The sequence below is a fragment of the Streptomyces spirodelae genome (genome assembly GCF_017676385.1).
Classification (GTDB): domain Bacteria; phylum Actinomycetota; class Actinomycetes; order Streptomycetales; family Streptomycetaceae; genus Streptomyces; species Streptomyces spirodelae.
This window is the reverse complement of sequence record NZ_JAFFZN010000043.1, coordinates 1-44,155: the sequence shown is the minus strand read 5'-3', so window position 1 is coordinate 44,155 and position 44,155 is coordinate 1. Positions and strand designations below refer to the sequence as shown.

At 70.9% G+C, this 44,155-nt stretch carries 41 protein-coding genes and 1 pseudogene; 11 read left to right on the top strand and 31 right to left on the bottom strand.

The features are described from left to right. Window positions 1–583, bottom strand: a 583-nt coding sequence (locus JW592_RS31030; protein WP_209268609.1) for a UbiX family flavin prenyltransferase, incomplete at its 3' end; no start/stop codon positions are given. 100 nt (window positions 584–683) lie between these two features. On the opposite strand from JW592_RS31030, the gene JW592_RS31025 reads away from it, so the two are divergent. Then, a complete protein-coding gene (locus tag JW592_RS31025) occupies window positions 684–1,841 on the top strand; it encodes a hypothetical protein (RefSeq protein WP_209268602.1) in 1,158 nt (385 codons plus the stop codon). Window positions 1,842–1,952: 111 nt separating this feature from the next. Continuing rightward, window positions 1,953–2,558, top strand: a complete 606-nt coding sequence (locus JW592_RS31020) for a rhomboid family intramembrane serine protease (protein ID WP_209268601.1) — start codon at window positions 1,953–1,955, stop codon at window positions 2,556–2,558. 27 nt (window positions 2,559–2,585) lie between these two features. Here the strand turns inward: JW592_RS31020 and JW592_RS31015 are convergent, their stop codons facing one another. The 3 genes from JW592_RS31015 to JW592_RS31005 all read right to left on the bottom strand — a co-directional run bounded on the left by JW592_RS31015 (window position 2,586) and on the right by JW592_RS31005 (window position 5,785). Further along, window positions 2,586–3,167, bottom strand: a complete 582-nt coding sequence (locus JW592_RS31015) for a Uma2 family endonuclease (RefSeq protein WP_209268600.1) — start codon at window positions 3,165–3,167, stop codon at window positions 2,586–2,588. A gap of 44 nt (window positions 3,168–3,211) precedes the next feature. Further along, entirely contained in the window at window positions 3,212–4,132 is a 921-nt protein-coding gene (mqnP, locus tag JW592_RS31010; protein ID WP_209268599.1) for a menaquinone biosynthesis prenyltransferase MqnP, read from the bottom strand. A gap of 201 nt (window positions 4,133–4,333) precedes the next feature. After that, the gene (locus tag JW592_RS31005; RefSeq protein WP_209268598.1) at window positions 4,334–5,785 is read right to left on the bottom strand and encodes a menaquinone biosynthesis decarboxylase; all 1,452 of its coding nucleotides are present in this window, start codon (window positions 5,783–5,785) and stop codon (window positions 4,334–4,336) included. Window positions 5,786–5,931: 146 nt separating this feature from the next. Here JW592_RS31005 and JW592_RS31000 point away from each other — a divergent pair, with 146 nt between their 5' ends. Continuing rightward, on the top strand, window positions 5,932–6,354 hold the full coding sequence (locus tag JW592_RS31000; RefSeq protein WP_209268608.1) for a PLD nuclease N-terminal domain-containing protein: 423 nt from the start codon (window positions 5,932–5,934) through the stop codon (window positions 6,352–6,354). A 72-nt stretch (window positions 6,355–6,426) separates the two neighbouring features. Here JW592_RS31000 and JW592_RS30995 read toward each other — a convergent pair whose 3' ends face one another. From JW592_RS30995 to hemL, 7 genes are all read right to left on the bottom strand, one after another. Next, the gene (locus JW592_RS30995; protein ID WP_209268597.1) at window positions 6,427–7,035 is read right to left on the bottom strand and encodes an SRPBCC family protein; all 609 of its coding nucleotides are present in this window, start codon (window positions 7,033–7,035) and stop codon (window positions 6,427–6,429) included. 61 nt (window positions 7,036–7,096) lie between these two features. Continuing rightward, entirely contained in the window at window positions 7,097–8,215 is a 1,119-nt protein-coding gene (gene ccsB / locus JW592_RS30990) for a c-type cytochrome biogenesis protein CcsB (protein WP_209268596.1), read from the bottom strand. Next, entirely contained in the window at window positions 8,212–9,945 is a 1,734-nt protein-coding gene (gene resB / locus JW592_RS30985; RefSeq protein WP_209268595.1) for a cytochrome c biogenesis protein ResB, read from the bottom strand. Before resB ends, ccsB begins: the two co-directional genes overlap by 4 nt. Window positions 9,946–9,948: 3 nt before the next feature. Beyond that, window positions 9,949–10,734 carry a cytochrome c biogenesis CcdA family protein gene (locus JW592_RS30980; RefSeq protein ID WP_209268594.1) on the bottom strand — a complete coding sequence of 262 codons (786 nt, stop codon included), beginning with the start codon at window positions 10,732–10,734 and terminating at the stop codon, window positions 9,949–9,951. A 7-nt stretch (window positions 10,735–10,741) separates the two neighbouring features. Further along, the gene (locus tag JW592_RS30975) at window positions 10,742–11,344 is read right to left on the bottom strand and encodes a TlpA family protein disulfide reductase (RefSeq protein WP_209268593.1); all 603 of its coding nucleotides are present in this window, start codon (window positions 11,342–11,344) and stop codon (window positions 10,742–10,744) included. Between the two features lie 93 nt (window positions 11,345–11,437). Further along, window positions 11,438–12,130, bottom strand: coding sequence for a histidine phosphatase family protein (locus JW592_RS30970; RefSeq protein WP_209268607.1), 693 nt, complete (start codon window positions 12,128–12,130; stop codon window positions 11,438–11,440). A gap of 32 nt (window positions 12,131–12,162) precedes the next feature. Beyond that, a complete protein-coding gene (gene hemL / locus JW592_RS30965; RefSeq protein WP_209268592.1) occupies window positions 12,163–13,491 on the bottom strand; it encodes a glutamate-1-semialdehyde 2,1-aminomutase in 1,329 nt (442 codons plus the stop codon). A gap of 136 nt (window positions 13,492–13,627) precedes the next feature. Between hemL and JW592_RS33075 the strand changes: the two genes are divergently transcribed. Continuing rightward, on the top strand, window positions 13,628–14,371 hold the full coding sequence (locus JW592_RS33075; RefSeq protein WP_229377140.1) for a hypothetical protein: 744 nt from the start codon (window positions 13,628–13,630) through the stop codon (window positions 14,369–14,371). A 101-nt stretch (window positions 14,372–14,472) separates the two neighbouring features. On the opposite strand, the gene JW592_RS30955 is transcribed toward JW592_RS33075, so the two are convergent. Then, window positions 14,473–16,230 carry a BCCT family transporter gene (locus JW592_RS30955; RefSeq protein WP_209268591.1) on the bottom strand — a complete coding sequence of 586 codons (1,758 nt, stop codon included), beginning with the start codon at window positions 16,228–16,230 and terminating at the stop codon, window positions 14,473–14,475. A gap of 449 nt (window positions 16,231–16,679) precedes the next feature. On the opposite strand from JW592_RS30955, the gene JW592_RS30950 reads away from it, so the two are divergent. The 3 genes from JW592_RS30950 to JW592_RS30940 all read left to right on the top strand — a co-directional run bounded on the left by JW592_RS30950 (window position 16,680) and on the right by JW592_RS30940 (window position 20,048). Continuing rightward, the gene (locus tag JW592_RS30950) at window positions 16,680–17,576 is read left to right on the top strand and encodes a hypothetical protein (RefSeq protein WP_209268590.1); all 897 of its coding nucleotides are present in this window, start codon (window positions 16,680–16,682) and stop codon (window positions 17,574–17,576) included. 233 nt (window positions 17,577–17,809) lie between these two features. Beyond that, window positions 17,810–18,526, top strand: a complete 717-nt coding sequence (locus tag JW592_RS30945) for a DUF3558 family protein (RefSeq protein ID WP_209268589.1) — start codon at window positions 17,810–17,812, stop codon at window positions 18,524–18,526. 154 nt (window positions 18,527–18,680) lie between these two features. Continuing rightward, window positions 18,681–20,048, top strand: a complete 1,368-nt coding sequence (locus JW592_RS30940) for a DUF2637 domain-containing protein (protein WP_307805608.1) — start codon at window positions 18,681–18,683, stop codon at window positions 20,046–20,048. A gap of 51 nt (window positions 20,049–20,099) precedes the next feature. Here the strand turns inward: JW592_RS30940 and lysS are convergent, their stop codons facing one another. After that, window positions 20,100–21,839 carry a lysine--tRNA ligase gene (lysS, locus tag JW592_RS30935; protein ID WP_209268588.1) on the bottom strand — a complete coding sequence of 580 codons (1,740 nt, stop codon included), beginning with the start codon at window positions 21,837–21,839 and terminating at the stop codon, window positions 20,100–20,102. Between the two features lie 162 nt (window positions 21,840–22,001). Here lysS and argS point away from each other — a divergent pair, with 162 nt between their 5' ends. After that, window positions 22,002–23,792, top strand: coding sequence for an arginine--tRNA ligase (argS, locus tag JW592_RS30930; RefSeq protein WP_209268587.1), 1,791 nt, complete (start codon window positions 22,002–22,004; stop codon window positions 23,790–23,792). Window positions 23,793–23,808: 16 nt separating this feature from the next. Here argS and JW592_RS30925 read toward each other — a convergent pair whose 3' ends face one another. The 12 genes from JW592_RS30925 to JW592_RS30870 all read right to left on the bottom strand — a co-directional run bounded on the left by JW592_RS30925 (window position 23,809) and on the right by JW592_RS30870 (window position 34,852). Further along, window positions 23,809–24,378, bottom strand: a complete 570-nt coding sequence (locus tag JW592_RS30925) for a GAF domain-containing protein (protein WP_209268586.1) — start codon at window positions 24,376–24,378, stop codon at window positions 23,809–23,811. Then, window positions 24,359–24,949 carry a GTP-binding protein gene (locus tag JW592_RS30920; protein WP_209268585.1) on the bottom strand — a complete coding sequence of 197 codons (591 nt, stop codon included), beginning with the start codon at window positions 24,947–24,949 and terminating at the stop codon, window positions 24,359–24,361. Before JW592_RS30920 ends, JW592_RS30925 begins: the two co-directional genes overlap by 20 nt. Further along, window positions 24,927–25,331, bottom strand: a complete 405-nt coding sequence (locus JW592_RS30915; RefSeq protein WP_209268584.1) for a DUF742 domain-containing protein — start codon at window positions 25,329–25,331, stop codon at window positions 24,927–24,929. Before JW592_RS30915 ends, JW592_RS30920 begins: the two co-directional genes overlap by 23 nt. After that, the gene (locus JW592_RS30910) at window positions 25,328–25,753 is read right to left on the bottom strand and encodes a roadblock/LC7 domain-containing protein (protein ID WP_209268583.1); all 426 of its coding nucleotides are present in this window, start codon (window positions 25,751–25,753) and stop codon (window positions 25,328–25,330) included. Before JW592_RS30910 ends, JW592_RS30915 begins: the two co-directional genes overlap by 4 nt. Beyond that, window positions 25,746–27,503: a sensor histidine kinase gene (locus JW592_RS30905; protein WP_209268582.1), complete on the bottom strand. Its 1,758-nt coding sequence runs from the start codon at window positions 27,501–27,503 to the stop codon at window positions 25,746–25,748. The genes JW592_RS30910 and JW592_RS30905 overlap by 8 nt, the downstream gene beginning before the upstream one ends. 250 nt (window positions 27,504–27,753) lie before the next feature. Beyond that, window positions 27,754–28,110, bottom strand: coding sequence for a cupin domain-containing protein (locus JW592_RS30900; protein ID WP_209268581.1), 357 nt, complete (start codon window positions 28,108–28,110; stop codon window positions 27,754–27,756). A 336-nt stretch (window positions 28,111–28,446) separates the two neighbouring features. After that, window positions 28,447–29,448, bottom strand: a complete 1,002-nt coding sequence (gene hemB, locus JW592_RS30895) for a porphobilinogen synthase (protein WP_209268580.1) — start codon at window positions 29,446–29,448, stop codon at window positions 28,447–28,449. Further along, window positions 29,445–31,097, bottom strand: coding sequence for a bifunctional uroporphyrinogen-III C-methyltransferase/uroporphyrinogen-III synthase (locus tag JW592_RS30890; RefSeq protein ID WP_209268604.1), 1,653 nt, complete (start codon window positions 31,095–31,097; stop codon window positions 29,445–29,447). The genes hemB and JW592_RS30890 overlap by 4 nt, the downstream gene beginning before the upstream one ends. A gap of 86 nt (window positions 31,098–31,183) precedes the next feature. After that, entirely contained in the window at window positions 31,184–32,194 is a 1,011-nt protein-coding gene (gene hemC / locus JW592_RS30885) for a hydroxymethylbilane synthase (protein ID WP_209268579.1), read from the bottom strand. Then, window positions 32,191–33,498: a glutamyl-tRNA reductase gene (locus JW592_RS30880; RefSeq protein WP_209268578.1), complete on the bottom strand. Its 1,308-nt coding sequence runs from the start codon at window positions 33,496–33,498 to the stop codon at window positions 32,191–32,193. The genes hemC and JW592_RS30880 overlap by 4 nt, the downstream gene beginning before the upstream one ends. Further along, window positions 33,495–34,313: a redox-sensing transcriptional repressor Rex gene (locus JW592_RS30875; RefSeq protein WP_209268577.1), complete on the bottom strand. Its 819-nt coding sequence runs from the start codon at window positions 34,311–34,313 to the stop codon at window positions 33,495–33,497. The genes JW592_RS30880 and JW592_RS30875 overlap by 4 nt, the downstream gene beginning before the upstream one ends. Window positions 34,314–34,615: 302 nt before the next feature. Continuing rightward, on the bottom strand, window positions 34,616–34,852 hold the full coding sequence (locus JW592_RS30870; protein ID WP_209268576.1) for a glutaredoxin family protein: 237 nt from the start codon (window positions 34,850–34,852) through the stop codon (window positions 34,616–34,618). Between the two features lie 235 nt (window positions 34,853–35,087). Between JW592_RS30870 and JW592_RS30865 the strand changes: the two genes are divergently transcribed. The 3 genes from JW592_RS30865 (at window position 35,088) to JW592_RS30855 (ending at window position 39,028) form a co-directional block, all read left to right on the top strand. Continuing rightward, window positions 35,088–36,041, top strand: coding sequence for an HAD family hydrolase (locus tag JW592_RS30865; protein ID WP_209268575.1), 954 nt, complete (start codon window positions 35,088–35,090; stop codon window positions 36,039–36,041). Window positions 36,042–36,421: 380 nt separating this feature from the next. Then, complete coding sequence (locus JW592_RS30860) at window positions 36,422–37,426, top strand: ECF subfamily RNA polymerase sigma factor, BldN family (protein ID WP_209268574.1); 1,005 nt, start codon at window positions 36,422–36,424, stop codon at window positions 37,424–37,426. 279 nt (window positions 37,427–37,705) lie between these two features. Continuing rightward, the gene (locus JW592_RS30855) at window positions 37,706–39,028 is read left to right on the top strand and encodes a DUF5667 domain-containing protein (RefSeq protein WP_209268573.1); all 1,323 of its coding nucleotides are present in this window, start codon (window positions 37,706–37,708) and stop codon (window positions 39,026–39,028) included. Between the two features lie 24 nt (window positions 39,029–39,052). Here JW592_RS30855 and JW592_RS30850 read toward each other — a convergent pair whose 3' ends face one another. The 6 genes and pseudogenes from JW592_RS30850 to JW592_RS30830 form a co-directional block, all read right to left on the bottom strand. Further along, entirely contained in the window at window positions 39,053–40,228 is a 1,176-nt protein-coding gene (locus JW592_RS30850) for a lysophospholipid acyltransferase family protein (protein WP_209268572.1), read from the bottom strand. Next, the gene (locus JW592_RS30845) at window positions 40,221–41,318 is read right to left on the bottom strand and encodes an NAD-dependent epimerase/dehydratase family protein (protein WP_209268571.1); all 1,098 of its coding nucleotides are present in this window, start codon (window positions 41,316–41,318) and stop codon (window positions 40,221–40,223) included. The genes JW592_RS30850 and JW592_RS30845 overlap by 8 nt, the downstream gene beginning before the upstream one ends. Before the next feature lie 132 nt (window positions 41,319–41,450). Next, window positions 41,451–41,549 (bottom strand): 30S ribosomal protein bS22, encoded by a 99-nt coding sequence (locus JW592_RS30840; protein WP_003948845.1) that lies wholly within the window; start codon window positions 41,547–41,549, stop codon window positions 41,451–41,453. A gap of 184 nt (window positions 41,550–41,733) precedes the next feature. After that, on the bottom strand, window positions 41,734–41,943 hold the full coding sequence (locus JW592_RS30835; RefSeq protein WP_157846443.1) for a helix-turn-helix domain-containing protein: 210 nt from the start codon (window positions 41,941–41,943) through the stop codon (window positions 41,734–41,736). Between the two features lie 128 nt (window positions 41,944–42,071). After that, window positions 42,072–42,248 (bottom strand): annotated as a pseudogene (locus JW592_RS33070) (phosphatase); the annotation flags it as partial. Between the two features lie 699 nt (window positions 42,249–42,947). Then, window positions 42,948–44,126: an acetoin utilization protein AcuC gene (locus JW592_RS30830; RefSeq protein WP_209268603.1), complete on the bottom strand. Its 1,179-nt coding sequence runs from the start codon at window positions 44,124–44,126 to the stop codon at window positions 42,948–42,950. Between the last annotated feature and the right edge of the window lie 29 nt (window positions 44,127–44,155).

Sequence of the window (44,155 nt, the reverse complement as noted above, 5' to 3'; positions counted from 1 at the left end):
GCGCCCGCCCCGCCACGAAGTCCACCAGGTCCTGGATGTGCCGGGCACCCGCGTAGAAGGCGGGTGACGCCGGCAGCACCACGGCGCCCGCCTCGTCCAGGGTCACCAGGTGGCGCAGCGTCTGACCGCCCAGCGGGGTCTCCCGCAGGGCCACGACGAGCGGGCGGCGCTCCTTGAGCGTCACGCTCGCGGCGCGCTGCAGCAGGTCCTTCGAGAGCCCCAGCGCCACCCCGGCCACACACGCCGTGCTGGCCGGGACGATCAGCATGCCCTTGACCGGGTAGGAGCCGGAGGACGGCCCCGCCGCCAGGTCGCCCGGGGACCAGTGGCGCACCCGGGCCGGATCGGCGTCGAACGCGTCCGGGCTGCCGTCGGCGCCGCGGGCCAGCCAGCGGCGCAGGTCCTCCTCGGCGTGGGCGTCGCGGAAGGGATGGCCGGTCTCGTCCAGGACCGTCAGCCGCGACGCGCGGCTCACGATCAGGTCGATGTCCTCACCCGCCTCGAGGAGCGCCCGGATGACCGCCGCAGCGTAGGGCGTCCCCGAAGCGCCGGAGACCCCGACGACCCAGGGGACGCGTGCCATGTCACTCACACCACCGACCCTACGTGCCTCCCTCGGAAGCGGCCGCGGGCCGCGCCCACTCCATGCGTGCGTAGGCGCGAGGACGCGTACGCTCTGGGGCATGCGTGTCCTGAGCCCGAGCCACACCACAGCGGCGGCAACTTGCGCGGCGGTACTGGCCGTCGCCGTCACCGGATGCTCCATGGCCGAGAAGGTGACCACCGGGCTCAAGGTGAAGCACGCCTTCGAGAAGCTGGGCGAGCAGCCCTCGGCTTCCGTACTGGTCTCGGTGGACGGAGACCGGGCCGAGGCCGAGAAGTTCCTGCGTGCGGCGGGCGCCGGGGACAACGCCTCGACCCGGCAGGCCGCCCGGCTCCTCACCCGGGGCGAACTCACCTTCGCCGTCGGCTCGGACCGCGAGGAGACCCCGCTCAAGGAGCTGAGCCGCTCCGAGCGCCTCCGGTTCGCGGCCGCCGTCAACTTCGGCGGCAGGGACGTGCTGGCCGCCAAGTCGGTCGAGGAGAAGCTCTACGTCCGGATGAACCTGCGCTCCCTCGTCGCACAGACGGGCGGCTCCGAGGCGGAGCGGCACCGTGCCCGCCGCATCGTCTCCGTCGCCAAGGACCTGCCCGCGTCGCTGGGTTCGGCCAGGGACGCGCTCAACGGCAAGTGGGTGGAGATCGACCCGGAGGCGTTCGACGACTTCGCACGCGCCGCCCGGGAGATCACAGCGGAGGAGAAGAAGGACGAGCGGAAGACCGGGTACGGACGGCACCACAAGACCGGCTCCGAGCAGGGCGACGAGGCCAGCAAGCGCCTCAGCCGCGCGACGGCCGCGGGCCGCGCGCTCAACGGGGAGTCCGAGCGGGAGTTCCTGGAGGGCCTGGAGAAGACCCTCGGCGAGCACGCCCGGTTCCGCAAGGCGGGCGAGTACGGCGGCGCCGAGCATGTGACGGTCTCCATGCCGGCGCGGCGCGCGGCGCCCGACCTGTCCGAGGCCCTGGAGGCGCTGGGTGCCCGGCTCGACCCCGCGAAGGTGCCCGACAAGACCGTCAGCGCCGACCTGCAGATCCGGCGTGGCCAGCTCACCGGCCTCACCCTCGACCTCGGGCAGTTCCTCAGCGGCGAACAGGCCGAGAAGGTGCACCTCCCGCTGCGGATGGCATTCGGCGGCGGCGACGCGGTCACCGTCCAGGCACCCGACGGGGTGCGCGAGCTCAAGCCGCAGGATCTGCTGGCCGCTGTGATGTACGGCGCACTGGGCACGGGCGGCATCTGAGGCCATTCTGGGAGACTGGAAAGGGCACGGGAACCGTCGGCGTACCGTGCGCCGTTGTAGAGCGTGACGAGGCATGTCCTGCGGGGAACGCTCCTCGCGAGGGAGGCGGGTATGGCGAAGGGCTCGGACGGCTCGGGCGGTGTCAAGGCGATGGCGGCCGGAAAGCTGATCGTCGGCTGGGTGGCGCTGCTGTGGGTCCTGGAGGCCGTGGACCAGACCTCGGGCAACGCGCTGGACACCTTCGGCATCCAGCCACGCCGCGTGGACGAGCTGGTGGATGTGATCCCCAGCGCCTTCATGCACTTCGGCTTCGAGCACCTGATAGCCAACACGCTGCCGCTGCTGATCCTCGGTTTTCTGGCAGCACTGCGCGGGGTGGGGCGCTTCCTCGCCGTCGCCGCGATCATCATCGTGGCGAGCGGCCTCGGCGTCTGGCTGGTCGCCCCGGAGAACAGCAACACCGCCGGCGCCTCCGGGCTGATCTTCGGCCTCTTCGGCTATCTGCTGGCCCGCGGCTTCGTCGACCGCCGCATCACCGATGTGGCACTCGGCACGGTCGTCGCCGTCTTCTACGGCTCCATCCTGTGGGGCGTCCTGCCCACCGACTCCGGCGTCTCCTGGCAGGGCCACCTCTTCGGCCTGATAGGCGGCATCCTGGCCGCCCGCCTCACCGCCGAACCCCGCGCCCTGAACGAGGGCAAGCCGGCCTGGCACTGACCCCTCCGGGGGTTCACCGACCGGGCCTCACCTGTCCGGGCCCGGGACGCGCGTCTCCCGGTCGACGGGCAACTCGTCCGTCTCGATCCGCACCTCGCCGATCTCCATGGCGAGCTCGACGGGCTTGCCGTACGGGATCACGTCCCGGCCGCGGTAGCCGTCCGGCCCGGGGTGCCACATCATCGTGCACTCGGCGCGGTAGGGGTCGAAGATCAGGTAGTGCTGGATGCCGCGCTGTGCGTACAGCTTGTCCTTGACGACGTAGTCGTGGCGGACGCTGCTGGGTGAGACGACCTCGACGGCCAGCTCGATCAGGTCCGGAGAGTACGCGCTGAGGTTGCGGTCGGCCTCGGCGCGGGGGACGACAGCGATGTCGGGGCAGAGTTCGTCCAGGTCGCTGAAAGGGAAAGTGACGTCTGAGATGCATGCCCACTCTTCCCCGAGCTGCGCTTCCAGGCTGTTCTCCAGCAGCCGGATCGTCCTGCCGTCAAACGGTCTGACCGGACTCATCATGATGTTGCCCCCCACGATCTCCGTCCGGTAGCCAGGAAACTTGTCTTCCAGACGGCTGAGCTGCGAGTGCAGGCGGTCGGTCTCCGAGATCGTCACGGCTCTCTCCCTTCCCTGCTCCCGCTGGTAGAGGGGCAGGCTACTCAGACCCCCAGGCCGCGGACCGTCAGGTCGAGGAGGGCGCACACGAAGAGGGCAATCCCGATGAAGCTGTTGACCTGGAAGAAGGCGCGGTTGAGGCGGGAGAGGTCGTGGGGCCTGACGATGGTGTGCTCGTAGACGAAGGCCACCGCGACGATCAGCAGGCCGAGCCAGTAGAAGGCGCCCGCGTCGGTGAGGACGCCGAAGGCCGCCAGCAGGGCCGTGGTGACCAGGTGGGCGGCGCGGGTGGCGTGGATGGCCGCGGCGGTGCCGAACCGGGCGGGTACGGACTTGACGCCGTTCGCGCGGTCGGCCGCCACGTCCTGGCAGGCGTAGATCAGATCGAAGCCGCCGATCCAGACGCCCACGGCCAGCCCGAGGAGCACGGCGTGCCACGACCAGGCGCCGGTGACCGCGATCCACGCGCCGGTGGGCCCGATCGCCTGGGCGAGCCCGAGGATGGCGTGCGGGTAGTTGGTGAAGCGCTTCCCGTACGGATAGACCACCATCGGGAGCACCGCCAGCGGCGCCAGGGCGAGGCAGAGCGGGTTGAGCAGCGCGGCGGCGCCCAGGAAGACCACGAGCGCTACGACTGCGCCGGTCCAGGCCGTACGGACGGACACCGCACCGGTCACCAGCTCCCGGCCCGCCGTGCGGGGGTTGCGGGCGTCGATCTCCCGGTCGATGATCCGGTTGGCGGCCATCGCGAACGTCCGCATCCCCACCATGGCCACCGTCACCAGGAACAGCTGCCACCAGTGGACGCTGCCGCTGTCGCGGTACATCGCGGTGAGCGCGGCGATATAGGCGAACGGCAGTGCGAACACCGAGTGCTCGATCACGACGAGCCGGAGGAAGGCCCGTACGCGGCCGATGTCCGCCCCCGGGCCGGGCCCGAGCACCCCTTCAGCAGCGCTGGTCACAGCAGTTCTCCGTTCGCTTCTCCGCCCGCGCGGCAGCCAGCAGGCATCGACGTCATCCGCGGCCCGGCAGCCGCACGTGCGACGCTCACAGCAGTTCTCCGTTCGCTTCTCCGCCCGCGCGGCAGCCAGCAGGCATCGACGTCATCCGCGGCCCGGCAGCCGCACGTGCTCCCCCAGCCTCCGGCCGGGGGTACCCCCAGCTCACAGCCCGTACTCCTTCCAGCGGCGGCTCACCAGATCGGCCACCGCGGGGTCCGGCTCGATCATCTCCGGCCAGCCGCCGTCGCGGGTGTACCCCTCCTCGGGCAGCTTGCGCGTGGCGTCGATGCCCGCCTTGCCTCCCCAGAACTGCTGGTAGGAAGCGTGGTCGAGGTGGTCGACGGGCCCCTCCACCACGGACAGGTCGCGCGCGTAGTCCACATTGCCCAGCGCCCGCCAGGACACCTCGTGCAGATTCCGCACATCGCAGTCCTTGTCCACGATGACGATGAGCTTGGTCAGCGACATCATGTGCGCCCCCCAGATCGCGTGCATCACCTTCTGCGCGTGCTTGGGGTACCGCTTGTCGATGGAGACAATCGCGCAATTGTGGAAGCCGCCCGACTCCGGCAGGTGGTAGTCGACGATGTCCGGCACGATGACCTTCAGCAGCGGCAGGAAGAACCGCTCGGTGGCCCGCCCCAGCGGCCCGTCCTCGGTCGGCGGCCGGCCCACCACGATGGACTGGAGCAGCGGCCGCCTGCGCGTCGTCACGCAGTCGATGGTCAGCGCGGGGAAGGGCTCCTGCGGCGTGTAGAAGCCGGTGTGGTCGCCGAACGGGCCCTCCGGCCGCATCTCGCCCGGCTCCAGCCAGCCCTCCAGCACGACCTCCGCCGCGGCGGGCACCTGCAGCGGGACCGTCTTGCAGTCGACCATCTCGACGCGCTTGCCCTGCAGGAAGCCCGCCAGCAGATACTCGTCGATGTCGGCGGGCAGCGGCGCCGTGGAGGCGTACGTGACCGCAGGCGGGCAGCCGAAGGCGATGGCGACGGGCAGCTTCTCGCCGCGTCGCGCCGCCACCTGGTAGTGGTTGCGGCTGTCCTTGTGGATCTGCCAGTGCATACCGATCGTGCGGCGGTCGTGCCGCTGCAGCCTGTAGAGGCCCAGATTCCGCACCCCGGTGTCGGGGTCCTTGGTGTGGGTGAGGCCCAGGTTGAAGAAGGAGCCGCCGTCCTGGGGCCAGGTGAACAGCGCGGGCAGCCGGTCCAGGTCCACCTCGTCACCCCGCCGGACGACCTCCTGCACCGGCGCGTCCTTGACCTTCTTCGGCGGGACGTGCGTCATCGCGCCGAGCTTCCCGAACGCCTCCCGGAAGCCGACGAAGCCCTGCGGCAGCTCGGGCTTGAGCAGACCGCCGATCTTCTCGCTGATCTCGTCGTACGAGGAGAGGCCGAGGGCCTTGAGGAGGCGGCGGTCGGTGCCGTAGACGTTCATGGCCAAGGGCATGTCCGAGCCCTTGACGTTCTCGAACAGCAGCGCGGGGCCGCCCGCCTTGTTCACCCGGTCGACGAGCTCCCCGACCTCCAGGTGCGGATCGACCTCGGCCTTGACGCGTACGAGGTCACGGTCACGCTCCAGCGCCCGCAGGAGCGAGCGGAGATCGTCGTATGCCATACGCCTCAGTATCCTCCCTGATGTCCACGGCCTGAGCGCCGGGGGTTTGGCCGGGACCATTACCCTTGCCCTGTGGAGACCCGCGAGCCGGGCCCCCACCCCGCATCCGTCCGGCGGCATCTCGCACTCAGGGGGCGTTCCGCGTGATCATCAGGCTCCTGCCCTTTCTCCTGATCCTCGCCCTGTGGATCTACGCCTTCATCGACTGCCTCAACACGCCCGAGAACGAGGTGCGCAAGCTGCCCAAGGTGGTGTGGGTCATCATCATCCTGCTGTTCGGGCAGGTGCTGCTGGGGCCGATCGCCTGGTTCGTGGTGGGGCGGCCACGGCGGAACGCGCCCTATGGCGCGGTTCGTCCCGATGAGCGCAGGTGGGTGGCGCCGGACGACAACCCGGACTTCCTCAAGTCCTTGGGCGAGCCCTCTGCGGGGAGCAAGCCGACGAATGGGGCGGAGCCGGCACGTGGGGCGGAGCCGGCACATGAGGAGGAGCCGCCACGCGCGGAGCCGCCACGCGCGGACCGCACGGATGAAGAGCTCCGCAATCAGCGGGACGGCGACGAGGGCTGAGCCTCTCGTCTTCGCGGGTCACGTCCTTTTGGTCGCCGCGAAGAGAAGAGAAGTCCGCGGCGGGAAACGTCCTCAGCTCGAAGTGAGGGCGTACTCGGCGCGGAGTTCCGCGAAGCGGGCCGGGGTCCAGGTGGACCAGTCCGTCGGGCGGCCCCGCAGTTCCTCGCCCAGCAGTTCGAAGTGCTGGTGCCAGTCGGCGAGGGCCGCCGGGAGCGATTGGACGTCCCCCGTGAAGTCGTTGCGGAACCGCACCCGCGTCCGGTCGTCGTCGAGCGAGCCCCGCAGGGTGAACCCGAAGGAGCCGCGTCCGTCGACCGTGTACTCGGCGAGCCTGCGGCGCGACCAGGCGGTGATCCGCCCAGGCGTCGCCAGTCCCTCCGCCGAGGCGGCGCCGCCCCCGTCCGGGGAGCCCGCAGCGCCGCCCCCGTCCGGGAAGCCTTCATGACCGCGGTTCAGCCAGCGCAGCGTCACGGCTCCGCCGGGGCCCGGCTCGAACGGGTCGGCGGCGGCCAGCCACCCCCGCAGCCCGGCGGGGGTGGCGACGGCTGCCCAGACGCTCTCCAGCGGGTGCGGGAACGCCAGCTCGAAGCCGATCGTGTGCGCCGCACCGTCCACGCTGCTGCGGACGGTGCCGTACGGGATGTCGTAGGAGACGGTCTGCGGCTGGCTCTCGGTGCTCATGGCTCCGCCTTCGTCGCTCGCCCGCGTTCCCGGTGGGCGTCTCCCGCATACCGGTGGCGTCTCAGACGCCCGCGTACGAGTGCTTGCCGTTGAAGAAGATGTTGACGCCGTAGTAATTGAACAGGAAGCAGGCGAAGGCGAGAAGTGCGAGGTATGCCGCCTTACGGCCCTTCCAGCCCGCTGTGGCGCGCGCGTGCAGGTAGCAAGCGTAGGCGACCCAGGTGATGAACGACCAGACCTCCTTGGGGTCCCAGCCCCAGTAGCGGCCCCAGGCGTCACCGGCCCAGATGGCGCCCGCGACGATGGTGAAGGTCCAGAAGGGGAAGACGGTCGCGTTGATCCGGTAGGCGAACTTGTCGAGCGAGGCGGCCGAGGGCAGCCGCTCCATGATCGAGGTGCGCAGCTTGCCGGGCTTGCGGCCGGCCAGCAGGTGCGACTCGTAGGCGTCGCGGAACAGGTAGAGCGCCGAGCCGACGAAGCCGAGGTAGAGCAGCGCGCCGCAGATGATGGCCAGCGAGACGTGAATCCACAGCCAGTACGAGTGCAGCGCGGGGACGAGCTGGTCGCTGTCGGTGTACAGGACGGTGACGGCCAGGCCGAGGTCCAGCAGGACGGTGGTGACCAGCGGCAGCCCGATCCAGCGGATGCTCTTCTTGGCGAGCAGGAAGCCCAGGTAGGCGCCGACGGCCACCATCGAGAAGGCCGTCGAGAACTCGTACATGTTGCCCCAGGGGGCACGCTGCACGGACAGCGAGCGGGTCAGCACCCCGGCGAAGTGCAGCAGGAACGCCAGCACCGTGAGCGAGACGGCGATCCGCCCGTACATGTCGCCCTGCTCGTCACCGGCAGCGGCGCCCGGACCGTCGGGCAGGTCGCCACGCCGTCCGGCGCTGGAGCGGGTGACGATCTTGGGCGGGGCCGGCTTCTCCAGGACGGCCGTACCGCCGCCCTCCTTCTTGACCTGCACGGAGACGCCGGACCCTGGCGCCGGGACGGCCTCTTCCGCCGTCGGCTGCTTCGTCAGCGCCGCGGCGGTGCGGCCCACCTTGCTGCGGGAGCCGAACGTCCATTCGGCGATATAGGCGAAGAATGCCAGCACATAGACGGCCATCGCCGAGTAGATCAGGTAGTTGCTGATCTGGGCGAGCTGCTCGTTGGGATCGGCTGCGAGGAGATTCACTGGCCTGCTCCTTCGGGGGCTTCAGCAGGATCGGCGGTGTCCGCGGGATCGGAGGTCTGCGCGGGGGCCGCCGTGGCGACAGGTGCCGCGTCTTGCATCTCGGTGGCGAGGGAGGCGAGTTCGTCGGGCAGGCGGGCCGACTCGCTGCGGCCGAGCCCCGCCATCTCGACGACCGTACGCCCGTCGTCCGCCGCGTAGGCCCGCACCCACACCCTGCGGCGCTGGATGAACAGGGAGCCCGCGAGCCCGCCGATGGCGGCCAGCGCGCCACCCAGCGCCCAGTCGTTGCCGACCTGGTGGGACACCTGGAAGTTGGCCCACTGCTTGACGCCGTCGAAGTGGAGGCTGCCGGCCCCGTTCGGGAGGGTCATGGTGTCGCCGGGGGTGAGCTTCTTGGCGAAGGGGTCGCCGTCCTTGTCCTTGAACTTGGTCATGTTCTCGGTGTTCAGCTGGTACACGTTCTGCGCCGGCCCGCCGTCGACGCCCAGGTTGCCGTGGTAGGCGGTCAGGAACATCGCCGGGTTCTTCAGGCTGGGCGACTGGGAGAACATGGTGCCGCTGCCCGGCTGGAAGTCGGGCACGAAGAAGCCCTGGAAGCCGAGCTGGTCCTTGCGGCCCTTGGCGTTCACATAGTCGGTGACCTTCACCACGCCGCTGGAGGTCTGGTTGTTGTCCTGCTGCAGGAAGGGCACAGGACCGCGGTAGGCGATGTTGCCCTTGCCGTCCTTGACGGTGACCTGGGGCGCGTAGCCGTTGGCGATCAGGTACACCTTCGAAGAGCCGATCTCCAGCGGGTGGTTCACCCTGATCGTGGCGTTCTTCTCCTTGCCGCTCGCCCCCTCGCTGTAGGCGACGTCGGCGCGGTAGTCACGCGGAGTGCCCTTGTTGGGGCCGCTCTCCTCGTAGGTGGCGTGGAACTTCTTCAGCCGGAAGGCGAACGGGTCGAGCATGTCGGCGGTGAACAGCGAGCCCGACTGGAAGTCGTCGTACTGGGTCAGGACGTTGGAGAAACCGTCGCCCTGCACGATCAGCTTGCGGCCCTCGGACTTGAACAGCTGCCCGGAGGCGAAGGCCAGCAGCAGCACGATCAGCGCGATGTGGAAGAGGAGGTTGCCCACCTCGCGCAGATAGCCCTTCTCGGAGGCGACCGCGTCCGTCCGGCTGCCGCCGTCACCGTCCTGGTGCGTACGGAACCGCCGGCGCTTCAGCAGCGAGCGCGCGGCCCCCAGCACCTGCTCGGGGTCGGCTTCGGTGCGCCAGGTCGTATAGACCGGCATCCTCTCCAGCCGGCGCGGGGCGCGCGGCGGACGGGAGCGGAGCTGGCCGACGAACTGCCAGGTGCGCGGGACGATGCAGCCGATCAGCGAGATGAACAGCAGAATGTAGATCGCCGAGAACCAGACCGACGTGTAGACGTCGAAGAGCTGGAGCTTGTCGTAGATCGGGGCGAGGGTGGTGTGCTCCTCGCGGAACCGCTCCACCTTCAGGGCGTCGACGGGCGTCTGGGGGATGACCGAACCGGGAATGGCACCCAGCGACAGCAGGAAGAGCAGGATCAGCGCCACCCGCATCGAGGTGAGCTGCCGCCAGAACCAGCGCGCCCAGCCCAGCGGGCCCAGCGACGGAACGTTCAGCTTGTCCTCGCCGGGGGCCGTCGACAGCTGGGCCGTGGCCTCGCGCTCGCCTGCGGCCTCGGTCGCCCTGTCGGCGTCGGCCTCGGTCGTGCTCATGGATCAGATCCCCACCGTGAAGTCGGACGACCAGACCGTGATCTCGTAGACGATCCGGTCCCAGATGCCTGTGACGAGCAGCACGCCGACCGCGACGAGCATCCCGCCGCCGATCCGCATCACCCACGCGTAGTGCTGCTTCACCCAGCCGAAGGCGCCCAGCGCCCGCCGGAAGGCGATCGCCGCGACGACGAACGGAACCCCCAGGCCCAGGCAGTAGGCCACCGTCAGCAGCGCGCCCCGTCCGGCGCTCGCCTGGTTCGAGGAGAGCGTGAGGACGGCGGCCAGCGTCGGGCCGATGCACGGCGTCCAGCCGACGCCGAAGAGCACCCCGAGCATCGGCGCGCCCGCCAGCCCTATCGCGGGCCGCTTGTGAATCCGCAGCTCACGCTGGGTGAACCGGGTCAGCGGCCCCAGCGCGCCCATGAAGGCCAGCCCCAGCAGTATCGTCAGGCTCCCCATCACCCGGGAGATCAGATCCCGGTTCTCCTGCAGCGTGGCGCCGAAGCCGCCGAACAGCGCGCCGCCGGAGACGAAGACGGCTGTGAAACCGAGCACGAACAAGCCGGCGCCCAGGAACATCCGGCCGCGCCGCGCCTCGGCCAGATCCGTGCCGCTGACCCCGGTGACGTAGGAGAGGTAGCCGGGCACCAGCGGCAGCACACACGGCGAGAAGAAGGAGACCAGTCCACCGAGGAGCGCGATGGGCAGAGCCAGCAGCAGGGCACCGTTGAGAACGGTGCCGTTCACTCCCGTTGCCGCCAGGGAGGTCGCCGCGAGGGAGTTCATGAGCCGGTCACTTCGCGTCGACCAGAGGTGCGAGCGCCGAGCGCAGTTCCTTCTCGCTCAGCGGCTTGAGGGCTCGCACCGCGACCTTGCCCTCCCGGTCCAGGATCAGCGTGGAGGGGATGGCCTGGGGCGAGAGGGTGTTCTTCGGGAACTTGAGGATGAGCTTGCCGCTGGGGTCGTAGAAGCTCGGGTAGCCGACCTTGTAGTTCCGCTCGAACGCCTTCGCGTTGGCCTTGTCCAGGTCACGGGTGTTGATACCGAGGAACTGGACGCCCTTGTCCTCGGTGTCCCGGGCGACCTTGGCGAGGTTGGGCGCCTCGGCGCGGCAGGGGCTGCACCACGAGCCCCATACGTTCAGCACGACGACCTTGCCCTTGTAGTCGGAAAGATCGAGCTTCTTCCCGTCGACCGACGGACCCGACAGATCCGGCACCGAGGAACGCTTGCCCTCGGCGACCTTGGTGATGTCGCCCGTGCCCTGCACGAACTTGGTGTCGCCGGAGGACGAACCGGCCTGCTGGCCGCCACAGGCGGACAGCAGCAGCGCAGCGGCGGCGACCCCGGCGGCCAGCAGGGGGGTGCGGCGGCGGGAGGCGCGGGTCTGGCTCATGTGAAAAGTTTCGCATGCCCCGTTCGAGGATCTTCCGCCCCCTCCCCCTCCCCAGGGGGCCCCCAGGGCGGGGACGGGTGGGCACAAGCGTTGCTAGGCGCCGGCCGAGGGGCGCTTCGCGCCGGGGCGCAGATGTTCCGGCACCAGATCGCCGGCCGGTTCCGCATAGCCGACGGCAACGATGCGGTCGCCGAGAAAGGTGAAGCTCGTCAGCGAGGCGAGCGAGCACTGGCGGCGGCGCGGATCGTGCCAGAGCCTGCGCCGCTCGACGAAGCTGCGCAGTATCCAGACAGGCAGCTGGTGGCTGACGCAGACGGCCTCGTGCCCGTACGCCGCGTCCTTGGCGCTCTCGAGCGCCCCCCGCATCCGTACGACCTGGTCGATGTACGGCTCGCCCCAGGAGGGGCGGAAGGGGTTGCGCAGGTGGCGCCAGTTCTCCGGCCTGCGCAGTGCACCGTCTCCGACGCCGAAGGTCTTGCCCTGAAAGACGTTCCCGGCCTCGATGAGCCGCTCGTCGGTGTCCACGTCGAGCCCGTGGAGCTTGGCGATCGGCGCCGCCGTCTCCTGCGCGCGCTCCAGCGGGGAGGCGACGACGTGGGTGATGTCGCGCCCCTCCAGGTGCTCGGCGACCCGGTCGGCCATCCGGCGGCCGAGGTCGGAGAGGTGGTATCCGGCCAGGCGTCCGTAGAGGATGCCCTCGGGGTTGTCGACCTCGCCGTGCCGCATCACATGGACGACGGTGACCGTCTTGTCCCCGGCACCGGTCGCCTCGGCTTCCTCGCTCATATCGGCTCTCTCACTCGCTTCGGCTCTCTCGCTCATGCGGGCACCGCCTCCGCCGCGGCACGGGCGGCCGCGGGAAGCGCGGCGGCGATGCGTTCGATGGCCTGCTCGCCGTGCGCGGCGGAGACGAACCACGCCTCGAATCCGGAGGGCGGCAGGTAGATGCCCTGGGAGAGCATCGAGTGGAAGAACGCGGTGAAGCGGAAGGACTCCTGCCGCTTGGCCGCCGCGTAGTCGGTGACGCCCTCGTCACCGAAGTCCCCGAAGAAGACGGAGAACATGCTGCCCGCCGTCTGCACGGTGTGCGCCACGCCCTCCTTGGCCAGCGCCTCGGTGGCCAGCTGCCGCACCTGGCGGGCCGCGGCGTCCACCACGGCGTGCGCGGCGAAGTCGTCGGCGGCCAGCAGCCGCAGCTGGGCCAGGCCGGCGGCGGTGGCGACCGGGTTCCCGGACAGCGTGCCCGCCTGGTAGACGGGCCCGGCCGGGGCCAGGTGGTCCATGACGTCCTTGCGGCCACCGAAAGCGGCCGCCGGGAAGCCGCCGCCCATCACCTTCCCGAACGTCATCAGATCGGGGGTCACACCGTCGATGCCGTACCAGCCGCGGGCGCTCGCGCGGAAGCCGGTCATCACCTCGTCGGAGACGAACAGCGCGCCGTCGGCCCGGCACAGGTCCTTCAGCCCCTGGTTGAAGCCGTCCTTCGGCGGGACGATGCCCATGTTGCCCGGCGACGCCTCGGTGATCACACAGGCGATCTCGCGGGGGTGCGCGGCGAACGCCTCACGGACCGCGTCCAGATCGTTATACGGCAGCACGATCGTGTCGCCCGCCTGCGCTCCGGTGACCCCCGGGGTGTCCGGCAGGCCGAGGGTGGCGACCCCGGAACCGGCCGAGGCGAGCAGCGCGTCGACGTGTCCGTGGTAGCAGCCGGCGAACTTGACGACTTTGGAACGGCCGGTGAAACCGCGCGCCAGCCGGATCGCCGACATGGTGGCCTCGGTGCCGGAGGAGACGAGTCGTACCTGCTCAACGGGGTCGATACGGCGCACGATCTCCTCCGCGAGCGCCACCTCGTCCTCGACGGGCGTACCGAAGGAGGTGCCGCGTTCGACGGCCCGGCGCACGGCGTCGGTCACCTCGGGGTGCGCGTGCCCGAGGATCATCGGCCCCCAGGAGCAGACAAGGTCGACGTACTCCCTGCCGTCCGCGTCCGTGAGGTAGGGACCGGACCCTGACACCATGAACCGGGGCGTACCGCCCACGCTGTGGAAGGCGCGGACCGGCGAGTTCACGCCTCCCGGCGTCACGGCGGCGGCGCGGTCGAAGAGCGACTGCGATACTGGGGCGCTGTACGAGTAAGTCACGAAAGCCATGGTGTCAGAGCCCCGTGTGCGGGGGCCTGGGGGCGTTTCACACTCCGCGGGACGGGGAGGTCTCTGACACGATGATCGGGCTGCACGGGGACGGCCGTGCGGCCCGGATGAGCAGTCGGGTGGTGACATGCATCGCGGTGGCGGACTGGGAGAGGGGCCCGGCCCCTCGGAGACTGGCCCGGAGCGAGCCCAGGGGCGCCACAGGCGCACTGCGGCCGAGAGCGGAACCACGGCGGGGAGCGGCGCGAACAGCGGTGCGGCGGACGGGGGATCGGCGGGCGGCGGAACCGCGGGCGGCCACGCGCCGTCCGAGAGCGGCACGGCGGGCGGCGCCACGAGCGGCAGCACCACGAGCGGCAGCGGCATCGTGCGGGGCAGCGGCCTCGCGGGCATCGGGAGCACGGCGAAGACCAGGAGCGGCAGGGGTGGCGGCCGAGTGGGGGTGACCTACAAGTACTTCGGGGCACCGGACGGTGCCACGGCCGCACGCGTACCCATCTCGATGCGTCCCGAGGAACTGGGCGGGGACGAGCTGGGTCAGGGCATGTTCACCAAGATCAAGCCCGAGACGATGGCGGCGATGGTGCTGACGGGTATCGAGGGCATACCGCTGCACCGGGTTCCGCCCCTCGAACTCGTCGTCCTGCACCCGGACTACGCGGTGGTCAAGCTCCCGATGACGGTCGTGGACCCGCTCCGCGGTATCGGCGAGGAGTCGGTGGGCGCGGCCGCCTTCATCTGGTCCACGGTCCCCGACCGCGCGGGACCGCAGGACGCCTTCAACGTCTACCAGCTGCTGCACCGCTGGCAGGACTTCTCCGACCGCCTCCACGAGGCCGGCCACCAGGCGTACTGCCTGGTGTGGCCGTAGCGCCGTACCGTTCGGTCCGCCCGCAGCGCTCGCGCCGCCCCACACGAGGCGTCCCGCCGCCCGCAGGCAACCGGCGGGACGCCCTGCTGTGGATCGGAGTGTCAGTCCTTCCGCGCCTCCGGCTCCCCTTCCGCCGCCGCTGCGGCGTCGCCGACGGCCTGCGCGACCTCCGCGTCCAGTACCTCGGCGTCCAGCTTGGGCGCTTCGGGGTCGACCGGGCCGATACGGAACTCGAACTCGCCGCCGTACTGCTCGTGTGCCGCGACGACCGCGCTGCCCACGGCCTCCTCGCCCCGCTCGGTGAGGATGATCAGCGGGTCCCGGCGCAGGTCCTTGGTCAGTGCGAAGCACAGCCCGACCATCACGATCGTGAACGGCACCGCCACCAGGATCGTGAGGTTCTTCAGACCTTCCAGCGCCTCGTCGCCACCGCCGCCGATCATCAGCATGATCGCGCCCACCCCGCCGGTGAGGACGCCCCAGGTGATGACGACTCCCCGGCTGGGCTCCAGCGTGCCCTTCTGCGAGAGCGTGCCCATCACGATCGAGGCGGCGTCGGCGCCGGAGACGAAGAAGATGCCGACCAGGATCATCACGATCAGCCCGGTGAACCCGGCGATCGGGTACTCGTTCAGCACGTTGAACAGCTGGGCCTCCTGGGTGGTGCCCAGCTTCGCCCCGTCGGCCTGCAGCTTCATGGCCGTACCGCCGAAGATCGAGAACCAGATGAGGCTCACGACGCTGGGCACCATGATCACCCCGCCGACGAACTGGCGGATGGTGCGGCCCCGGCTGATGCGGGCGATGAACATGCCGACGAAGGGCGTCCAGGAGATCCACCACGCCCAGTAGAAGACCGTCCAGCTGGAGAGCCAGTCGGCGACGCCCTTGCCGCTGCTGGAGTCGGTGCGGCCGATCATCTGCGGCAGGTCGCCCAGGTAGCTGCCCAGGGAGGTGGGCACCATGTTGAGCATCAGGACCGTGGGGCCGACGACGAAGAGAAAGACCACCAGCAGCCCGGCCAGCACCATGTTGATGTTGGACAGCCACTGGATGCCCTTCTCCACGCCGGAGACGGCCGAGGCCACGAACGCCACCGTCAGCACGGCGATGATGGTGACCAGCACCCCGGTGCTCACCTTGCTCGCCCAGCCGGCCTCCTCCATGCCGCTGCCGATCTGCAGCGCGCCCAGGCCCAGCGAGGCTGCGGACCCGAAGAGCGTCGCGAAGATCGCCAGGATGTCGATGACCTTGCCGATCCAGCCGCTGGCCGCCTTCTCACCGATGAGCGGGGTGAAGACGGCGCTGATCGTCTGGCGCCGCCCGCGGCGGAAGCAGCTGTAGGCGATGGCCAGGCCCACGACCGCGTAGATCGCCCAGGGGTGCAGCGTCCAGTGGAAGAGGGTGGTGGCCAGCGAGGTCTCCATGCGGGCCGCGTCGTTGCCCGGGTTCGTACCGGGCGGAGGCTCGGCGAAGTGGCTCAGCGGCTCGCTCACGCCGTAGAACATCAGGCCGATGCCCATGCCCGCGCTGAACATCATCGCGATCCAGGACACCGTTCTGAACTCCGGCTCCTCCCCCTCCTTGCCGAGGGTGATCCTTCCGTAGCGGCTGAAGGCCAGCCACAGGGAGAAGAGCACAAAACCGGTGGCTGCCAGCACGAAGGCCCAGCCGCCGTTGTGCATCGTCCAGCTCAGCATGTCCGACGAGACATCGCCCAGGGAGTCGGTGGCAACCGCTCCCCAGACGACGAAGGCGAAAGTGAGGAGCGCCGTGACGCCGAACACCACTCGGTCGGTCTGCGGATGACCGCCCGCTCCCCCGAAGGAGGCAGCCGCCTCCTCTTTCTGCTGCTTCACGATTGTCAGTGACCCCTTCCTCTGACGAGTACATGAGGCTCCGATGGATACGGGGCCGCTACCCCGACCGGGGGAAAGTAGTCGGCTCAAACCTGCTGTCCGAGCGGTGGCCGTTCGGACCAAATGGCCTGCGTGGCTTGGCCGTTGACCCGCGTGTCGGCCGGTGTCGCCGCCGCGCGGACGACGGAGCGAACGAAACGCACCAAAGGAGAGCCGACGGCAACCGGGGCGGGCGAGGGAAGAGACGACGGCAAGCCGACGGCGCACAGAAAATTTGACAAAAGGAAAAAACCTGACTTCGCGCATCATAGAGGCCGGGCGACCGGACGTCCGAGCGACGGGTGCGGTAGACATGTCCCATCGCCCCCTCGGCGGAACGCTGTGCGGGCGCATCCGAGGCCGGGCGACCCGGACGCCCCTATGGACGACCCCGAACGAGGAGGCCAGCCGTGCCGCGGAGGGCAATCAGGTATGCGACGCGCGGGACACTCGCGTCGTACGCGACCACGACCGCGCTGGCCCTCGCGCTCGCCGGAACCCTCACCGCCTGCACCGGGTCCTCCGGGGCCGACGACGGCGGGGACGGCAAACCCGGCAGTGCTTCGGCCTCCCCCTCGGCGGCTGCGCCCGGCAAGTACGACACCCTCCCCGAACCGTGCGGCACGGTGGCCGTCAGCCAGCTCCGCGAGATGCTGCCGGGCGCCGCCGCGGCCGAGGACGGCGACACCCCGGCGCCCAGCGACAGCGCCAGCCCCTTCGAAGGCGAGGCGAGCGTCACCTACGACACCGACCGGCGGGTGGGCTGCAGCTGGAAGAGCGCGACCACGCTCAGCACCCGCCATCTGTCGGTGGACTTCGAGCGGGTGGTCTCCTACAAGCCGACCGTGAGCGACGACGAGCAGGCCGAGCGACTGTTCGCCAAGAAGGCGCGCAAGGCCGGGATCGCCGTCGGCCCCGCCTCCGCCCAGTCGGCCGGGGAGACACCCGACGGCCACGCGTCGCCGACCGACAAGAAGGGCGGCTCGGACGGCGCGGGCGGCGAGGACGGCTCAGACGAACCGGGGGACGCCCCTGAGGACAGCTCCTCCCCCACCCCGGACGAGGACCTGACCCCCCGTGCTCTGGACGACATCGGTGACGCCGCCTACATCGACGACACCCTGCACACCGCGGACTCCGGACTGCACCGGGACATCACCCTGGTCTTCCGGACGGCCAATGTGATCGCCACCGTCGAGTACGACCAGTGGGTGACCGACAAACACCGGATTCCGGACAGCAAGGAACTTCAGGACAAGGCGCGCGAGCTCGCCGAGCAGCTCGAAGGGCAGTTCGAGGAGGACTGACCCCTCCGCGCCCCGGCACCAAGAGGACCTGGCCCACCTATGACCGGTACCACCTACAACCGGTTTCGCCTGTGGCCAGTCCCACCTGTGGCCAGTCCCACCTGTGGGCAGTCCCACGCTGTGGAAGGTGCCACGAATCGCCCACACCGCCCCAGGCGCCGCGTACCGTTCCGTCAGCACCGCGGCCACTTCGGCTCGGCAGAACTGGTGAAGATCCCGGAAGCGAAGGAACCATGCACCGTAACGCCCCGCGCAACGCCCCTCGACGGAGCAAGACCGTCAGGAACTCGCTCGCCTGTGCGGCAGTGGCGCTCCCCGTCCTGCTGGTCGCCGGCTGCTCCTCCGACTCGGACAAGGACAAGGGGTCCGACACCCCCTCGGCCTCCGCGAGCAAGTCCCCCACCGTGGCGCCCGCGAAATACAAGGAGCTCCCCGACTCCTGCAAGACCCTCACGAAGAAGGTCGTGAAGGACCTGGTGCCGGGGACGGACAACGCCTCCGGCAAGCGCGTCGGCTCGGGCGACACCAACGACTCCAACAGCTGCCTGTGGAGCGGCCTGGACAAGTACGACTACCGGCAGCTCACGCTCTCCCTCAAGCGCTTCGACTCGGACCCGGCGATCGGCTCCGGCGACAAGCGCGCCGCCGACTACGTCAAGCAGCAGGTCGAGGAGAAGACCGGCAACAAGGACAACAAGGGCATCAAGCAGTCCCCGGTCTCCGGCATCGGCGAAGAGGCGGTCTCCGTCGGGTACGAGACCAAGAAGAAGGACGCCAAGGGCAAGTCCGAGGAGTACCGCGCCGAGCGCCTGATCGCCCGCACCGCGAACGTGGTGATCACCGTCGACTACGAGGGCGCCGGCTTCGAGGACGCCGAGAAGCCCAGCGCCAAGGATGTGGAGAAGCAGGCGGAGAAGGCGGCCGAGGAAGCGGCCAAGCACCTCAAGTAGCCGCCACCCCTCCCCCGCGGCACCGGTACCGCAGCCGCACCCGGCACCGCACGGAGCCCGGCCCTCCCGCCCGGGACCGGGCTCCGTGCGCGTCAGCGCCCGCAACATGTGCCAGGCTGGGCCCGCCAGTTTCCGAGGGTGGGGGACAACTCCTGTGCAGGGCGTACAACTGACCCGAATACACCGCATACTCATCGCCGTGGTGGTGGCCGGTGCCATGGTGATCGCGGCGATCGGTTTCGCCGGCTCGTATGCGGCGGTCCGTGAGCTGGCCGAGCGGAAAGGTTTCGGCGCTTTCGCTCCGTTCTTTCCGATCGGGGTGGACGCGGGCATCGTCGTGCTGCTGGCGCTGGATCTGCTGCTGACGTGGATCCGGATTCCGTTTCCGCTGCTGCGGCAGACCGCCTGGCTGCTGACGGCCGCCACGATCGCCTTCAACGGCGCCGCCGCCTGGCCCGACCCGCTGGGGGTGGGGATGCACGCGGTGATCCCGGTGCTGTTCGTGGTCACCGTGGAGGCCGCCCGGCACGCGACCGGACGCGTGGCCGCCATCACCGCCGACAAGCACATGGAGGGCGTACGCCTCTCCCGCTGGCTGCTGGCCTTCCCCTCCACCTTCCGCCTGTGGCGGCGGATGAAACTGTGGGAGCTGCGCAACTACGACGAGGTCATCCGCATGGAACAGGACCGCCTCGTCTACGAGACCCGACTGCGCGCCCGCTACGGCCGCTCCTGGCGACGCAAAGCCCCCGTCGAAGCCCTCATGCCCCTCAAACTCACCCGCTACGGCATACCCCTGCGCCAGACAGCACCTCGGGCAACAACGCTGCCGGAGCCGGAACCGGTGCCCTTGACGGAGCCGGACGCCCTACCCGACCGGGCGCCCGTCCCCGCCCCCTCCTTGGACGACGCCTCCAGCCACGAACTGGCCCGGCGGGACACCGGCCCCGGGACGGGCGAGGAGCCGGCCCACCAGCACCTGCCGGCACCCGGACCGGCAACGGAGGCGGAACCAGAAGCGGCCCCGGAAGCGGCCCCGGAAGCGGAAACCGTACCGAGCCCGGAGCCCCCTCCTGAGCCGACAGCGGAACCGGAACCGGAGCCGGCCGCGACAGAGTTCCCCGTCCCCGTGGCCCCCGGCCGCTACCGCACTCTCACCGTCCCCGCCCCGCCCCGCGAGCAGGAGCTCTTCGTCGAGCCCGCCCCGCTCCAGCAGGAGCCGGAGCCCGAGCCTGAGCCCGACCAGGAACCGGAACCCGGCCACACCCAGGCACCGGACCTCGGTGACGAGCCCGTCGGTATCCCCGACGGGGTCCCGCGGGAGGAGTTCTACTTCTCGGCGTACCGCCAGTACGTCGCCGCACACGGCCAGTTCCCCACGGCACGCCAGCTCTCCCGCGACCTCTACGAGGGCCACGGGATCACCACGGCGGACGGCAGTCTGCTGAGCGAGACCTATCTCGGCGGCTACATGCGCGAGTTCCGGGACCGCTACAACACGGAGATGGGCCTCGCGGGCTGACCAGGGCACCCGGCAAGGGGCACCGCCCCAGCCCGGCGGCCCGACGCGGCGTCAGCCGCCCAGCAGCTTCCGCACCCGGTCCGCGCCGACAGCCAACAGCAGGGTGGGCAGCCGGGGCCCGGTCTCGCGGCCGACCAGCAGCCGGTAGACCAGCGCGAAGAAGCTCCGCTGCGCGGCCTTCATCTCCGCCGTCGGCTTCGCATCCGGCGCGAAGCCGGCCCGCACCTTCGGCACGCCGTACACCAGCGAGGTCAGCCCCTCCAGCGACCAGTGCTCGTCCAGCCCGTCCAGCAGGAGCCGCAGCGACTCGCGCTGCTCCTCGTCGAGCGAGGCCAGCAACTCGTCGTCGGGCTCCTCGCGGACGCGGGTGCGCTGGTCGGCCGGGACCTGGGTGTTGATCCAGCGATGGGCGCGGTCCAGCCGGGGGCGCACCTCGTCCAGCGAGTGCACCGGGTGCTCGGGGTCCAGCTCGCTGAGGATGCGCAGGGTCTGCTCCTCGTGGCCGCCGGTGATGTCGGTGACCGAGGCCAGCGTGCGGTACGGCAGCGGGCGCGGCGTGATCGTCAGCGGGCCCAGCGCGGTGGACGAGGCGCGGGTGTGCGCGGCGATGTCGGCGGGCTGCGCGGAGCCGTCGGCGATCTTGCGGCCGAGCGCGTCCCACTCGTCGTAGGTGCGCTGGATCTCCTGGTCGAAGGCGACCTTGAAGGACTGGTTCGGCTTGCGGCGGGCGTACATCCAGCGCAGCAGCGGCGCCTCCATGATCTGCAGCGCGTCGGCCGGGGTGGGCACGCCGCCCTTGGAGGAGGACATCTTGGCCATACCGCTGATGCCCACGAAGGCGTACATCGGGCCGATGGGCTGCTCGGCGCCGAAGATCTCCTTGACCAGCTGCCCGCCGACCACGAACGAAGAGCCCGGCGACTGGTGGTCGACGCCGGACGGCTCGAAGACCACGCCCTCGTAGGCCCAGCGCATCGGCCAGTCGACCTTCCACACCAGCTTGCCGTGGTCGAAGGTGCGCAGCTGAACCGTCTCGCTGTGCCCGCACCGGCAGGTGTAGGACAGCTCGGTGGTCTCGTCGTCGTACGCGGTGACGGTGGTCAGATCGCGTCCACAGACCGTGCAGTAGGGCTTGTACGGGTAGTAGGCCGAGCCGGCGCCCGTGCCGGAGCCGTCGTCCTCGGCGGCGGCGCCCGAACCCTCGGCGGCCTGCACCTCCGCCTCATCGGCCGGCTTCTGCTGCTGCTTCTTGCCGCCCTTCGTGCCCTTCTCCAGCGTCCGGTAGCGGTCGAGCACGGCGTCGATCCGGGCCCGCTCGCGCATCGCGAAGAGGATCTGCTCCCGGTAGGCGCCCGAGGTGTACTGCTCGGTCTGGCTGATGCCCCGGTACTGCACGCCCAGTTCCAGCAGGGACGCCTCCATGGCGGCCCTGAAGTGCTCGGCCCAGCTGGCGTACGGGCTGCCGGGGGGCGCGGGCACGGAGGTCAGCGGGCGGCCGATGTGCTCGTTCCAGGTCTCGTCCACGCCCTCGACACCGGCCGGGACCTTGCGGAACCTGTCGTAGTCGTCCCAGGACAGGATGTGCTCGCACGCGACGCCCCGGCGCTTGATCTCGTCGGCGACCAGGTGCGGCACCATCACCTCGCGCAGGTTGCCCAGGTGGATCGGGCCGGATGGGCTGAGGCCGGACGCGCAGACGACTGCTTTACCGGGCGCGCGGCGCTCCGCTTCGGCGATGACCTCATCGGCGATACGGGAGACCCAGTCGGCCTCATGAGTGGTCTGAGCCACGGTCCGGCACTTCCTTCTCGTCGCGTGCTTGCAAGCCTGCGGCCCCATTGTCCCACCCGTGCCTCGGCGACTGCCCCACCCGTATACGCGAGGCGGCGGCGCTGTCGTACGTGGGATACTGGGCACCGCATCCAGCCACCCCGACGGAACGGTCAGCACTCCATGGCTACGGTCCCCTCCCTTGCCGCTACGGTCCACCAGCGCGTCTCGGACGCCCTCTCGGCTGCGCTGCCGGAGGCCGCCTCCGCCGACCCGCTGCTGCGACGCAGCGACCGGGCGGACTTCCAGGCCAACGGCATGCTGGCGCTGGCCAAGAAGCTCAAGGGCAACCCGCGGGAGCTGGCCGCCAAGGTCACCGAGGCGCTGCCGGTGGACGAAGAGAACGCCGTGATCGCGCACATCGAGGTCTCCGGCCCCGGCTTCCTCAACATCACCGTCGCCGACGCGGCGATCATGGCGAACCTCCGGGCACGGCGGCAGGACGAGCGGCTGGGCGTGCCCTACAAGGACAACCCCGGTACGACGGTGATCGACTACTCGCAGCCGAACGTCGCCAAGGAGATGCACGTCGGGCACCTGCGCTCCACGGTGATCGGCGACGCCGTCGTGCATCTGCTGGAGCACCGGGGCGAGAAGGTCATCCGGCGCCACCACATCGGCGACTGGGGCACCAACTTCGGCATGCTCATCCAGTATCTGATCGAGCATCCGCACGAGCTGGACCACGAGTCGGACACGGCGGGCGCCAAGGACGCGGGCGAGGCCGCGATGGCCCGGCTCAACCGGCTCTACAAGTCCTCGCGCGCGCTCTTCGACTCCGACGAGGACTTCAAGTCCCGGGCCCGGGACCGGGTGCCGGCGCTGCAGAGCGGCGACCCGGAGACGCTGGCGCTCTGGCACAAGATCGTCGACGAGTCGAAGACGTACTTCCAGGGCGTCTACGACGAGCTGGACGTGGAGATCAGGGACCCGGACATCGTCGGCGAGAGCGCCTACAACGACGACCTCCAGCAGGTCGTCAAGGACTTGGAGGAGTCCGGCGTCGCCGTCCGCTCCGAGGGCGCGCTGTGCGTCTTCTTCGAGGACGTCAAGGGCCCCGACGGCACCCCGACGCCGCTCATCGTCCAGAAGTCCAACGGCGGCTTCGGCTACGCCGCCACCGACCTGGCCGCCATCCGCAACCGGATCGGCGAGTTGAAGGCCGACACCCTGCTGTATGTGGTGGACGCCCGGCAGTCGCTGCACTTCCGGATGGTCTTCGAGACGGCACGGCGCGCGGGCTGGCTGCCCGAGGGCGCTGCCCGGCAGCTGCCGTTCGGCACCGTGCTGGGCAAGGACGGCAAGCCGTTCAAGACCCGGGAGGGCGAGACGGTGCGGCTGGTCGACCTGCTGGACGAGGCGGTCGAGCGCGCGGCCTCCGTCGTCCGCGAGAAGGCCGCCTCCGGGGGCGAGGGCGAGCTGACCGAGGAGGAGGTCCAGCGGCGGGCGCAGCAGGTGGGCATCGGCGCGGTCAAGTACGCCGACCTGTCCAACTCGATGACCCGGGACTACGTCTTCGACCTGGACCGGATGGTCTCCCTCCAGGGCGACACCAGCGTCTACCTCCAGTACGCCTACGCGCGGGTCCGCTCGATCTTCCGCAAGGCGGGCGAGCTGCGGCCGGTGGCGCACCCGGAGCTGGAACTGGCCCCTGCCGAGCGGGCGCTGGCCCTGCACCTGGACGCGTTCGCCGACACGCTGGTGACGGCGGCGGACGAGTACGAGCCGCACAAGGTGACGGCGTATCTCTACGAGCTGGCCACGCTCTACAGCCGGTTCTTCGAGAACTGCCCGGTGCTCAAGGCGGACACCAAGGAGCAGTCCGAGAACCGGCTGTTCCTGTGCGACCTGACGGCCGAGGTCCTCCACCAGGGCCTGGCGCTGCTGGGCATCCGCACGCCCGAGCGGCTCTGACGCCCGGAGGACTCCCTCAGCGCCGAGGGCCGTCGGTCCTCAGGATCTCCTCCTGCAGCTGCGCCGCCATCGTCTTGATCAGCCGCAGCCCCTGCTGCCCCCAGGGGCGCGGCCGCTGGTCGATGGCGCAGATCGTGCCCAGCGGCATGCCCGAGTGGTCCAGCAGCGGCGCGCCCAGGTAGGAGGTGATGCCCACCTCGTCCACCACGGGGTTGACCGCGAAGCGGGCGAAGTCGCGGACGTCCTCCAGCACCAGCGCGCTGCGCCGGGCCACCACGTGCACACAGAAGCCGTGGTCCCGGGCCATCACCCGGCCCACCCCGCCGCCCGGGTCGACCTGGCCCTTCTCCGGGTCGACGGTCGAGTCGTACAGCCCGGAGAAGAACTGCTGCTCCTCGCCGATGAAGTTGACCATCGCGAACGGCGCGTCGGTGGCCCGGGCCAGCTCACGGGCGAAGGCGTCGAACTCCGGCGCCGGGCGCTCCCCGATCCCCAGCTCCCGCAGCCGCGCCACCCGCTGCGGAGCCTCCGTGTCCTGCGGGGTCAGCAGCAGCCGGGCCGTGGGATCAAGCGGTGCGGATGACATGGGTACTCCTCGGGTCGATCAGGTGCTGGACGAGAGAGATCAGGACCCCGGTCGCCGAGTGGGCCTGGCGCGCGTCGCACAGCATCACGGGCACACCCGCGTCGAGGTCGAGCGCTGCCCGCACCTCGTCCGGGGTGTAGCGGTGGGAGCCGTCGAACTCGTTGACGGCCAGTACGAAGTCGACGCCCCGCCGCTCGAAGTAGTCGACGGCAGGGAAGCAGTGCTCCAGCCGCCGGGTGTCGGCGAGCACCACGGCGCCCAGCGCACCGGCCGACAGCTCGTCCCACATGAACCAGAAGCGGTCCTGGCCCGGGGTGCCGAACAGGTACAGCACATGGCCGCTGTCGAAGGTGATGCGCCCGAAGTCCATGGCCACCGTGGTGGTGGCCTTCTGCTCCACGCCCTCCAGACTGTCCGTCGCCGCGCTCACCTGGGTCAGCAACTCCTCGGTGCTCAGCGGCTCGATCTCGCTGACGGCCCCCACGAACGTCGTCTTGCCGACCCCGAAGCCCCCGGCCACGAGGATCTTCACGGCGGTCGGGAAGGGATCAGAGTCTGCTACGGAGCCCATCCAGCACCGCCTCCAGCACTTCTCGGTCGGTCGGGTCGGGGCCCTCCTGGAGATGGATGGGCCCCCGGGTGGTGACGGCGCCGCAGTCCAGCAGGTCGGACAGCACCACCTTGGTCACGGCGGCCGGCTGCCGGATGACAGCGGCGATCTCGGCGACGGACACGGGGCGTTCGCACAGCCGCAGCACCTGGGTGTGCTCCGGGCCCAGGTAGCCGTCCGGCCGCTCCCCCGTCGCCAGCACCATGGTCAGCAGGTCCAGTTGGGCCGACGGCCTGGTGCGGCCCTCGCTGACGGTGTAGGGCCGCACCAGCCGCCCCGCGTCGTCGTCGAGCCACGGTTCGTCGTCGGAACCGGCGGCACCGGGGAGCGGAGTAGCCGTCATGCGCCACTGTCACCGCTGTGCAGTCTCACGGGGGTGGCCAGATACGGGCGGACACTCTTGACCAGCATCGCCATCTCGTATCCCAGCACCCCCGCGTCGGCCTCGCTCCCGGCGAAGACGGCCAGAGCGGCGCCCTGGCCCGCGGTGGTGACGAACAGCAGCGAGGTGTCCAGCTCGACCACGACCTGGCGCACCCCGTCACCGTCGGCGAAGCGCACTCCCGCACTGCGGGCCAGTGAATACAGCCCCGAGGCGAGCGCGGCCATATGGTCCGCGGTGTCGGGCTCCAGTCCGTGCGCGGCCTTGACCAGACCGTCCGACGACAGCAGCAGGGCGCTGCGGGTGTGCGGTACGCGCTCGACCAGTCCGGTCAGCAGCCAGGACAGGTCCGCCGGGGACTGGTGTGCGGGGGCGTCATTCATGGTGATCGTGTTTCCTCCTGGTGGGGGAGCCGGTCCCGTCGTCGGGGAGTGACGGTCGGTGGCTGCCTGCTTCGGGAGCGGCGCTCTCCGCACGGCCGACCCCGCGCCGGAAAGCGGCCATCAGCCCGGGGTCGTGTCCACGCTCCTCGCCGCCCGCTTCGGCCACCGGCGCCTCCCGCAACTCCGGAACGATGTGCTGCTGCCGTCGCCGCTGCGGCAGCGGCGGCCGCTGCTCGCCTCCGCCCCCGTCGACCGCCACCGCCGGACCTCCACGGTCCGCCACCCCGGCCGCGGACCGGCCCTCCCCACGGGGCCACGGCGCAGACCCGGCCCCCGCGCCCGGCGGCGCGGACGCGGGCGCCGTCGGTGGTGCCGCATGGCGGCCGGAGGAGCGGGTGAGGCGCAAGGTGGGTTCGTGGCCGGCGGTGGGAGGGGATGGCTGCGGGGCGCCGGGCGCGGGCGCGGTCCGTTCGGGGTCGGCCTCGGGGTGGCCGCCCAGCATGGAGTGGGGGAGGACGAGGACGGCCTGGGTGCCGCCGTAGATGTTGGTGCGCAGTTGGACGGCGATGCCGTGGCGGCGGGCCAGCGTGCCGACGACGTAGAGGCCGATGCGGCCGTCCGAGAGCAGCGAGGCGACGTCGACGCCGTCGGGGTCGGCCAGCAGAGCGTTCATGCGCTGCTGCTCGGCTTCGGTCATCCCGAGCCCGCGGTCCTCGACCTCGATGGCGAGCCCGGCGGTGACCTGGCTGACCCGCACCAGCACCTGGGTCCGGGGCGCGGAGAACACGGTGGCGTTCTCCACCAGTTCGGACAGCAGGTGGATGACGTCGGCGACGGCGTGGCCGCCCACGGCGCCCTCGACCGGCGGTACCAGCTTGACCCGCAGGTAGTGCTCCACCTCGGCCGCCGAGGAGCGCAGGATCTCGGTCAGCGGCACCGGCCGGGTCCACTGACGGCGGGAGACGGCGCCGCCGAGCACCGCCAGGTTCTCGGCGTAGCGGCGGATGCGGGTGGCCAGATGGTCGACCTGGAAGACGCTTTTGAGGATCTCCGGGTCCTCGACCTGGTTCTCCAGTTCGTCCAGCACCCGGATCTCGCGGTGGAGCAGCGACTGGAGACGGCGGGCGAGGTTGACGAAGACGGCGACCCGGTCCGCGGCCTCGAGCCCCTGAGCACCGATGCCCTCCCCCGCACTCGCGCCGCCGGCTTCGGCTCGGCCGCTGCGGTTGAGGGCAGCCGCCTGGACGACCGCCTCCTGCGCCGCGTGCTGGGTCACGGCGAGTTCACGGGCGAGGGACCGCAGGGCGGCGTCGGCGCCCTGCGGCACGAGATCGGCCTCCCGGAACGCGGCCGGCGGGGCCGGCTGCTCGCCCGCCTCCAGCCGACGCAGCTGCGTCCGGATCGCGTACTGGCTGCGTTCGGCGGCGCGCCGCAGCGCCGCGTACTGTGCGAGCGTCGTACGGGCCTGCGCGGACGCACCCCGAACGCCGAAGGCGAGCGCTCCGGCGACGGCCAGCAGCGCCACGGCGAGGGACCCGGCGTCGCCGAAGCCGGTGTCCACAGCGGCGGCGTCCGGCTGCCGGGTGGACCACAGATACGCCACCGGCACGGCGGCGGCGAGCGCCACGACCAGTGCGGGGGTGCACACCAGCCGCACCATGCGGCGGCGCAGCACCGCATCCCCTGTGACGCCGACGGCTGCGCGCGCATCCCGCAGCGCGTACGTCGGGGAGCTCGGAGGTTCGGGCATCGGTCCCCTCAAGCAGTTCCGATGGGGCGGAAGGCGGTCTTGCACTCATCTCCTGCACTCTCTGGAGAACGATCGTTCTCCAGAGAGTGAGGCGAGTCTAGTCAGTACGGCGTGACGGCGGGGGCCGGAACCGGATTCGTCACAACTGCCACACATTTCACGTGCGTTGCGCCGCTCCGGCCCCTTTCCGCTGAAACAGCCGAGTCCCGCGCATCAGCACACGGGGCGCCGGACGCCGGACGCGGCAGCCTCAGCGCTGCGGGAAGAACACGTACAGCAGACAGCCCTGTTCGCTGCGCGGCGTGTGGGTGGAGCCCTTCGCACCCCGGATGCGGGTGCCGACGGGATAGCTGCCGCCCTCGTCCTGGAGTTCTCCCTCCAGGACGACCACGATCTCGCTGCTGTCACCGTGGTGGTCGGGCTCGGTGTAGCCGGAACCGGGCGCGAACCGTACGTACGCCTCACGCGGCAGCGGGTCCGAGCCGTCGGCCGGGTCGGTCCAGTCGACCACCTGGGCCGTCACACCCGGGTACAGCTCGATCGGTTCGATCCGTCCCCGCGTCTCGGATTCGACCACCTGGAAGCCGGGTCGGGCGAGAGTCGTCATGGAGTGCTCCTCGTTCTGCGAAGGCTCTGCGACAAAGGGGACTCGCGAGACGGAAGAGGTGCACCGTCGAGGTTCGCGCGGGGTAAGCCGCCCAGCACAGCGCAATGACGTGTCGTCGACCGCACTGTCCGGATGAACTCATGGACGTCCGGCACCAGTTCGGTCGAAGCGGGGAGATCGTAAGTGATCCCTCCACTTGTCCACAACGGAAACGCCCGTTCACGGCAGTCACGGAGAGCACGGAGAACGCGGAGAACGCGGAAGGGCGCCACCCGCCCCGCGGATGACGCCCTGTTTCGGAAATTCCTCGCCGGCTCGGCGCCGCGCACCGCCGGTTCAGCGCCGCGCGCGCAGCAACCCCGCGGCCTCCGTCGCCCAATAGGTGAGGATCATGTTCGCGCCGGCGCGGGTGAAGCTCGTCAGCGTCTCCAGGATGGCCGCCTCGCGGTCGACCCACCCCTTCTCGGCGGCGGCCTCGACCATCGCGTACTCGCCGGAGATCTGGTAGACGCCGACGGGGACCTCGGCGCGCTCGGCGAAGTCCCGAAGGATGTCCAGATACGGCAGCCCGGGCTTGACCATCACCATGTCCGCACCCTCGGCCAGGTCCAGCGACAGCTCGCGCAGCGCCTCGCGCGCGTTGGCCGGGTCCTGCTGGTAGGTCTTGCGGTCCCCCTGGAGCGAGGAGCCGACGGCCTCCCGGAACGGCCCGTAGAAGGCGGAGGAGTACTTGGCGGTGTACGCGAACATCGCGACGTCCGTGTGCCCGGCCTCCTCCAGCGCCGCGCGGACGTACGCGATCTGGCCGTCCATCATGCCGCTGGGGCCCAGCACATGGGCGCCGGCGTCGGCCTGGACGCGGGCCATCTCGGCGTACCGCTCCAGCGTCGCGTCGTTGTCCACGCGGCCGTCGCCGGTCAGCACCCCGCAGTGGCCGTGGTCGGTGTACTCGTCCAGGCACAGGTCCGACATCAGCACCAGTTCGTCGCCGACCTCGGCCCGCACGTCCCGCAGTGCCACCTGGAGGATGCCGTCCGGGTCGGTGCCCGCGCTGCCCCTCGCGTCCTTCTTCGCCTCGTCGGGCACGCCGAAGAGCATCAGCCCGCCGACGCCCGCCTCGACCGCTTCCACGGCGGCCTTGCGCAGGGTGTCGCGGGTGTGCTGCACCACCCCCGGCATCGTGCCCACCGGTACGGGCTCGCTGATGCCCTCCCGCACGAAGGCGGGCAGGATCAGGTCCGCGGGCTGCGTGCGGTGCTCGGCGACCAGGCGGCGCATGGCCGCCGTGGTGCGCAGCCGCCTCGGCCGGGCCGCCGGGAAGCTGCCGTACGTGCTCATGATGTGCGTGCCCTCCTCCTGGCCGGGCGCTTCTCGCTCGGCCGCTTCACCTGTTCACCCGCCTCGACGGCCGCGGCACGGCGCTGGGCACCGAAGTCGGCGAGCGCCTCGGCCAGCTTGTGCACCGACGGTTCGGGCGACATGACATCCACCCGCAGCCCGTGCTCCTCCGCGGTCTTCGCCGTGGCCGGGCCGATACAGGCGATGACCGTGACGTTGTGCGGCTTGCCGGCGATGCCCACCAGATTCCGCACCGTGGACGAGGAGGTGAACAGCACCGCGTCGAACCCGCCGCCCTTGATGGCCTCCCGGGTCTCGGCCGGCGGCGGGGAGGCGCGCACCGTCCGGTAGGCGGTCACGTCGTCCACCTCCCAGCCCAGCTCGATCAGGCCGGCCACCAGCGTCTCGGTGGCGATGTCGGCGCGGGGCAGGAACACCCGGTCGATCGGGTCGAACACCGGGTCGTAGGGCGGCCAGTCCTCCAGCAGACCGGCCGCTGACTGCTCACCGCTGGGCACCAGGTCGGGCTTGACGCCGAACTCGATCAGCGCCTTGGCGGTCTGCTCGCCCACTGCGGCGACCTTGATCCCAGCGAAGGCGCGGGCGTCGAGACCGTACTCCTCGAACTTCTCGCGAACCGCCTTGACCGCGTTGACGGAGGTGAACGCGATCCACTCGTAGCGGCCCGTCACCAGGCCCTTGACCGCGCGCTCCATCTGCTGCGGGGTGCGCGGCGGCTCCACGGCGATGGTCGGCACCTCGGCCGGCACGGCGCCGTAGGAGCGGAGCTGGTCGGAGAGGGAGGCCGCCTGCTCCTTGGTGCGGGGCACCAGGACCTGCCAGCCGAACAGCGGCTTGGACTCGAACCAGGCCAGCTGCTCGCGCTGGGCCGCGGCACTGCGCTCGCCGACCACGGCTATGACGGGCTGCCCGCCGTCCGGGGACGGCAGCACCTTGGCCTGCTTGAGGGTCTGGGTGATCTGGCCAAGCGTCGAGGTGAAGGTGCGCTGCCGGGTGGTCGTACCGGCCAGCGTGACGGTCAGCGGTGTGTCCGGCTTGCGACCGGCGGCCACCAGCTCGCCCGCTGACGCGGTGACCTGGTCCAGGGTGGTGGAGACGACGACGGTCGCGTCGCTGACACCCAGCTCCGTCCAGCACCGGCTGTCCGCCGTCCGCGCGTCCACGAACCGCACATCGGTGCCCTGCGCGTCGCGCAGCGGAACCCCGGCGTAGGCGGGCACGCCCACGGCAGCGGCGACACCCGGTACGACCTCGAACGGAATGCCCTGGTCGGCCAGGGCCAGCATCTCGCGGGCCGCGTCCGAGTCCAGCCCGGGGTCGCCCGCGACCGCACGCACGACCCGCTTGCCGGAGCGCGCGGCGGCTATGGCAGACTCGCCCGGGTCGAGGGCTGCATCGTCGGCCGCTGCGGAGGCAGTTGACGCCTCATCAGCCACGGCTTGCAGCGGTGTGTCCACACCTGCCCTGGCGTGGGCACGTACGACGTCGTACACGCGCGGGTCGGCGACCAGTACGTCGGCCTGCCCCAGCGCCTCGACGGCGCGCAAGGTCAGCAGTCCCGGGTCTCCGGGCCCGGCACCCAGGAAGGTGACGTGTCCGTGTGCACCGTGCAGGTGCTGTCTGTTCACGACTGCCGTCTTCTGTGCGGTGCTCGACTTGTCGGCGCGCGCTGTGCTCGGCTTGTCGGCGCGCGACCTGTCGGCGGCGGTGGGGCTCAAAGTGCTCGCTCCCCCATCAGACCGGCCGCACCCTTGGCGAGCATCTCGTCGGCGAGCTCACGGCCCATGCGCGCGAAGGGCGCAAGGTCGGTGGAACCGCCGTCGGACGCCGGTACGGGACCGGTGGTGGACAACTGCACCAGCGTGCGGCCGTCGGTGGTGCCGACGACGCCACGCAGGCGCATTTCGGTGACAACCTGCCCCTCGACAAGCAGGTCGGCCAGCGCCCCCACAGGAGCACTACAGCCGGCCTCCAAGGCGGCGAGCAGGGTTCGCTCAGCGGTGACGGCCGCCCGTGTGAACGGGTCGTCCAGCTCCGCGAGCTGTGCGGCCAGATGCGTGTCGGACGCCACGCACTCGACGGCCAGTGCCCCCTGTCCGGGGGCGGGAAGAACCTGGTCGGGCTCGATCAACTCGGCAGCCTCCTCCTCGAGGCGGCCGATGCGCTCGAGACCGGCGGCGGCAAGAACGACGCCGTCGAGCTCACCGGAGCGCACGTACCCGATCCGCGTATCGATATTCCCCCGGATCGGGACGGTCTCGATCTCGACCCCGAGCGTACGCGCCCAGGCGTGCAATTGCGCCATCCGGCGAGGAGAGCCGGTGCCGATCCGCGCCGTGCCGGGCGCCGCCGCCCTGGCCAGCGCCTCGAACCCGAGCCCGTCCCGGCCCACCAGCACATCCCGCGCGTCGGCACGGGCCGGCACGGCGGCCACCGCGAACTCGGCAGGCTGGGTGGTCGGCAGATCCTTGAGCGAGTGCACGGCGAAGTCGACCTCACCGCGCGCGAGCGCGTCCCGCAGCGCGTTGACGAACACCCCGGTGCCGCCGATCTGCGCGAGCTGCTCCTTGCTGATGTCCCCGTACGTGGTGATCTCCACCAGCTCGACGGGCCGCCCGGTACGCCTGCGCACTTCCTCGGCGACCAGCCCGGACTGCGCCATGGCGAGCTTGCTGCGGCGGGTGCCCAGCCTCAGTGGGGGGTTGGCTGTGGCGTCGGTGTTCATTGCCGCTCCTGTTCCGGGTTGCTGACAGCGGCGACCGCCTGCGGGTCGAGGTCGAAGAGTTCACGCAGCGCGTCGGCGTACCCGGCACCGCCGGGCTCGCCCGCGAGCTGTTTGACGCGCACGGTCGGCGCGTGCAGCAGCTTGTCCACGACACGGCGCACGGTCTGCGTGATCTCCGCGCGCTGCTTGTCGTCCATCCCGTGCAGCCGCCCCTCAAGACGCGCCATCTCGCCGGCGACGACATCGGCGGCCATGGTGCGCAGCGCCACGACGGTCGGCGTGATCGTCGCCGCCCGCTGCGCGGCCCCGAACGCGGCGACCTCCTCGGTGACGATGCCCCTGACGGCCTCCACGTCGCCCGCCATCGGAGCGTTCGCCTCAGCATCGGCCAGCGACTCGATATCCACAAGCCGCACCCCGTCGATCCGGTGCACGGCTGCCTCGACGTCCCGGGGCATGGCGAGGTCGAGGACGGCCAGCGCTGAGCCGCGTCCGGCGACGGCGCCCTCGATGTCGGCAGCGCTCAGCACCAGCCCAGCGGCCCCGGTGCAGGACACCACCACATCGGCGGCGGCCAGCTCCTTGGCGACCGAGGCCATCGGCAGGGCCCGGGCCTGCAGGCTGTCCGCCAGCCGCTGGGCCCTGGCCAGAGTCCGGTTGACGATCACCAGTTCGCCCGCACCGGCACGCGCCAGCGTCACCGCGGCGAGCGAGGACATCGACCCGGCGCCGATCACCAGCGCCCGGCGGCCGCGTACCCACTCGTCCACCGGCGCCCCGTCGGCCAGCTGTTCCAGGCCGAAGGTCACCAGCGACTGCCCGGCCTTGTCGATGCCGGTCTCCGAGTGCGCGCGCTTGCCCACCCGCAGCGCCTGCTGGAAAAGATCGTTCAGCAGCCGTCCCGCGGTGTGCTGCTCCTGCGCGACGGCCAGCGCGTCCTTGATCTGGCCGAGGATCTGCCCCTCGCCCACGACCATCGAGTCGAGCCCGCACGCCACCGAGAACAGGTGGTGCACGGCCCGATCCTCGTAGTGCACGTACAGATACGGAGTGAGCTCGTCCAGCTCCACCCCGCTGTGCTGGGCCAGCAGCGTCGAGAGTTCGGCGACCCCCGCGTGGAACTTGTCGACGTCCGCGTACAGTTCGATCCGGTTGCAGGTCGAGAGCACGGCAGCCTCGGCCGCCGGCTCGGCGCCCACAGCGTCCTGAAGCAACTTCCCCCGCGCCTGCGGGGCCAGCGCGGCCCTCTCCAGCACGCTGACCGGCGCGCTGCGGTGACTCAGACCGACGACCAGCAGGCTCATGCCGGCATCACGGCGGGCAGGTCCCCGTCGTTCCCGGGCTCGGGCGGCCGCTTGGTGACGGCAGCTGCGGGCGGTGCGGCGGGCGGCGCCGTGTCCGTCTCGGGGTGCACGCCTTCGCCGGGGCGGCGGCCCGGAGGCCCGCCCAGGTCCTCGCCGGCCTTGCGCTGCTCGTGGAAGGCGAGGATCTGCAGCTCTATCGACAGGTCCACCTTGCGCACGTCGACCCCTTCGGGGACGGACAGCACGGTGGGCGCGAAGTTGAGGATGGAGGTGATCCCGGCGGCCACCAGCCGGTCGCACACCTGCTGCGCGGCGCCCGCCGGGGTGGCGATCACGCCGATGGACACCCCGTTGTCCGAGATGATCTTTTCCAGCTCGTCGGTGTGCTGCACGGGGATGCCCGCCACGGGCTTTCCGGCCAGGCTCGGGTCGGCGTCGATCAGCGCCGCGACCCGGAAACCGCGCGAGGCGAAACCACCGTAGTTGGCGAGCGCCGCACCGAGGTTACCGATACCGACGATCACAACCGGCCAGTCCTGGGTGAGGCCCAGCTCGCGGGAGATCTGGTAGACGAGGTATTCCACGTCGTAGCCGACCCCGCGGGTGCCGTAGGAACCGAGGTAGGAGAAGTCCTTGCGGAGCTTGGCCGAATTCACACCCGCCGCGGAGGCCAGCTCCTCCGAGGAGACCGTGGGCACCGAACGCTCGGACAGCGCGGTGAGCGCCCGCAGGTACAGCGGAAGGCGGGCGACGGTCGCCTCGGGGATTCCTCGGCTCCGACTCGTCGCCGGACGGTGATTTCGGCCAGTTGCCACGGTGCTCCTGCCGGTTGCGCGAAGCGGTGAGCGGTCGTTTGTGAGGCACTCTCCCGGACCGCTCCGTCGCGCCCAGGCTATGCCTTTGTGAACGCGTGCACAAAGATTGTGTCCGGTTTGTCCGGCCAACGTGACCGGCGCCACAGCCGCCAACGGGGACACCCGGCCACACTCCTCACGTATACGCCCCCGGACGGCAAAACGCCCTCGATACTAATCGAAACGAACTCGAACCCTGACCACATTCCCGCTGGACAAGCACGCCCTGGGCGGTCCTTGAGCAGGGTTCGAGCGACGCCGCGTCACGCGGTGAGCGCGGTGCGCAGACGTTCCGGGTCGACGCGCCAGAAGTCGTGCTGCTGCCCGTCGACGAGCACGACCGGGATCTGCTCCCAGTACAGCCGGTAGAGCTCCCGGTCCTGGTTGATGTCCTTCTCCTCCCAGGTGGCGCCCACTTCGTCGCACACCCGGACCACCACGTCCCGCGCCACGTCACACAGATGGCACCCGGGCTTTCCGATGAGGGTCACAGTCTTCATCCCCCCATTCTCCCGCCCACCCGCCACGCACCCCCAAATCCGCACCCCCGGCCCCCGCGCTGCAACACCCGGCCGTTCACCCCTCACACACCCCCGGCCATCCACACGCAACCGCCTGACCTCACGCTGCAACCCCCCGGGGGACAACCCCCGGCCCCCCGGCCGTTCACCCCTCACACACCCCCGGCCATCCACACGCAACCGCCTGACCGAACAGACTGGCTATGCTCGCGGCATGGCCCTTCCCGCATGGCTCACCTCTCGCAAGCGCTCGGCGACCGCGCGCAGCGTGCTCGCAGGCGAGGCGGCCGCCGAGGCCGCGCGCAAGCAGGAGCAGGAGATGGCGGCGGCCGAGCGCGAAGGCGCCGGGACCGCGGAGGCGGCAGGTGCCGAGGAAGCGGAGTTCCCCGTCGCGGGAGACGTGCACGCTGCCGCGTTCTTCGACCTGGACAACACGGTGATGCAGGGGGCCGCCCTCTTCCACTTCGGCCGCGGCCTCTACAAGCGCAAGTTCTTCCGGAAGCGCGAGTTGACCCGCTTCGCCTGGCAGCAGGCGTACTTCCGGCTGGCCGGCTCCGAGAACGCCGACCATATGCAGGACGCCAGGGAGAGCGCGCTGTCCATCGTCAAGGGACACCGGGTCTCCGAGCTGATGGCCATCGGCGAGGAGATCTACGACGAGTACATGGCGGGCCGCATCTGGCCGGGCACCCGCGCGCTGGCGCAGGCGCACCTGGACGCGGGACAGAAGGTGTGGCTGGTGACGGCGGCACCGGTGGAGACGGCGACGATCATCGCGCGGCGGCTCGGGCTGACCGGCGCGCTGGGCACGGTCGCCGAGTCGGTCGGCGGTGTCTACACCGGGCGGCTGGTGGGCGAGCCGCTGCACGGGCCGGCGAAGGCGGAGGCGGTTCGGGCGCTGGCCGCCGCCGAGGGGCTCGACCTGGACAGGTGCGCGGCGTACAGCGATTCGGCGAACGATATCCCGATGCTGTCGCTTGTCGGTTATCCGTATGCGATCAATCCTGACAGCCGCCTTCGGACGCACGCTCGTGAAATGGGCTGGCGGCTGCGGGACTACCGCAGGGGCCGCAAGGCGGCCAAGGTGGGCATCCCGGCGGCGGCCGGGGTCGGCGCGCTGGCGGGCGGCGCGGTCGCCGCGGCCGCTGTCCAGCGCCGCCGCCGCTAGCCCCCTCATTAGGGCAGGCGTCCGCACACGCGGCACGCGCAACGCCCGCCGTGCGTCCGCCGCGTGTCGCCGCCGACGGGTAATCCAGCAGTGCTACCCGGTGCTCGGGGCCGACAGTCGCCGTTCGCCGGGTCGGGCGGAACACATCACCGGGGCATCAGATTGAGCCACGAAAACGATCAAAAACAGTCCCCGAATCGCACCTGAATGCGGCTCCAATCCGTAACAGAGCGAACCGAACCGACGTTTTTGGCAACTAGGTGTAGTGCAGCCTGTACGAAGCGTTATTCTCCTCAGACGCAATTCGGTACCCATCCGTCCCTACGCCGGGTGACTGGTCCCGCACTGCACGTGATGGAAGCTCTGCCTCTGGGAGTCCCGTGTACCCACACGTCGGGGTTGACGCCTCGGGCCTGGCTACGCTGCGCACGACAGTCATCGACCAACTGCGTGCGTTCGTCCCCACCGCGTACGCCGTCCCTGCCCTCGCCGCAACAACCGCAACTGTCCCCGCAGGAACCTCAACTGTCCCCACAGGTCCCTGCCACGCCCTCGCCCGCCGCGCCGCCCGCGCCCTGACCCCCGCGGCCGATCCGGCCGCGCCCGCCGCGTCCCCGGCGGTCACATCCCGCACCACGGCCTCGACGGCCGCCTCCGCCGCCTCGACCACGGCCCTGTCCACTGCGTCCGCTGCGTCTGCCGCGTCCCCCGCCTCCTCGTCGAGCCCGGCGGCAGCACGCACGAACGCCGCGGTCGCGTCCCGCACCTCCACCGCGAGCGGCAGGCGCGCCCGCGGCACCGGCACGACCGCACGGCGCCCCGCGGCCTCGGACACCGACAGCCGCCGCATGATGGACCTGGTCGAACGCGCCCAGGACGGAGAGGCCGAGGCGTTCGGCAGGTTGTACGACCAGTACAGCGACACCGTCTACCGCTACATCTACTACCGGGTCGGCGGCCGGGCTACCGCCGAGGACCTGACCAGTGAGACCTTTCTGCGCGCCCTCCGCCGCATCGGCACCTTCACCTGGCAGGGCCGCGACTTCGGAGCCTGGCTGGTGACCATCGCCCGGAACCTCGTCGCCGACCACTTCAAGTCGAGCCGCTTCCGCCTCGAAGTGACCACCGGCGAGATGCTCGACGCCAACGAGGTGGAGCGCTCCCCTGAGGAATCGGTCCTGGAGTCCCTCTCCAACGCCGCCCTGCTGGAGGCCGTACGTAAGCTCAACCCCCAACAGCAGGAGTGCGTAACGCTCCGATTTCTGCAGGGGCTCTCGGTGGCCGAAACCGCCCGGGTGATGGGCAAGAACGAGGGTGCGATCAAGACGCTCCAGTACCGCGCCGTCCGCACCCTCGCCAGGCTCCTCCCCGACGACGCGCGCTGAGCACCCGCCGGCCGGGCGTTCGTCGGCCAGGCGTCGTCGGCCGGGCGTCGTCGGCCGGGCGTCCGTATGCCGCGGCGCCCGCCGGCCGGGACGGAAACCCGGTCACATCATCGTGACATCCGACTCCGTAACCCGAGTGGCTTGCGCTCGTTGTCGGGGTTGCAGACTCCCCGTAGCCGTGACTGCCCGGGGCTCACTCCCTCCTGAGTGATCGCGGTCGGCCACGCTCATGCCTGTGTGGCGGGGAGCCGACCGTGCTGACGAGAGGAGGTGCCGCCGGTGATCGGATCCGTGCCGACGAGCCGACGGGCCATCGCCTTCGCCCAAGCCCTGGACGAGCAGGAGCGCGACACGGGCGCGGCGGCCGATGGAGGGCCGGAGGGGCCCCCGGTCAGGGATGCCTCCCGGCCGACTGCTGAGGAGAGGACGGGCGAAGGGGCACCACCGACGGACACCCCGCACAGTCACCGGGCCGACGGCATGGACCGGTCGCTGCTCTCCCTGGCGGACTCACTGCGCGTACTGCCACGGCCCGGGCTGGACCCCCAGGTCAAGTCCGTCCAGCGCGCCCAGCTGATCGCCGCCATGGAAGCGGCCTTCGGCGAGGGCGAGACGGCGGCACACGGCGCGCACTTCCCCGAGCAGCGCGACGCCCGCACCGGCTCCCGCGGCCGGGGCGGCGCACACCGCGCACCCGGCCTCGGCCCCCTCGGCAAGCTGCGGCCCAAGACCCGGCTGGGCAAGGGCCTCGCAGCCGGCGGACTGAGCGTCGGCGTCGCGGCAAGCGCCTTCGGCGGCGCCACCGCGGCCAGCACCGACGCGCTGCCCGGCGACTCGCTCTACGGCCTCAAGCGCGGCATGGAGGACCTCCAGCTCGACCTGGCGGGCAGCGACGCCGACCGCGGCAGCCTGCTCCTGGACCACGCCTCCACCAGGATGAACGAGGCCCGCCGCCTGATGGAGCGCGACCGCTCCGGCGAGCTGGACCACGAGGCACTCGCCGAGGTCCGCAAGACCCTCTCCGGGATGCGGCACGACGCCTCCGAGGGCCACCGGCTGCTGAGCGCCGCCTACCAGCGCAACGGCGACCTGGCCCCGATCCGCTCCCTCTCGACCTTCTCCAGCAACCACCGCGCCGGCTGGACGAAGCTGCGCGACCGGCTGCCGGTGCAGCTGCACGACGTCAGCTCCGAGGTCAGCTCCGTCTTCGACGCCATAGACAAGGATGTGAGCCCGCTGCGCTCACTCCTGCCCCGCGAGCGGACGGAGACCCCGCGCGAACGGGAACCGGGCACCGGCGACCGTACGGGCGAGGAGCAGCCCTCCGCGCAGCCGGACTCCCCCTCGGCCGAGGACAGCGCCGGACGGCAGGGCGGCGACAGCGAACAGCCGTCACCGTCCGACTCCCAGCGCGAGGGCGACGGACTACTCGGCGGCGGCCTGCTCGAACCACCCGAGAACCCGGCCAGGAAGGGCAGCCCGTCCCAGTCCGGGACCGACTCCGGCAGCCCCTCCGCACCCGACGGCGAGCCGCGGGTCACCCTGCCGCCGCTCGTCCCCGACGTCCTGCCCCGCCTCGACCTGAACGGCGACGGCACATAACCGCGCCGGCTGGTGCGGCGGCGCTCAGAAGAAAACCGAACGCCGCCGCACCAGCAGCTTGTAGAGGGTGTGCTGAATCGTCTCCCGGACCTGGTCGGTCAGGTTGAACATCAGCATCGGGTCCTCCGCCGCCTCCGGGGGATAGCCGTCCGTGGGCACCGGCTCGCCGAACTGGATCGTCCACTTCGTCGGCAGCGGCACCGCACCCAGCGGCCCGAGCCAGGGAAAAGTGGGCGTGAGCGGGAAGTAGGGGAAGCCGAACAACCGGGCGAGCGTACGGGAGTTGCCCACCATCGGGTAGATCTCCTCGGCGCCCACGATCGAGCACGGCACGATCGGCGCCCCCGCACGCAGCGCCGTCGAGACGAAGCCGCCCCTCCCGAACCGCTGGAGCTTGTAGCGGTCGGCGAACGGCTTGCCCAGCCCCTTGAAGCCCTCCGGCATCACCCCGACGACCTCGCCCCGCTCCAACAGCGTCTGGGCGTCCTCCGCGCAGGCCAGCGTGTGGCCCGCCTTCCGCGCCAGCTCGTTGACGAGCGGCAGCACGAACACCAGATCGGCGCCGAGCAGCCGCAGATGGCGGTCGGCGGGATGTTGGTCGTGCACGGCGACCTGCAGCATCAGCCCGTCCAGCGGAAGCGTCCCCGAGTGGTTGGCGACCACCAGCGCGGCACCGTCGGCGGGTATGTTCTCCACGCCGCGCACCTCGACGCGGAAGTACTTCTCGAAGACCGGGCGCAGCAGCGTCATCAGCACCTGGTCGGTCAGCTCCTGGTCGTAGCCGAAGTCGTCGACCTCGTACTCCCCGGTGACCCTGCGCCGCAGGAAGTCCAGCCCACGTGCGGCACGCGTCTCCCAGTCGGTGCCGAGCACGCGCTCCAGCAGCCCACCGGCCCGGGCCGCGCCTCCCTCACCCGCAGCGGAACCGGAACCTGACCCGGGCCCGGACCCGGACCCGGACCCGGACTCCGCGGGCTCGTCCCGGCCCCGCGGTCCGGCGGAGGCATCTGCCCCCTCCCCCTCTCCACTCTCCGCGCCCTCCGGCTGCCGGCCCGGCACGGACGTCAGACCCGGCCGCCGCCCCGTACGGCCCGTACGGCCGCCGTCCCCCGGACTCCGCTTGGAAGAGGCCGCCGAGGCCCCCGCACCGCGCGAGCGGTCCCTGTCGTCGTCGAAGGGTATGACCTTCGCGTCAGCCATCCTGGCGCACCTCCTCGGGCCTCGCCGCGCCGGCGGTCGACGTCTGCGGGACCGGTTTCCCTGGCAGCAGTGCCGCCAACCGGTCGACTGTCCCGGCGATGCTGCGCGGCGGCAGCAGCCCCGGGCCGTGCTCTGACGCGAAGGCGTCGAGCGTCTGGGCGGTCGTCCGACGCGGTGTGAAGCCCAGCACGTCACGCGCGTGGGCGGTCCGCACCACCCGCCCATGGGTGAGCAGCCGTATCTGTTCGGGCGAGAAGTCCGTCGCGCCCACCGAGCGCAGCACGCTGCGGCTCCACCGGATCGCGGGCAGCAGCATCGGCACCGTCGGCCGCCCCAGACGCCTGGCGCACTGCGACAGCAGCAGCACGCCGTCCCCGGCGATGTTGAACGTACCGGCGGTGAGCGTGCCCCGGCGCGGCTCGCCGGCCGCCAGCCGCAGCACCTCGATCACATCGTCGTCGTGCACGAAGTGCAGCCTGGGGTCGTAGCCCAGCACGGTGGGCAGGACGGGCAGCGAAAAGTACGCGGCCAGCGGCGACTCGGCGGCGGGGCCGAGAATGTGCGCGAACCGCAGCACGGTCACCGCCACATCCGGCCGGCGCCGGGCGAAGCCACGTACATATCCCTCGACTTCGACGGCGTCCTTGGCGAAGCCGCCGCTGGGCAGATTCCGCACGGGCGTCGACTCGTCGAAGACGGCGGGATCACGGGGCGCGGAACCGTACACACTTGTCGTCGATTTGATCACCAGACGACTGACGGTGGGCGCCTTCTGACAGGCGCCGAGCAGCTGCATGGCACCGATGACATTGGTCTCCTTGACCGCTCCCCGCCCGCCGCCCCCCAGCGTCGGCGGAGTGCCGTGCACATCCATGTGGACGACCGTGTCGACGGCGTGCTCGGCCAGCACCTTGCCGATGGCCGGCTGCCGGAGGTCGGCCCGCACGAAATCCGCGCCGCCGAGATCCTCCACGGGGGCCTGCGCGTCCACCCCGATCACCCGGCTCACCCCGGGCTCACGCTGGATACGGCGCACGAAACGGCCGCCGAGCGGCCTGGCCACCCCGGTGACGAGCACGACCTTGCCCACGTTCCCTCCCTGACACCCGGATACGGTCCGCGCCTGCCCTACAAGAGCCGCACCGCGCATGCATAGCAGAACCGCCGCCTTTCTCTCCGCACGGAGAGAAAGGCGGCGGTCAGTGGCGTGCGGTGCGCTCGCTCACTTCTTGTTGCGACGCTGCACCCGCGTCCGCTTCAGCAGCTTGCGGTGCTTCTTCTTCGCCATCCGCTTACGCCGCTTCTTGATGACAGAGCCCACGACTACCCTCGCTCACGGATCATCCCCGCATGACGCGGGGCGAACTCATTTCGATACTCGGTGCGGGGCGTCCGAGCCCACACGACCTACATGGGGCCACCCTACCCGCCACCCGGGAATGGGCGTGAATCGAGGGGGCACCGGGGCTCCGGTGCAGCAGTGACCGAACACACCCGATGTCGGCCTAGGCGCTCTCCACCCCCACGTACGACTCCTCGAGGTACTCGTGGACGGCCTTCTCCGGCACCCGGAAGGACCTGCCCACCCGGATCGCCGGCAGATGACCGCTGTGCACCAGGCGGTACACGGTCATCTTGGAGACTCGCATCACCGCGGCGACCTCCGCCACGGTCAGGAACACGACCTCGTTCAACGGCCGTTCGTCAGCAGCCATGTCACACCTGAACCTTCCGCACATGTCGGGCACCGGCTTCCCCTCCGGTGTCTCCTGCTCGCATGTGCGCTCCTCCCCAGATTAGGGGCGCGTGATGCAAGTGGTGAAGAGGAGTAGGGATCGCCCGCCTACCGTGACAGACACGCTCGATTGAGTACATAGCGAGTAAGCGCCCGGTAGTAATCGGACTGCGCAGCGTCATCCGACGGCACGCCCGCGCCCCCTCGTCCCTTGCCTGACTCCCACTCTCCCGCGCCGAGCGCCGCCCCCTGCGCACCCGGCGGCCCGCGCGCCCCTTTACCGCGCTGACCTGCACTGACAGCTCACCCCTCGGCCACCGTCGGCACCTTGTGCGAGGACTGCACGCGGCGGCGCGCAGCGCGGCGCCACCCCGGAGGCCGACGGGGCGCACGTCTTCGCGCCCCGCGCACGACCTCTTGGGCGAGCACCTGTTTCGCAGAACAGCGCGACCCCCCCTTACGTAGGAGAAGCCGCACTGACGTACCCGGAATCGCATCGCTATGTCGACAGGTTTCCCCTGCGACGGTGCTAGAACGAGGCACTCGGGCGCCGACAGCGGTGGGGCCAATGTGACGTAGTTGGCCGGGAGACGGACGGGAGACAGCGCCACACCGGAACCACCGGGTCCGGCCGGCCGACAGCCGCGCCGACACAACCGACCCCGAACCGGCGGTAAACAGTCCCGGGACTGCCGATACCCCACCCCGCCACGCCCTCAACCGAACACATACGGAGCGATGTGCTCCGTTGCTGTCGTCAGCCACCGCGGCGGGTGGCGCCACAGCCAATTGGTGAGGGGCGGTGAGGACCGGACTGGCAGCAGGAGGAGTTCGAGGACTGCGAACGACAGCCGGGCGGAGCCCGAAAGCTGCGGTCGAGCGGGCGGCGCCCCCTAGGGTGGCCGGACGGCGGCCTGCTTCGGCCCGACGGCCCGAAGCAGGCTCGCAACGGTCCGGAGGGGGACCGGGCGGGCAGCTGTGCGGCTACGGCAGCAGGCCGTGGGCCGGGAACACCGCCCGACGGGTCGCCAGCACCGCCTGGTCCAGTCGGTCAGCGGGGTCGTAGCCCTCTCCCCACTCCCGCCACCGCGGTTCGAGACCGTCCGTCATCCGCTGCGGAGCCCCGGCGCTGCCCGTACGCGCGTACACCTCCTGCCGCCACTCCGCGGGGACTTCGGTCTCCCGCGGCACCGGCGCACCCGCCGCGATCGCCACCAGATGCGTCCAGGTGCGCGGCACCACGTCCACGACCGCGTAACCGCCACCTCCGGTGGCCAGCCACCGGCCTCCGGCATAGGTGTGCGCCCACTCGTGCGCGGCCTCGGCCGCCAGGCGCTGGGCATCCACACTGACCGCCAAGTGCGCCAGCGGATCCTCGACATGGGTGTCGGCGCCGTGCTGGGAAACCAACACCTGCGGCCCGAAGGCGTCCAGCAGCTCCGGCACCACCGCGTGCACCGCACGCAGCCATCCCTCGTCCCCCGTTCCCGGCGGCAGCGCCACATTCACCGCGCTGCCCTCGGCGCTCTCACCGCCGCGCTCCTCCGGCCACCCGGTGCCGGGGAAGAGCGTGCCCGGATGCTCGTGCAGCGAGACGGTCAGCACCCGGGGGTCGTCCCAGAACACCGCCTCGACGCCGTCACCGTGATGTACATCCAGATCCACATACGCGACCCGCTCGACGCCTAGCTCCAGGAGCCGGGCGATGGCGAGCGCCGGATCGTTGTACACACAGAATCCGGAGGCGCTCTGCGGCATCGCGTGGTGCAGCCCGCCGGCGAAGTTGACCGCATGCAGCGTCTTCCCCTGCCACACCGCCTCGGCCCCGGCCACCGACTGCCCCGCGATCAGGGCGGAAACCTCGTGCATGCCCGCGAACGCGGGGTCGTCCGGGGTACCGATGCCGTACCGCGGCTCGGCGGAAGCGGGATCGAGCGAAGCGCGGCGCACAGCGTCGATGTAGTCCGGACGGTGCACCAGCCGCAACGTCGAGTCCCCGACGGGCTTGGCCGCGACCACGCTCAGCTCGGGGCTGCGCTCCACCCCCAGCGCCTCGATCAGGCGCTTCGTCAGCGCCAGTCGTACCGGGTCCATCGGATGGCCACGGCCGAAGTCGTAGCCGGTGACGCCCTCATCCCACATCAACTGCGCGCGGCCGCTCATGCCCGCCACCGTATCGGGCGGGGCCGGAA

Bases quoted from the DNA above. Each gene is read 5' to 3' on its own strand.
- JW592_RS31025 (WP_209268602.1), top strand. From the start codon at position 684: ATGCGTGTCCTGAGCCCGAGCCACACCACAGCGGCGGCAACTTGCGCG.
- JW592_RS31020 (WP_209268601.1), top strand. From the start codon at position 1,953: ATGGCGAAGGGCTCGGACGGCTCGGGCGGTGTCAAGGCGATGGCGGCC.
- JW592_RS31005 (WP_209268598.1), bottom strand. From the start codon at position 5,785: ATGGCATACGACGATCTCCGCTCGCTCCTGCGGGCGCTGGAGCGTGAC.
- JW592_RS30995 (WP_209268597.1), bottom strand. From the start codon at position 7,035: ATGAGCACCGAGAGCCAGCCGCAGACCGTCTCCTACGACATCCCGTAC.
- resB (WP_209268595.1), bottom strand. From the start codon at position 9,945: ATGAGCACGACCGAGGCCGACGCCGACAGGGCGACCGAGGCCGCAGGC.
- JW592_RS30980 (WP_209268594.1), bottom strand. From the start codon at position 10,734: ATGAACTCCCTCGCGGCGACCTCCCTGGCGGCAACGGGAGTGAACGGC.
- JW592_RS30975 (WP_209268593.1), bottom strand. From the start codon at position 11,344: ATGAGCCAGACCCGCGCCTCCCGCCGCCGCACCCCCCTGCTGGCCGCC.
- JW592_RS30970 (WP_209268607.1), bottom strand. From the start codon at position 12,130: ATGAGCGAGGAAGCCGAGGCGACCGGTGCCGGGGACAAGACGGTCACC.
- JW592_RS33075 (WP_229377140.1), top strand. From the start codon at position 13,628: ATGCATCGCGGTGGCGGACTGGGAGAGGGGCCCGGCCCCTCGGAGACT.
- JW592_RS30945 (WP_209268589.1), top strand. From the start codon at position 17,810: ATGCACCGTAACGCCCCGCGCAACGCCCCTCGACGGAGCAAGACCGTC.
- argS (WP_209268587.1), top strand. From the start codon at position 22,002: ATGGCTACGGTCCCCTCCCTTGCCGCTACGGTCCACCAGCGCGTCTCG.
- JW592_RS30925 (WP_209268586.1), bottom strand. From the start codon at position 24,378: ATGTCATCCGCACCGCTTGATCCCACGGCCCGGCTGCTGCTGACCCCG.
- JW592_RS30920 (WP_209268585.1), bottom strand. From the start codon at position 24,949: ATGGGCTCCGTAGCAGACTCTGATCCCTTCCCGACCGCCGTGAAGATC.
- JW592_RS30915 (WP_209268584.1), bottom strand. From the start codon at position 25,331: ATGACGGCTACTCCGCTCCCCGGTGCCGCCGGTTCCGACGACGAACCG.
- JW592_RS30910 (WP_209268583.1), bottom strand. From the start codon at position 25,753: ATGAATGACGCCCCCGCACACCAGTCCCCGGCGGACCTGTCCTGGCTG.
- JW592_RS30905 (WP_209268582.1), bottom strand. From the start codon at position 27,503: ATGCCCGAACCTCCGAGCTCCCCGACGTACGCGCTGCGGGATGCGCGC.
- JW592_RS30900 (WP_209268581.1), bottom strand. From the start codon at position 28,110: ATGACGACTCTCGCCCGACCCGGCTTCCAGGTGGTCGAATCCGAGACG.
- hemB (WP_209268580.1), bottom strand. From the start codon at position 29,448: ATGAGCACGTACGGCAGCTTCCCGGCGGCCCGGCCGAGGCGGCTGCGC.
- hemC (WP_209268579.1), bottom strand. From the start codon at position 32,194: ATGAACACCGACGCCACAGCCAACCCCCCACTGAGGCTGGGCACCCGC.
- JW592_RS30880 (WP_209268578.1), bottom strand. From the start codon at position 33,498: ATGAGCCTGCTGGTCGTCGGTCTGAGTCACCGCAGCGCGCCGGTCAGC.
- JW592_RS30870 (WP_209268576.1), bottom strand. From the start codon at position 34,852: ATGAAGACTGTGACCCTCATCGGAAAGCCCGGGTGCCATCTGTGTGAC.
- JW592_RS30865 (WP_209268575.1), top strand. From the start codon at position 35,088: ATGGCCCTTCCCGCATGGCTCACCTCTCGCAAGCGCTCGGCGACCGCG.
- JW592_RS30850 (WP_209268572.1), bottom strand. From the start codon at position 40,228: ATGGCTGACGCGAAGGTCATACCCTTCGACGACGACAGGGACCGCTCG.
- JW592_RS30835 (WP_157846443.1), bottom strand. From the start codon at position 41,943: ATGGCTGCTGACGAACGGCCGTTGAACGAGGTCGTGTTCCTGACCGTG.
- JW592_RS30830 (WP_209268603.1), bottom strand. From the start codon at position 44,126: ATGAGCGGCCGCGCGCAGTTGATGTGGGATGAGGGCGTCACCGGCTAC.